54 protein-coding genes and 1 other annotated feature (2 of these 55 running past the window's edge) are annotated in these 57,671 nt (G+C 28.2%); of the genes, 49 read left to right on the plus strand and 5 right to left on the minus strand.

Going from position 1 to position 57,671, the window contains the following annotated elements; translation table 11 throughout:
• The 3 genes from ileS to KGF46_RS03345 form a co-directional block, all read left to right on the plus strand.
• A protein-coding gene (gene ileS, locus KGF46_RS03335; protein WP_227829146.1) for an isoleucine--tRNA ligase crosses the window boundary here: on the plus strand, positions 1-2,433 show its 3' portion. 675 nt of this gene lie to the left of the window's left edge; 2,433 of the gene's 3,108 nt are visible here — the last part of the coding sequence; its start codon lies off the left edge, out of view; the stop codon is at positions 2,431-2,433.
• A gap of 326 nt (positions 2,434-2,759) precedes the next feature.
• Entirely contained in the window at positions 2,760-3,632 is an 873-nt protein-coding gene (locus tag KGF46_RS03340; protein ID WP_227861040.1) for a YitT family protein, read from the plus strand.
• A 111-nt stretch (positions 3,633-3,743) separates the two neighbouring features.
• Positions 3,744-4,016, plus strand: a complete 273-nt coding sequence (locus tag KGF46_RS03345; RefSeq protein ID WP_227829144.1) for a hypothetical protein — start codon at positions 3,744-3,746, stop codon at positions 4,014-4,016.
• A 144-nt stretch (positions 4,017-4,160) separates the two neighbouring features.
• On the opposite strand, the gene KGF46_RS03350 is transcribed toward KGF46_RS03345, so the two are convergent.
• Positions 4,161-4,733 (minus strand): TetR/AcrR family transcriptional regulator, encoded by a 573-nt coding sequence (locus KGF46_RS03350; RefSeq protein ID WP_227829143.1) that lies wholly within the window; start codon positions 4,731-4,733, stop codon positions 4,161-4,163.
• Positions 4,734-4,917: 184 nt separating this feature from the next.
• Here KGF46_RS03350 and KGF46_RS03355 point away from each other — a divergent pair, with 184 nt between their 5' ends.
• Positions 4,918-5,760: a DegV family protein gene (locus KGF46_RS03355; RefSeq protein WP_227829142.1), complete on the plus strand. Its 843-nt coding sequence runs from the start codon at positions 4,918-4,920 to the stop codon at positions 5,758-5,760.
• 88 nt (positions 5,761-5,848) lie between these two features.
• Here KGF46_RS03355 and KGF46_RS03360 read toward each other — a convergent pair whose 3' ends face one another.
• Positions 5,849-6,925 (minus strand): M24 family metallopeptidase, encoded by a 1,077-nt coding sequence (locus KGF46_RS03360; RefSeq protein WP_227432453.1) that lies wholly within the window; start codon positions 6,923-6,925, stop codon positions 5,849-5,851.
• A gap of 494 nt (positions 6,926-7,419) precedes the next feature.
• Here KGF46_RS03360 and KGF46_RS03365 point away from each other — a divergent pair, with 494 nt between their 5' ends.
• The 13 genes from KGF46_RS03365 (at position 7,420) to cplR (ending at position 22,498) form a co-directional block, all read left to right on the plus strand.
• The gene (locus KGF46_RS03365) at positions 7,420-8,823 is read left to right on the plus strand and encodes an amino acid permease (protein ID WP_227828094.1); all 1,404 of its coding nucleotides are present in this window, start codon (positions 7,420-7,422) and stop codon (positions 8,821-8,823) included.
• A gap of 93 nt (positions 8,824-8,916) precedes the next feature.
• Positions 8,917-9,157: a binding site (T-box leader), on the plus strand.
• 42 nt (positions 9,158-9,199) lie between these two features.
• On the plus strand, positions 9,200-9,898 hold the full coding sequence (locus KGF46_RS03370; protein ID WP_227828095.1) for a 5'-methylthioadenosine/adenosylhomocysteine nucleosidase: 699 nt from the start codon (positions 9,200-9,202) through the stop codon (positions 9,896-9,898).
• A gap of 23 nt (positions 9,899-9,921) precedes the next feature.
• Positions 9,922-10,923, plus strand: a complete 1,002-nt coding sequence (gene trpS, locus KGF46_RS03375; protein ID WP_227856296.1) for a tryptophan--tRNA ligase — start codon at positions 9,922-9,924, stop codon at positions 10,921-10,923.
• Positions 10,924-11,452: 529 nt separating this feature from the next.
• Entirely contained in the window at positions 11,453-12,655 is a 1,203-nt protein-coding gene (locus KGF46_RS03380) for a LytS/YhcK type 5TM receptor domain-containing protein (RefSeq protein ID WP_227842069.1), read from the plus strand.
• Positions 12,656-12,659: 4 nt separating this feature from the next.
• On the plus strand, positions 12,660-13,430 hold the full coding sequence (locus KGF46_RS03385; RefSeq protein WP_227828098.1) for a LytR/AlgR family response regulator transcription factor: 771 nt from the start codon (positions 12,660-12,662) through the stop codon (positions 13,428-13,430).
• Positions 13,431-13,576: 146 nt separating this feature from the next.
• The gene (locus KGF46_RS03390; RefSeq protein ID WP_227828099.1) at positions 13,577-14,998 is read left to right on the plus strand and encodes a carbon starvation protein A; all 1,422 of its coding nucleotides are present in this window, start codon (positions 13,577-13,579) and stop codon (positions 14,996-14,998) included.
• Positions 14,999-15,182: 184 nt separating this feature from the next.
• Positions 15,183-15,665: a TraR/DksA C4-type zinc finger protein gene (locus KGF46_RS03395; protein WP_227828100.1), complete on the plus strand. Its 483-nt coding sequence runs from the start codon at positions 15,183-15,185 to the stop codon at positions 15,663-15,665.
• A gap of 50 nt (positions 15,666-15,715) precedes the next feature.
• Positions 15,716-16,495 carry a polysaccharide deacetylase family protein gene (locus KGF46_RS03400; RefSeq protein WP_227861796.1) on the plus strand — a complete coding sequence of 260 codons (780 nt, stop codon included), beginning with the start codon at positions 15,716-15,718 and terminating at the stop codon, positions 16,493-16,495.
• A 301-nt stretch (positions 16,496-16,796) separates the two neighbouring features.
• Positions 16,797-17,243, plus strand: coding sequence for a signal peptidase II (lspA, locus tag KGF46_RS03405; protein WP_227828102.1), 447 nt, complete (start codon positions 16,797-16,799; stop codon positions 17,241-17,243).
• On the plus strand, positions 17,212-18,159 hold the full coding sequence (locus tag KGF46_RS03410) for an RluA family pseudouridine synthase (RefSeq protein ID WP_227842073.1): 948 nt from the start codon (positions 17,212-17,214) through the stop codon (positions 18,157-18,159). The genes lspA and KGF46_RS03410 overlap by 32 nt, the downstream gene beginning before the upstream one ends.
• Positions 18,160-18,520: 361 nt before the next feature.
• A complete protein-coding gene (gene pyrR, locus KGF46_RS03415; protein WP_227828104.1) occupies positions 18,521-19,054 on the plus strand; it encodes a bifunctional pyr operon transcriptional regulator/uracil phosphoribosyltransferase PyrR in 534 nt (177 codons plus the stop codon).
• Between the two features lie 284 nt (positions 19,055-19,338).
• On the plus strand, positions 19,339-20,547 hold the full coding sequence (locus KGF46_RS03420) for a uracil-xanthine permease family protein (RefSeq protein ID WP_227828105.1): 1,209 nt from the start codon (positions 19,339-19,341) through the stop codon (positions 20,545-20,547).
• Between the two features lie 292 nt (positions 20,548-20,839).
• Entirely contained in the window at positions 20,840-22,498 is a 1,659-nt protein-coding gene (gene cplR / locus KGF46_RS03425) for an ABC-F type ribosomal protection protein CplR (protein WP_227861797.1), read from the plus strand.
• Between the two features lie 189 nt (positions 22,499-22,687).
• Here cplR and KGF46_RS03430 read toward each other — a convergent pair whose 3' ends face one another.
• Positions 22,688-24,463 (minus strand): NFACT RNA binding domain-containing protein, encoded by a 1,776-nt coding sequence (locus KGF46_RS03430; protein WP_227861798.1) that lies wholly within the window; start codon positions 24,461-24,463, stop codon positions 22,688-22,690.
• 310 nt (positions 24,464-24,773) lie between these two features.
• Between KGF46_RS03430 and ltaE the strand changes: the two genes are divergently transcribed.
• The 23 genes from ltaE (at position 24,774) to KGF46_RS03545 (ending at position 48,895) form a co-directional block, all read left to right on the plus strand.
• Positions 24,774-25,808, plus strand: a complete 1,035-nt coding sequence (gene ltaE, locus KGF46_RS03435) for a low-specificity L-threonine aldolase (RefSeq protein ID WP_227828108.1) — start codon at positions 24,774-24,776, stop codon at positions 25,806-25,808.
• Positions 25,809-26,096: 288 nt separating this feature from the next.
• Positions 26,097-26,927, plus strand: coding sequence for a diaminopimelate epimerase (gene dapF, locus KGF46_RS03440; RefSeq protein ID WP_227828109.1), 831 nt, complete (start codon positions 26,097-26,099; stop codon positions 26,925-26,927).
• Between the two features lie 3 nt (positions 26,928-26,930).
• Positions 26,931-27,812: a YicC/YloC family endoribonuclease gene (locus tag KGF46_RS03445; RefSeq protein WP_227828110.1), complete on the plus strand. Its 882-nt coding sequence runs from the start codon at positions 26,931-26,933 to the stop codon at positions 27,810-27,812.
• Between the two features lie 29 nt (positions 27,813-27,841).
• Positions 27,842-28,459 carry a guanylate kinase gene (gene gmk / locus KGF46_RS03450; protein WP_227828111.1) on the plus strand — a complete coding sequence of 206 codons (618 nt, stop codon included), beginning with the start codon at positions 27,842-27,844 and terminating at the stop codon, positions 28,457-28,459.
• A gap of 2 nt (positions 28,460-28,461) precedes the next feature.
• Positions 28,462-28,728 (plus strand): DNA-directed RNA polymerase subunit omega, encoded by a 267-nt coding sequence (gene rpoZ / locus KGF46_RS03455; RefSeq protein ID WP_227828112.1) that lies wholly within the window; start codon positions 28,462-28,464, stop codon positions 28,726-28,728.
• A 4-nt stretch (positions 28,729-28,732) separates the two neighbouring features.
• Positions 28,733-29,932 (plus strand): bifunctional phosphopantothenoylcysteine decarboxylase/phosphopantothenate--cysteine ligase CoaBC, encoded by a 1,200-nt coding sequence (gene coaBC / locus KGF46_RS03460; RefSeq protein ID WP_227828113.1) that lies wholly within the window; start codon positions 28,733-28,735, stop codon positions 29,930-29,932.
• A gap of 279 nt (positions 29,933-30,211) precedes the next feature.
• Positions 30,212-32,701 carry a primosomal protein N' gene (gene priA, locus KGF46_RS03465; RefSeq protein ID WP_227828114.1) on the plus strand — a complete coding sequence of 830 codons (2,490 nt, stop codon included), beginning with the start codon at positions 30,212-30,214 and terminating at the stop codon, positions 32,699-32,701.
• A gap of 17 nt (positions 32,702-32,718) precedes the next feature.
• The gene (gene def, locus KGF46_RS03470; RefSeq protein ID WP_227828115.1) at positions 32,719-33,159 is read left to right on the plus strand and encodes a peptide deformylase; all 441 of its coding nucleotides are present in this window, start codon (positions 32,719-32,721) and stop codon (positions 33,157-33,159) included.
• A 14-nt stretch (positions 33,160-33,173) separates the two neighbouring features.
• On the plus strand, positions 33,174-34,103 hold the full coding sequence (gene fmt / locus KGF46_RS03475) for a methionyl-tRNA formyltransferase (protein ID WP_227828116.1): 930 nt from the start codon (positions 33,174-33,176) through the stop codon (positions 34,101-34,103).
• A gap of 9 nt (positions 34,104-34,112) precedes the next feature.
• Positions 34,113-34,853 carry a DUF116 domain-containing protein gene (locus KGF46_RS03480; protein ID WP_227828117.1) on the plus strand — a complete coding sequence of 247 codons (741 nt, stop codon included), beginning with the start codon at positions 34,113-34,115 and terminating at the stop codon, positions 34,851-34,853.
• Positions 34,854-34,933: 80 nt separating this feature from the next.
• Positions 34,934-35,635, plus strand: coding sequence for a zinc metallopeptidase (locus KGF46_RS03485; RefSeq protein ID WP_227432477.1), 702 nt, complete (start codon positions 34,934-34,936; stop codon positions 35,633-35,635).
• Positions 35,636-35,696: 61 nt separating this feature from the next.
• Positions 35,697-37,022 carry a 16S rRNA (cytosine(967)-C(5))-methyltransferase RsmB gene (rsmB, locus tag KGF46_RS03490; protein ID WP_227828118.1) on the plus strand — a complete coding sequence of 442 codons (1,326 nt, stop codon included), beginning with the start codon at positions 35,697-35,699 and terminating at the stop codon, positions 37,020-37,022.
• Positions 37,023-37,030: 8 nt separating this feature from the next.
• A complete protein-coding gene (gene rlmN, locus KGF46_RS03495) occupies positions 37,031-38,062 on the plus strand; it encodes a 23S rRNA (adenine(2503)-C(2))-methyltransferase RlmN (protein WP_227828119.1) in 1,032 nt (343 codons plus the stop codon).
• Between the two features lie 19 nt (positions 38,063-38,081).
• Positions 38,082-38,834 (plus strand): Stp1/IreP family PP2C-type Ser/Thr phosphatase, encoded by a 753-nt coding sequence (locus tag KGF46_RS03500; protein ID WP_227432480.1) that lies wholly within the window; start codon positions 38,082-38,084, stop codon positions 38,832-38,834.
• A 16-nt stretch (positions 38,835-38,850) separates the two neighbouring features.
• Entirely contained in the window at positions 38,851-40,833 is a 1,983-nt protein-coding gene (gene pknB, locus KGF46_RS03505; protein ID WP_227828120.1) for a Stk1 family PASTA domain-containing Ser/Thr kinase, read from the plus strand.
• Between the two features lie 107 nt (positions 40,834-40,940).
• The gene (gene ymfI / locus KGF46_RS03510; RefSeq protein ID WP_227828121.1) at positions 40,941-41,684 is read left to right on the plus strand and encodes an elongation factor P 5-aminopentanone reductase; all 744 of its coding nucleotides are present in this window, start codon (positions 40,941-40,943) and stop codon (positions 41,682-41,684) included.
• Positions 41,685-41,780: 96 nt separating this feature from the next.
• Positions 41,781-42,665: a ribosome small subunit-dependent GTPase A gene (gene rsgA, locus KGF46_RS03515; protein ID WP_227828122.1), complete on the plus strand. Its 885-nt coding sequence runs from the start codon at positions 41,781-41,783 to the stop codon at positions 42,663-42,665.
• A gap of 4 nt (positions 42,666-42,669) precedes the next feature.
• Entirely contained in the window at positions 42,670-43,341 is a 672-nt protein-coding gene (gene rpe, locus KGF46_RS03520; protein ID WP_227828123.1) for a ribulose-phosphate 3-epimerase, read from the plus strand.
• Positions 43,342-43,349: 8 nt separating this feature from the next.
• Positions 43,350-43,991, plus strand: a complete 642-nt coding sequence (locus KGF46_RS03525; RefSeq protein WP_227828124.1) for a thiamine diphosphokinase — start codon at positions 43,350-43,352, stop codon at positions 43,989-43,991.
• A gap of 130 nt (positions 43,992-44,121) precedes the next feature.
• Positions 44,122-44,751 carry an HAD family hydrolase gene (locus KGF46_RS03530; RefSeq protein ID WP_227828125.1) on the plus strand — a complete coding sequence of 210 codons (630 nt, stop codon included), beginning with the start codon at positions 44,122-44,124 and terminating at the stop codon, positions 44,749-44,751.
• Between the two features lie 55 nt (positions 44,752-44,806).
• Positions 44,807-45,463 (plus strand): nitroreductase family protein, encoded by a 657-nt coding sequence (locus tag KGF46_RS03535; protein ID WP_227828126.1) that lies wholly within the window; start codon positions 44,807-44,809, stop codon positions 45,461-45,463.
• Between the two features lie 401 nt (positions 45,464-45,864).
• On the plus strand, positions 45,865-46,581 hold the full coding sequence (locus KGF46_RS03540) for a response regulator transcription factor (protein WP_227828127.1): 717 nt from the start codon (positions 45,865-45,867) through the stop codon (positions 46,579-46,581).
• On the plus strand, positions 46,553-48,895 hold the full coding sequence (locus tag KGF46_RS03545; protein ID WP_227861799.1) for a sensor histidine kinase: 2,343 nt from the start codon (positions 46,553-46,555) through the stop codon (positions 48,893-48,895). The genes KGF46_RS03540 and KGF46_RS03545 overlap by 29 nt, the downstream gene beginning before the upstream one ends.
• A gap of 102 nt (positions 48,896-48,997) precedes the next feature.
• Here the strand turns inward: KGF46_RS03545 and KGF46_RS03550 are convergent, their stop codons facing one another.
• Complete coding sequence (locus KGF46_RS03550; RefSeq protein ID WP_227861800.1) at positions 48,998-49,753, minus strand: MerR family transcriptional regulator; 756 nt, start codon at positions 49,751-49,753, stop codon at positions 48,998-49,000.
• A gap of 218 nt (positions 49,754-49,971) precedes the next feature.
• Here KGF46_RS03550 and KGF46_RS03555 point away from each other — a divergent pair, with 218 nt between their 5' ends.
• Both KGF46_RS03555 and KGF46_RS03560 read left to right on the plus strand, forming a co-directional pair.
• A complete protein-coding gene (locus KGF46_RS03555) occupies positions 49,972-50,448 on the plus strand; it encodes an Rpn family recombination-promoting nuclease/putative transposase (protein ID WP_227850118.1) in 477 nt (158 codons plus the stop codon).
• Between the two features lie 97 nt (positions 50,449-50,545).
• Positions 50,546-50,698 (plus strand): hypothetical protein, encoded by a 153-nt coding sequence (locus tag KGF46_RS03560; protein ID WP_009893656.1) that lies wholly within the window; start codon positions 50,546-50,548, stop codon positions 50,696-50,698.
• A 160-nt stretch (positions 50,699-50,858) separates the two neighbouring features.
• Here the strand turns inward: KGF46_RS03560 and rpmB are convergent, their stop codons facing one another.
• A complete protein-coding gene (rpmB, locus tag KGF46_RS03565) occupies positions 50,859-51,047 on the minus strand; it encodes a 50S ribosomal protein L28 (RefSeq protein ID WP_003416297.1) in 189 nt (62 codons plus the stop codon).
• 360 nt (positions 51,048-51,407) lie between these two features.
• Between rpmB and KGF46_RS03570 the strand changes: the two genes are divergently transcribed.
• From KGF46_RS03570 to KGF46_RS03600, 7 genes are all read left to right on the plus strand, one after another.
• The gene (locus KGF46_RS03570; RefSeq protein WP_227432491.1) at positions 51,408-51,758 is read left to right on the plus strand and encodes an Asp23/Gls24 family envelope stress response protein; all 351 of its coding nucleotides are present in this window, start codon (positions 51,408-51,410) and stop codon (positions 51,756-51,758) included.
• Between the two features lie 18 nt (positions 51,759-51,776).
• Entirely contained in the window at positions 51,777-53,420 is a 1,644-nt protein-coding gene (locus KGF46_RS03575) for a DAK2 domain-containing protein (protein WP_227828131.1), read from the plus strand.
• Positions 53,421-53,500: 80 nt separating this feature from the next.
• Positions 53,501-55,558 (plus strand): ATP-dependent DNA helicase RecG, encoded by a 2,058-nt coding sequence (gene recG, locus KGF46_RS03580; RefSeq protein WP_227828132.1) that lies wholly within the window; start codon positions 53,501-53,503, stop codon positions 55,556-55,558.
• Between the two features lie 58 nt (positions 55,559-55,616).
• A complete protein-coding gene (gene rsmD, locus KGF46_RS03585; protein WP_227828133.1) occupies positions 55,617-56,171 on the plus strand; it encodes a 16S rRNA (guanine(966)-N(2))-methyltransferase RsmD in 555 nt (184 codons plus the stop codon).
• 1 nt (position 56,172) lies between these two features.
• Positions 56,173-56,670, plus strand: coding sequence for a pantetheine-phosphate adenylyltransferase (gene coaD, locus KGF46_RS03590; protein ID WP_227432495.1), 498 nt, complete (start codon positions 56,173-56,175; stop codon positions 56,668-56,670).
• A 3-nt stretch (positions 56,671-56,673) separates the two neighbouring features.
• Positions 56,674-57,198, plus strand: a complete 525-nt coding sequence (locus KGF46_RS03595) for a hypothetical protein (RefSeq protein WP_227828134.1) — start codon at positions 56,674-56,676, stop codon at positions 57,196-57,198.
• 264 nt (positions 57,199-57,462) lie between these two features.
• Positions 57,463-57,671, plus strand: the start of a protein-coding gene (locus KGF46_RS03600) for an ABC transporter substrate-binding protein (protein ID WP_227828135.1). The gene runs 1,108 nt beyond the window's last position; 209 of the gene's 1,317 nt are visible here — the first part of the coding sequence; the start codon lies at positions 57,463-57,465; its stop codon lies off the right edge, out of view.

Genomic DNA, 57,671 nt, shown 5'->3' on the forward strand with positions numbered 1-57,671 from the left:
ACTCCATGGACTTTACCATCAAATGTTTCATTAACAGTAAATGCTGATGTTGATTACTTAAAAGTTAAAAAAGGTGATGAGGTATATTATGTATCTAAACCTTTAGCTAATAAAGTATTAGGTGAAGACTATGAAGTTTTAGAAGAAATGAAAGGTAAAGATTTAGAAGGATTAGAATATGAACAATTAATGCCTTTTGTAGAAGTTGATAAAAAAGCATTTTTCATTACAGTAGGAGATTATGTAACCACTGAAGATGGTACTGGAATAGTTCATACAGCACCAGCATTTGGTGAAGATGACTACAATACAGGTAAAAGATACGATTTACCAGTTGTACAGCCAGTAGATGAAACTGGTAAATTTACAGCTACTCCTTGGGAAGGTAGATTTGTAATGGAAGATGGGCTAGATGTTGAAATAATAAAATGGCTAGCTTCTGAAAATAAACTATATAGTAAGGAAAAAGTAGTTCATAATTATCCACATTGTTGGAGATGTCAAACTCCACTTGTGTACTATGCAAAACCAAGCTGGTATATAGAAATGACTAAGCTTAAAGATAAATTAATAGAAAATAATAATGGTGTAAAATGGTTCCCAAGCTTTGTAGGTGAAAAGAGATTTGGAAACTGGTTAGAAAATCTAAATGATTGGGCAATATCAAGAACTAGATATTGGGGAACTCCACTTCCTATATGGAGATGTGAATGTGGCCATACAGATTCAGTTGGTTCAAGAGCAGAATTAGCTGAAAAAGCTGTAGAAGATGTAAACCCAGAAACTGTAGAACTTCATAGACCATATGTAGATGATATACACTTAAAGTGTGAAAAATGTGGAAAACCAATGACAAGAGTAACAGAAGTTATAGACTGCTGGTTTGATAGTGGAGCTATGCCATTTGCACAACACCACTATCCATTTGAAAACAAAGAAAACTTTGATAAACTATTCCCAGCTGATTATATATCAGAAGGTATAGACCAAACTAGAGGTTGGTTCTACTCATTACTTGCAGTATCAACATTTGTATTAGGAAAAGCACCATATAAGAGTGTCTTAGTTCCAGACCTTGTACTTGATAAAGATGGAAAGAAAATGAGTAAATCAAGAGGAAATACAGTAAATCCTATGCAGTTGTTTGACCAATATGGAGCAGATGCACTAAGATGGTATTTACTATATGTTTCTCCACCATGGACTCCAACTAAATTTGATATGGATGGATTAAAAGAAATCCAAAGTAAATTTATAGGTACTATGAAGAATGTATATAACTTCTTTACTTTATATGCAAATACAGATGATATAAATCCAACTGAATTCTTTGTAGAATACAAAGATAGACCAGAACTTGACAGATGGATACTATCTAAATTCAATAATTTAATGAAAGATGTAGAAGAAAACTTAGAGATATTTGAATTAAATAAAACTTTAAGAATGATACAAGATTTCATAAATGATGATTTATCTAACTGGTATATAAGACGTTCAAGAAGAAGATTCTGGGCAACTGAATTAACAGAAGATAAAAAAGCTGTATACAATACAACTTATGAATTATTACATGGACTTTGCAGAGCTATAGCACCATTTGCTCCATATATGTCAGAAGAAATGTATAGAAATCTAACTGGAGAAGTATCTGTTCATTTAGCTGAATATCCTAAGTTTAATGAGAGTCTAATTGATACTAAATTAGAAGAAAAAATGGATTTAGCTAAGAATCTAGTTACTTTAGGTAGAGCTTCAAGAGAAGTTGAGAGAATAAAAGTTCGTCAACCGTTACAAAAAGTATTAGTAGATGGTAAGTTTGAAGATACAATAAGTGATGTAGTTGATTTAATAAAAGAAGAACTTAATGTTAAAGAAGTAGTATTTGCTAAAGATTTGGATGAATATATGAACTTTAGCTTAAAACCAAACTTTAAAGAAGCAGGACCAGTATTAGGTGCTAAGATGAACTTATTTGTAGGAGCATTAAATAAATTAAATGCACATGAAACTGCTAATAAACTTGAAAATGGTGAAACTTTAACAGTTGATTTAAATGGTGAAGCTTTTGAGTTTAATAAAGACTTAGTATTAATAGGTATAACTGCTAAAGAAGGATTTAATGTATCTGTTGAAAATAATCTTTTCGTTATATTAGATACTAAATTAACTGATGAGTTAATTGATGAAGGATATGCTAGAGAATTTATATCTAAAGTACAACAATTGAGAAAATCTAGCAATTTTGAAGTATTAGACAACATAGTAATAGATTACTGTGGTGATGATGAAATTGCTAAGGCTGTTGAGCATTTTAATGAATACATCAAGTCTGAGACTTTAGCTTTAGAAATAAATAGAGTGGATGATAAATCTTTAGAAGAACAAAACTTAAATGACCATATGACAGGTATAAAAGTTACAAGAAAATAAAAAATAATAAGTTGTTAATTAAGAGCCCTATAGAAATTTATTTGTAAATTTCTATAGGGCTTTTTTTAAAAAGATAGCTTATTTCTTTATTTAATTAATTGCTTTAGTAGACTAATAATTAAATGTTTTAATATTCCAAAATTTACAATAAATAAATTTATATAAATCATATAAATTATTTATAGCATATGATAAAATGTTAGTGAATAAACGTTTAAGTGAGGATGAATAATATTTTAGAGTTAACTACTTCTGGTAAATTTATTTTTGAATTTATTGTGCATTATGCAGGGTAGTTTATTTATTATGCAAAGGGGTGCGTTTTGATGTATGGTGAAAGCAAAAAACTAAGTATTGATAATAACATATTTTTGCAATATGGTCTTATTATATTGGGAATGATTTTATCAACCATAGGAATAAATTTATATCTAGCACCAGCCAAGTTGTTAAGTGGAGGAGTAGCTGGAATTTGTGTTATATTATATAAGTTATTTGGTATAAATCAGGGATTATCTAGTTTTTTGATGAACATACCGATATTTATTATAGCTAAAAAGTATTTTGATAATAAATTTTTGTTAATAAGTTTTGTCAATATGTTGCTATTTTCTGTTGCACTTGGGGTAACACAAGATATTGCTAAATATTTTCCTATAAATGATACTATGCTGCAGTGTATTTATGGTGGTGTTTTAACTGGTATAGGTATGGGGTTAACATTTAAAGCAAGAGCTACTGCTGGAGGACTTGATATAATAGCAGCTATAATGAAAAGAAAGTATGATATACCAATGAAAAATACATTTTTATTTATTAATTTTTTTGTAGTATGTGCAGGTGCATTTTTATTTGGAGCAAAATTGGTAATGTACACTCTAATTACTATGTATATAATTTCTTTTACAATGGATATAGCAAAAGATTGCTTCGATAGAAAAAAATCTATGCTCTTAATATCAAATAGATATGAAGAAATATCAAAAGTAATAATGAATAAGATGGGTAGAGGCGTAACTTTTTTAGAAGCAGAAGGAGCATATACACAGAATAAGAAAAAAATGATTTACTGTATCATATCTGCAAATGAAGTAGGTAAATTTAAGGATTTAATTTATGATATGGATAGTGAAGCTTTTATTTCTGTAAACAATGTAGAAGAAGTAAAAGGTGGAGGTTTTAAAGATAAATTTCTATAAGATATAAGTGTTAAAAAATACCATATATCTTGTTATTGTACCTAGTTAGATGTATACTGTAACTAATGGGGCACATGAAGTGCTCAATAATATACTAGGAGGTATAATAATATGTTAAGAGAAAGATTTGTAGTAAGAAATCATCATAATCCACATGCAAATGGATGCTGTGGAACTGGAGGAGAAGGATGTTGTGGAGGAGATAGCAATCAACATTCACATGAACATTCTCACAGTCATGGGCATGAACATGAGCACGTAAACGGTGTAGGGCATGACCATAATCATGATGATGGATTTTCAGGGACTCATGAGCATGGGCATGAACATACACATACACATGGGCATGAACATTTAGATGGGCATACACATCAACATAAATAGAAATATTTTAAATTAATAAAATGATTTTTATTTTGTGATTCCATGAAGGTTTAAATAAAAATTATTCATAGCAAATAAAAAAGTGAACTGTTTAAAGTAAAAAACTTTAATGGTTCACTTTTATTAATTATTAAAATATTAAGTTTAAATCCAATGATTAACTAAAAAAGAAGCAATATTTTCATAAGGTATTTTTTCTGTTTTTAACAAGCTTTGGACAACCAAACCATCAACTATAGACATAAGTAAAAAAGAAAAAGATTCAGCATCCTGTTCATTTTCATCACCACTATATTTTTCAAGGGATTCAATAATTTCAGATTTAAGGGTAGTTCGCCATTCAATATATTTTAATCTCATTCTTTCTTTCAAATCATCATTTGAAGTAATAGCCTCACAAATAAGATACATATGTACTCTACCACGACTTTCTATAGTAGATATTTTTTCTAGTATTAAGTTGACCATTTCTATTTGAGAATTTTTGGATTTGACATTTTTTACACAGTTTAATATAGCACTAGTTATAACTTCTAAATGAGTATCGGCAATGTCATATATAATATCATTTTTAGATGAGTAGTGATAATACAATGTACCCTTACTTATATTCACATCTTTTGCAATATCAGCAAGACTAGTATTTTGAACTCCATTTTTGGCTATTAAATTAGTAGCAGATAATAAAATAGCCTGTTTCATATTATTTGTTTTCATAAAACCTACCTTTCTATGTATATTTATAACAAATTAATAACATTATAAGCTTATAGAAAATTATTGTCAATAAAGCAAGAATCTATATCTATTGACTTTTTTTAATTCAAAATATAAAATAATAATTAAATCGGTCGTACGACCGACTGAATAAACAAAAACAATATATTATAGTGAGGTTAATATGGATAAAATAAAATTGATAGTAGACAGTGCATGTGACTTACCTAATCATATAATAGAGAAATACAATATTGAAGTTATTGGTTTAAATGTATCTTTTGGAGAAGAGAGCTATATATCTGGGAAGGAAATAGATAATGAAACTTTCTACAGAAAAATGGATGAAAGTAAATTATTGCCAAAAACATCATGTCCTTCGCCAGATAAGTTTTTAGAGGCATATCAATGTGAAGAGGAAAGTATATTAGTAATTAATATAAGTTCAGGATTATCTGGAACTTATAATAGTGCACTTTTGGCAAAAGATATGTTCGAAAAAGAAGGAAATAATAAAAAAATCGAAATTATAGATTCACTTAGTGGGTCAATTGGCATAGGACAATTAATATTAAAAGCGGCAATATTAATAAAAGAAGGAAAAGAACTTGAAGAAATTGTTTCAATAATAGATAGATATAAAGACAATCCACCATTTTATGGAACTCTAGAGACGCTAGAAAACGCTATCAAAGGAGGGCGAATAAATCCAATAGCAGGAAAAATTATAAATACATTAAATTTTAAGGCTATAATACAAGTTGCAGATGGGATTGTAACTCCAATAGATAAGGCAAGAGGTGAAGGGAATAGCTTGAAAAAACTGATTCAGTTAGTAGAATCAAAAATTATAGATAAAGAAGATAAGGTTTTATTTATAGGACATGCTAACTGCCCTGAAAAGGCTCAAAAAGTAAGAGAAGCTATGGAAAAGGATGTTAAATATAAAGATGTTGTAATCTGTGAAGTTGGTTCAGTAATGGGAACATATACTTCAAAAGGTGCAATTTTGATAACTGCAATATAAATAATAAATTAAAAAGTTAAAGCTGTATAAAAATGAATAAAATCATTTTTATACAGCTTATTTTGATGTTACTAAGTTAATCTTATAATTAACCAACTACACATATTTCTTTGTCATATTTGTTTAGTATTTCGCAACCATCTTCAGTAACTAGTACTAAATCTTCTATTCTAACTCCAAACTCTCCTGGTAAATATATACCTGGTTCTATAGAGAATATCATTCCTGGTTGTACAGTATCTGTATTTATAGAAGATACATCTCCCTTATCATGAACTTCAAGTCCTATAGAGTGACCTGTTCTATGAGTGAAGTATTGTCCATATCCTTTTTCAGTTATGTAATCACGAGCAGCTGCATCTATATCACAGAATCTAACTCCTGGTTTTACAATAGCTTCAGCTCTCTTATTGGCTTCAAGAACTATTTCAAATATTTCTCTACCTTTTTCAGGTATTTCTTTATAGAATACAGTTCTTGTCATATCAGCACAATAGTTATCTTTTATGCAACCTATATCTAATATTATTGCGTCACCTGGTTTTACAAGAGCATTTCCTGGTTCTCCATGTGGATTGGCTCCATTAGGACCAAATCCTATGATAGGGTCAAATGAAAATCCATCAGCACCTAAGTCTTCATATATTTTAGATAATTTACCAACAAGTTGTTTTTCTGTAAGTTCACCAGAAACAGTAGCTTTAAGTTGTTCCATACCTTTGTCATTTAATCTTGAAGCTATTCTCATTAATTCTTTTTCTTCTTCATCTTTACACATTCTTAAAGTATCTATTATATAAGATGAGTTTACAAATTTGCTTCCTCCACCTGATTCTATTAAGCTTAATAAGAATCTAGCTGGCCAGTTTTTGTCAACACCCATAGTAGCATTTTTGTCTACATGTTCAGTTACTATTTCTATTGGATTTTGAGTATCATTAAACCAAACCATTTCAACACCTAAATCTTCTGCAACTGGGAATAATTCATTTATAAATAATTTATTATTACCATTTAAATTTAGGTATAAAGCTAGTAGTCTTTCACCTGGGTGGATTAGTAATCCTGTTAAATAAAATATTGAAGTAGGATCACTTACCAACATTTGAGAAATATCATCTTTTTTCATTTGTTCAAGTACAGCATTTAATCTTTGAGTCTTCATAATAATTTCCTCCTAATCAAAATTCGATACAAATCAATTTTAGCACTATTAAACAAAAATTAGTATACTTTTCTTCTAGAAATATAAAAAATTTTTAACATATATCTTTTATATTAAATTTAATTCCTCATTTTACATTAAAAGAAAAGTAAAATCAGTTTATATTGTGAAAATTTTATAAAAATAATAACTTGAATAAGTAAAAATATATATTTGAGATAGTTATATAATTATGAAAATTAATAAAAAAATTTTTATATTAAAATAATATTGAAACAATTTTAAAAATTTAGTATCATTAAAGAGAAAGTGATGGAACTTTCAAAATTTATCACTTTTAGTAAATTTTGATTTCAAAATATCTAAATTTGAAGTATAAATATTTCTATTTAAAGTATTTTATAGGTTAAATTGAAGTATTTTATAGGCTGAATCTATTTTAAAAGTTATGAAATCAATTTTTAATTAATAAAGAGAGGGGAAATTATAATAGGATGGAAAAGAAAAAAATAGGCCTATGGAGTTTGGTATTTATGAATGTATCAGCTTTATATGGTATAAGATGGATAGCTAAGTCGACAGCGTCAAGCTTCGGTTTAGGATTAGGTGCAATACCTATGTGGTTATTATTCTCATTTATATATTTCGTACCAGGAGCTTTAATTTGTGCTGAATTAGCTTCTACATACCAAAAAGGTGATGGAGGTTTATATGATTGGGTTAAGGAAGCCTTTGGAGAAAAATATGGATTTTTAGTTTCTTGGTTAAACTGGACAGCTAAAATATTTTGGTATTCTTCATTCCTAACTTTTTTAGCAGTAAATGTTTCTTATACAATAGGAAATCCAGCACTTGCAGATAATAAGATATTTGTACTTATATTATCTTTAGTAATATTCTGGGTATTATCTATTATAGCAACTAAAGGAATAAGTTTTACAAAAATATTCACTAATACAGGTGCATTAGGTTCAACAATACCAAGTGCTATACTTATAATATTTTCATTTTTAGCAGTATTAGTATTGAAAAAACATGATATAGCTTCAACATATACAATAGCTTCAATGACTCCAAAACTTAATATGGATGCATTTGTTGCTATATCAGCTATAATGTTTGGTTTAGCAGGAGCAGAAACTGCAGCTAACTTTATAACAGAAATAGATAAGCCTGAAAAGAACTTCCCTAAAGCTATATTAATATCAGCTGGAATAGTTGCTTCATTATATGTATTAGGTTCTATTGCAATAACAATGATAATACCACCAGACCAAATTACTGCTTCTAAAGGTGTATTAGATGCACTTGCAGCTGTTTGTGAATCTTTAGGAATAGGTTCTTGGTTAGTTCAATTGATAGCTTTTGGTATAGCTTTTTCAATATTAGGAGCAATAGTTCTTTATATAGCATCACCAATAAAAATGTTATTTGGTAGTGTTAAAAAAGGAGTATTTCCAGATAGTTTGGTAGAAGTAAATAAACATAAGATACCTTCTAAAGCAGTTATACTTCAAGCAATAATAGTTACTATAATATTATTGGTGACTACATTAATGCCTTCTGTTGATGCTATATACAATGTTCTTGTAACTATGACAGCATTAACTGCATTATTCCCATATGTGTTGTTATATGCTTCTTATATTAAACTAAGAAAAGAGAGACCAGATGAAATTAGACCATATACTATGGCAAAATCAACAAGTACTTGTATAGGTTTAGCTAAAATGGTTTTAACTGTAACTGTAGTTGGTATATTGTTATCAGCAGCACCAGTTATGCCTACATTTGCTGAAAATATCATATATGAAATAGAAATGATTGGTGGAGGTCTTCTAGTTATCTTATCTGGTCTATGGTTATGGAATAGATACGAAAAGAGATCAGCTAAATAAAAATGTATTTTAAATATATATTTTGGATATTATTATATATATAGTTGACAATTTATATCATAAGGAATATTATAAAATAAAGAAATTAATAAATTAAATCCTGAGATAAGAAAGAGTAAATAAATAGACTTTTACACAGAGAATTAAGGGTGCTGAGAGCTTAATAAAAAGTGTTTATTGAATGGGTCTTTGAGGAGTAAGGTGAAATGCAGTTTAAGACTGTAGATTATCTGATATCGTGTGTGCACGTTATAGCATATATTAAGATATATATATTCAGATTTGAGTATATATAAATTTAGGTGGTACCACGGAAAATATATCCGTCCTATTGATTTAGGACGGATTTTTTAATATAGAAAATTTAGGAGGCAAAATGAACGTAATAGGAATTATAGGTGCAATGGATGAAGAAGTAAGTATATTAGTAAATTTAATGGATATTAAAGAAATTGTAAAAAAAGCTAGCTTAGAATTTCATAAAGGAACTTTAGAAGGAAAAAATGTTGTATTAGTAAAATGTGGTATAGGAAAAGTTAACTCTGCTCTTTGTGCACAAATATTAATAAGTGAATTTAAAGTTGATGCTATTGTTAATACAGGTGTTGCAGGGGCTTTAAATGAAAATCTTGATGTCAATGATATAGTAATTTCAACTGATGCGATACAATACGATATAGATACTACTGCATTTGGAGACCCTAAAGGTGTTATACCAAGAATGGAAACATCTGTATTTAAAGCAGATGAAAGACTCGTAGAAGCTGCCTATAAATCTTCTGTAGAAGAAACAAAAACTCATAAAGTATTAAAAGGAAGAGTAGTAACAGGAGATATATTTATAAACTCTAAAGAATTAAAAGAAGAATTAGTAAATGATTTTGGCGGGTATTGTGGAGAGATGGAAGGTGGAGCTATAGCTCATGTATGTTACTTAAATAATGTTCCATTTGTTATAATAAGAGCGATGTCTGATAAAGCAGATGGAAGTGCTGGTGTTGCATATGAAGTATTTGTACATGAGGCAGCCAACAATTCTAAAGATATCGTATTAAGCATGTTAAAATCAATATAAATATATAAGGAGGTACAAATCATATGAGTGAAAAAAAGGTTATATTTAGTGGTGCACAACCATCAGGTAAGATGACTCTAGGAAACTATTTAGGAGCTATAAAAAACTGGACTGAACTTCAAGAAAATTATAATTGTTATTATAGTATTGTTGATTTACATGCAATAACAGTACCTCAAGACCCTAAAGTTTTGAGAGCCAATACTATAGAATTACTTGCTCAATATCTAGCTTGTGGATTAGACCCAGAGAAAAATACTATATTTATACAATCACATGTTAAAGAACATGTTGAACTTATGTGGATATTAAATACAATGACTTATATGGGTGAATTAAGTAGAATGACTCAATTTAAAGATAAATCACAAAAGAGTGAAGCAAATCTAAATGCAGGATTATTTACGTATCCAGTTCTTATGGCTGCTGATATACTATTATATCAAGCTGATTTGGTTCCAGTTGGAGATGACCAAAAACAGCATTTAGAATTATCTCGTGATTTAGCAAATAGATTTAACAATAGATTTTCACCTACATTTGTAGTTCCAGAAGGATACTATCCAAAAGGTGGAGCAAGAGTAATGAGTTTACAAGAACCAACTAAGAAAATGAGTAAATCTGATTCAAATGACAATGCATTTATATTATTGGCAGATGATTCAGATACTATAAAGAGAAAGATTAAGAGAAGTGTTACTGATTCTTTAGGTGTTGTAAAGTACACTGACGAACAACCTGGTATTAAAAACTTACTTGATATATATTCTAATTTAAGCAAAAAGAGTGTAGAAGAAATTGCAAATATGTATGAAGGTAAAGGTTATGGAGTATTTAAAGAAGATGTAGCTGAAGTAGTATCAGAAGCTTTAAGACCGATAAGAGAAAAATACGTTGACCTTCTTAATAATAAAGATTATTTAGAAAAAATATATACTATGGGAGCTGAAAAGGCTGAAAAACAAGCTAGAAAAACTCTTAGAAAAGTTTATAAAAAAGTTGGATTTATAGAGAGAAGATATTAATTATATTATATATCTTCTTTAATAAACAAATTTTAAAGTTATTAAAAAAGTATATTATAGGAAATAGAGAGGATATTATTAAGATAATATCCTCTTTAGTTTTGTAATAAAAAAAGATGAGCTTTTGCTCATCTCAAAGGGGTTAGATTATTCTTACTTTGGGGAAAGTAGAATAAAGGTAAAAGTTAACTGACGTTAACTTTGTTCTTTTTTGCATATCACTACTGAGCATAAAAAAATCAGAAAACCAGAGCCTTCTGAACTAACCTTGAACATACATCCATTATACTTTATACTCAATATGTAATTTATGAATTAATTTTAACTCTTATAAAGAAAATTGTCAATAATATATCAAAAAAACGTTTTAAAAAATTTATATATATAATTAAATGAGTTTGATTTTATGTTTAACTGATATGATACAATAATTAAGGCAATTATTTTTTATGTATTTAATAAACCATAAAAATAATACCAATAACATATGTAAAAATTATTTTTAACAGGGAAAATAAGAGGGAAAAACATGAAAACATCAATTTTAATAGCATTAATAGAAAAAACAAGTCTTATTGTAGTATTATTTCTTCTAATAACAAAGCTAAAAACATTTAAACAAATATTTCAAAAAGAAGAATATAGCTTGAATGATTTGATTTGTATATCTTTAGTTTTTACTTTTCTAGCTATATTTGGTACTTACAATGGTATAAATTATATGGGGTCAATAGTAAATACTCGAATAATATCTATAGTATCAGGTGGTGTTTTATTTGGACCAATTGTAGGTATTACAGCAGGGTTGCTGTCAGGTATACATAGGTATTTTATGGATATTGGAGGTATAACATCCATGCCCTGCCTTTTATCAAGCATACTAGCAGGTGTGTTATCAGGGTTTTTATATAAAAAGATACCAAAAAAGCATAGAGTGATATATGGAATACTAGTAGGTATGATTTCTGAAAGTTTTACTATATTACTTATATATTTAATATCACAGCCTCATTCTCTGGCAATTAAAATAATTAATGTGATATATTTACCTTTAATTGTCGGACAAATTGGTATAGGGTTTGTTATATCTATAGTTGAGGGAATTGAAAAAGATAAAAAGGATATAGAAGCAAGAAATAAAGCAGAAATAAAAGCACTTCAAAGGCAAATTAATCCACATTTTTTATTTAATTCTTTAAATACGATAGCATCCTTTATAAGATTTAATCCAGATAAAGCTAGAGAACTCATAATAAATTTATCAACTTATTTGAGATACAATCTTGAATATAGTGATAACTTGATAGACATAAATAAAGAGATTGAGCAAGTTAAATCTTTTGTAGAAATAGAAAAGGCTAGATTTGGAGACTTATTGACTATAATTTATGATATAGATGATGTAAATATAAAAATTCCAAGCTTAATTATACAGCCAATAGTAGAGAATGCAATAATACATGGGATTTTGGAAAGTGGAAGAGCTGGTGTAGTAAAAATATCTATAAAAAAGTTACAACATTCATTAGAAAATACTGTGAGAATATCGATTGAGGATGATGGTATAGGTATAAGTGAAGAAGTTATAAATAATGTATATCAAGATAATATGCCAGAAAATAAGATTGGCCTTTATAATGTTCATTTAAGACTTAAGCTAATGTATGGAAGTGGTCTTAATATGAGAAGAACTGATAAAGGAACTTTAATTATGTTTTATGTAAAGGAGTAGGAAGATGAAAGCGATAATAGTTGAGGATGAGTTTCCAGCAAGAAAGGAATTAAGATATTTTATTGAAAATAAAAGCAAGATTGAGGTAGTAAGTGAATTTACTAATGGTATAGAGGTACTAGATTTTATTCAAGAAAATAAAATAGATGTAATTTTTTTGGACATAAATATACCTCATCTTGATGGAATGTTACTTGCAAAAACATTAAATCAATTTAAAGCAAGACCCAAAATAGTTTTTATAACGGCATATGAAAATTATGCAGTAGATGCTTTTTCATTAGGTGTATTTGACTATGTACTTAAGCCTTATTCTGAGGATAGAATTACATCAATGTTGGATAAGTTAGAGAAAAGTGAAACAAATAGTAGTGAAATATCTAGTGATAATAATTATGTATCTAGTGATAAAAAAGGTACAATAAATCAAAATATAGAGGAAATAACACATAAAATTAGCCTTTGGAAAGGTGATAAATTGGTTGTAATAGATATTGATGATATATACTACTGTGAGGCTAATGAAAGACAGACATTTATATATACTGAAAAGGAAACTTTTATACTGAAAGAGGGCATATCAGAAGTAGAAAATATAATAAATGATAAAACTTTTTTTAGAACACATAGGTCTTACATAGTAAATTTAACTAAAGTAAAAGAAATTATCCCATGGTTTAATAATACATACATATTGAAGTTAAAAGATAGCAATTATGAAGTAACTGTAAGTAGAAGTAAAATAAAAGAATTCAGGCTATTAATGCATATATAAAGTCATTTCATGTACTTAAATATGCACTTAATGTGATTAACATTTATATTAGTACAAAAAAGTATTACTATTTGAACTGGAAATAGTTTTCTTAAACTTATAAAAATTTATAAAGCAATTATATAAAAAACTAAGGGGATGAATTTATGGTAAGTTTTTTAGGTTCAATAGTGGTACTTATAGTAGGTTATTTTATTTATGGTACATTTGTAGAAAAGGTTTTTGGAATTAATGATAAAAATCAAACTCCAGCTATAGCTTGTAGAGATGGTGTAGATTATGTTCCAATGAAATGGAAAAGAATTTTCTTAATTCAATTCTTAAATATCGCAGGTTTAGGTCCTATATTTGGTGCTATACAAGGTGCATTATTTGGGCCATCAGCATTTTTATGGATAGTATTTGGGACAATTTTTGCAGGTGGTGTACATGACTTTGCTTCTGGATATTTATCAATGAAGAATAAAGGTACATCTGCGTCAGAATTAGTAGGTCTTTACTTAGGTAATAGTGCAAAAATAGCAATGAGAATATTTAGTGTTATTCTTTTGGTATTGGTTGGAGTTGTTTTTGTAACAGGTCCAGCAGGATTACTAAAAACATTAACAGGAGTAAATACACAAATATGGGTTGGAGTAATAATTCTTTATTATATAATGGCTACTGTTTTACCAATAGATAAGTTAATTGGAAAAATATATCCTTTATTTGGAGCTGCTTTATTAATTATGGCAGTAGGTGTAGCAGGAGGATTAATAATAAAGGGTTATAACATACCAAATATAAATTTACAAAATATGAATCCAAATGGAACACCTCTATTCCCATATTTATTTATAACAATAGCATGTGGGGCAATATCAGGTTTTCATGCAACACAATCACCACTTATGGCAAGATGTGTTGAAAGAGAGAGTGAAGCAAGACCAGTATTTTATGGTTCAATGGTTGCAGAAGGAATAATAGCTTTAGTTTGGGCAGCAGCAGCTATGTCATATTTCCATGGTATACCTCAACTTAATGTAATATTTAATGATGGTGGAGCAGCTACTGTTGTAAATACAGTGTCTGTTGGATTAATGGGACCTATTGGAGGAGCTTTGGCTATACTTGGTGTTGTAGCATGTCCTATAACTTCAGGTGATACAGCATTTAGGAGTGCCAGATTAACAATAGCTGATGCAATGAACTACAATCAAGATGCAGTTAAAAATAGATTTTTAATAGCTTTACCATTGTTTGCAGTAGGTGTTGCTCTTACGTTTATAGATTTTAATATAATCTGGAGATACTTCTCTTGGGCAAATCAAACACTTGCTATGATAATGTTGTGGACTGGTTCTGCATATTTGGTTAAAGCAAATAAAAATCACTACATAACTACATTGCCAGCACTTTTTATGACTGTAGTGACATTTAGTTATATAATGCAAGCAAAAGAAGGTTTTAGACTACCAGTAAATATATCTAATGGAATAGGTATTGCTGTTGCAATAATTCTTGGTATTTTATTCTTTAAAAAAGCTAAAGATATAAAAGAACAAAATACTCATAAATTAGCAAGTTAATACAATCATTACAAAAAATAAAAAATATAAAATTTAAATTATGTTTTAAAAATTTGTAGGTGAATTTAAAATTTGCCTACAAATTTTTTTTGAAAAAATCAAATCTTACTTTTTATTGTATTTTTAATTTAGTTTTCCACATACTATTTTTACAATATAAATATTAAAATTAGAGGTGTTGAAAATGGATACTAACAAATACAAAGATAAATTATTGAAAGAAAGAGAAAATTTGACTAATTTAGTGGGAGATATGAAAGACAATACTTTATTTGGAGATACAACTAAACATACCAGTGAAAAGTATTCATCAGGAGAGTTATCTAGTTATGATAATCATATAGGAGATATGGGAACAGATTTATATATGCAAAATATGCAAAATAGTTTAATAAATCATGAAGAAGGCAGATTATATCAAATAGATTTGGCATTATCTAAAATAGAAAATGGAACATACGGACTTTGTGATTTATGTCATAATCAAATAGATTTAGAAAGATTGGATATACTACCTGATACAAATTTATGTAATGAGTGTGCAAAAAAAGAAGAGGATTTATTAGGAGATGCAAGTGAAAATCCTGATGTGGAGGATTCTAATTTTTATTCAACAGACTTAACAAATTTAACTGATTTAAACAAAAATGGAACATTAAGAGATTAAAAAATTGACATCATATATTGTTAGAATGAATTAAGAAAAGAGGTAATGACATGAAAAAAGCAATGTGGGGTATATGTATATTCGTATTATCAATAGTAGGTGTATATACATATAATCAAAATACACATAATCAAAATATCTCAAAAGAAGCCTATAGTTTAAATGACAATATAAAGGACGATTATGAAGATGTAATAATCAAGAAAGGAAATGATGACGAAAAAATTCTAGCATTGACTTTTGATGATGGACCAGATGAGGACTTTACACCACAAGTACTTGATATATTAAAGAAAAATGATGTAAAGGCAACTTTTTTTGTAGTTGGAGAAAAAGTTGAATATAACAAAGAATTGCTAAAAAGACAGTATGAAGAAGGTCATGAGATAGGAAATCATACATTTACACATATAAATGTTGAAAAAAATAGCTATAATAAAGTAGAAAAAGAAATAACAGATACACAAAATGCTGTAAAGAGTGTAATTGGAGTAGAGCCAAAAATATTTAGACCTCCATATAGAGCCATGAGCAAAAGTGTTTGTGATATTATAGTTTCTAAACGTATGAATATAATTCTTTGGTCAAACTTAGACCCTAGAGACTGGTCAAATCCTGGTGTTGATAGTATTATTAATACTATTCTTACAAAAGTACAAAACGGAAATATAATACTTTTACATGATTACAATAATAAGAGAAATAATAAATCTCAGACTATACAGGCTTTGGAAGTAGTAATTCCCAAGTTAAAAGAAAAAGGGTATAAATTTGTAACAGTATCTGAACTTATACAACATTTAGATAAAAATGAACAAGTGCAAAAATAAAGGATATTTGTTTAAAGATTAATGATGCTTGTAAATTTAAAATACAAGCATCATTAATCTTTAAGCTATAAAATACACAAAAGTATTGAATAATAGAGTACTTTTAAATCTTTTATATATAATAATACAATTTTAAATGTGTAACGGTTTATAATACAGAAAGGTTAATATTATTTTTGATTAGTTTCACTAAAAAATTCAATTTTAACAGAGTTGCTCTTTATAGTATTTTTTTTGTATAATGGTAATAGTGAATTTAAATCAAAATTGATTTTTAAATAATTTATAGGGGGAAAAATCATTGTTATATGTGTTAATAATAATTCTGCTTATAGGATTAGACCAATTGTCTAAACTATGGGTGTTAAACAATTTGGTTAATGTATCTACAATACCAATAATAAAGAATGTATTTCATCTAACTTACGTTGAAAATAGAGGTGCAGCATTTGGACTATTACAAAATAATCAATGGATATTTATAATAGTTGCATTACTTGCAACAGTGTTTGGGTTATACTATCTCAATACAAGAAAAGTACATACATCTGGGAAGTTGGGAATCATATTAATAATATCTGGTGCATTAGGAAATCTAATTGATAGAGTTAGATTAGGGTTTGTAGTAGATTATTTTGACTTTAGGATTATATGGGAGTATGTATTTAATGTAGCAGATGTATTTGTAGTTGTAGGAACTGTATTTTTATGTATATATGTTTTATTTTTTGAAAGTAAAAGTAGGTGATTTGATGGAGAATGTAAGAGAGTTTTTAGTGCTTGAAGAGGAAGAAGAGGTTAGACTTGATGTTTATCTAGCAGAACAATTAGGAGATATGTCAAGAAGCTACATACAAAAAATTATAAAAGATGGTAAAGTAAAAGTTAATAATAAAGTAGAAAAAGCAAAATATTTAGTTAAAGAAGAAGATAAGATTATTATAGAAATACCAGAACCTAAAGTTTTAGAGGTTGTAGCTCAAGATATACCAATAAATATTGTATATGAAGATGATGATATTTTAATAATTAATAAATCTCAGGATATGGTTGTTCACCCTGCTCCTGGAAATTATGAAAATACATTGGTAAATGGAATTTTGTATCATTGTAAAGATAAGTTATCATCAATAAATGGTGTTATTAGACCTGGCATAGTTCATAGAATAGACAAAGATACTTCTGGTCTTCTTATGGTAGCTAAAAATAATTATGCACATAATTTTTTAGCAGAACAATTAAAAGAGCATTCTATAACTAGGGAGTATGAATTTATATGTTATGGTGTAGTTAAAGAAGATAAAATAACTGTAGACAAACCTATAGGAAGAAATCCTAAGGATAGATTAAAAATGGCTGTAGTAAAAGATGGAAGAAATGCAGTAACTCATTTTGAAGTGGTAGATAGGTTTGATAAATTTACTCATATGAGAGCTAGACTTGAAACTGGTAGAACTCATCAAATAAGAGTGCATGCTTTATCTATAAATCATCCACTTTTAGGTGATAGTGTATATGGACCTAAAGAAAATAAGTTTAAACTAAAGGGACAAACTTTACATGCTAAGAAATTGGGATTTATACATCCTACCACTAAGGAATATATTGAATTTGATTCAGAATTACCAGAATACTTTAAGGAAGTTCTTAGAAAAATTAAATAAAAATTTATATGATATTATAAATCATCTAATTAGATTTATACAAGTCATAAAATTAGTGAAGTTTAGCTAAAATATTTTATATTAAAGTATTTTGATTAAAAAAGCTTGAAAAATTTGAAATATAAATATATAATTTGAGTTAATGGAGTATAAAAATTATCTTTAAACGATACAGAGATATCGTAAGACAATTGCTGAATTAGACTATATATTTTTTATATAAAAGCTTCTTGTCTTGTGATGAGAAGTTTTTTGTTGTTTAAATTGAAAATTTTAATAAAGTGGTGTTGTAAAAATTTAAGAGAGAGGAGTAGATTTGTCAAAATAAAAGAGAGTATATTTTTTTGACAATAGTTATGATATGGTAGAAAAAGCTCAATTAATGGATGAAAAGGCTATAGCAAGAGCAATTACTAGGATAAGTCATGAGATAATTGAAAGAAATAAAGGTGTAGAAAACCTAGTATTAGTTGGAATAAAGACTAGAGGTGTACCAATTGCAAATAGAATCTCTAAAAGAATAGAACAAATAGAAGGAACAAAAGTAGACACTGGAGATATTGATATAACACTTTATAGAGATGACTTAGAAAAAGTTAATGTTGAACCAGTAGTCAAGGGAACATATCTAGACTTTAATGTAGATGATAAAACAGTAGTTTTAGTTGATGATGTGTTATATACAGGAAGAACTGTAAGAGCAGCACTTGACGCTATTATTGATATAGGAAGACCTAAATCAATACAATTAGCAGTATTAGTGGACAGAGGACATAGAGAGTTGCCTATAAGAGCAGATTATGTAGGAAAAAATGTCCCTACTTCAAGACATGAAATTATATCTGTTAGTTTATTAGAAATTGATGGAGAAGATTCAGTTACAATCAAAGAATAGTGATTTTTTAATATTATATAAAAGCTCAGCATTGTATAGTCATGGAGGAGGATAAAGCTTACATATATTGCACAAAATAAATAATACAAGTTTATTAATGTGTAGATTAATGTAGTTTCTATTCTCCTTTATTTGGGCTTTCAATGTCGTAAAATGTAAAAAAATGATGATTTGCATAATAAGTATATAGAGATTAAAAAATAGAATCTAGGGAATTATAATTAATTAAAATATATTAATTGAACAAAGGATTTATTCATATATAATAATTTTTGGAGGTTTTTATGAAAAAAACGATAATGTCTTTACAACATTTATTGGCCATGTTTGGAGCGACAGTATTAGTTCCCATTTTAACAGGCTTTAACCCATCAGTTGCAATTTTTTGCGCTGGTGTTGGTACATTGATATTTCATTTTTGCACAGAAGGAAAAGTACCTGCATTTTTAGGTTCAAGTTTTGCTTTTATCCCTGTTATACTAGCAGCTAAAGAAGCTTATGGAGGAGATTTAGCATATGCTCAGGGTGGTATAATAGTAGCAGGATTAATTTATATTATAATGTCAATTATAGTGAAAGTAGTTGGGGTGGATAAAATTAAGTTATATTTTCCAGCACAAGTTACAGGAGCTATGATAGCAGTTATAGGTTTAAACTTATTGCCAACAGCTTTTAATATGGCTTCAGCTAATTTTATAATAGCATTCATGACCTTAGCAATAGCAATTTTGACTAATAAGTTTGGTAGAGGATTTATAAAACAATTAGGTATATTAATAGCCGTTTTTTCTGGATATATAATATGTTTGGTACTGGGATTAGTAGATATAACTACAATTACAGAAGCAAGTTTACTTGCGATACCTAACTTTACAATTCCTAAGTTTAGTTTAGGTGCAATTGTGATTATATCTCCAGTTGTTTTAGCTGTATTTATGGAGCATATAGGAGATATGACTACTAACGGTGCCGTTGTAGGAAAAAACTTTATAGAGAATCCAGGATTAAACAGAACGTTACTTGGTGATGGATTTGCAACTATAGTAGCAGGTTGCTTAGGTGGACCAGCTAACACAACTTATGGAGAAAATACAGCAGTACTTGCGATAACTAAAAACTATGACCCTTCAATACTTAGACGTACAGCAGTATTTGCTATATTGCTTGCATGTGTAGGGAAGTTTGGAGGATTTCTTCAAAGTATACCAGGTTCAGTTATGGGTGGAATAAGTATAATGTTATTTTCAATGATAACTTATGTTGGATTAAAAACTATAAGAGATAGTTCTTGTGTAGAAAGTAAAGTAAATATATTGATAATAGCAGTTATATTATTGATAGGTCTTGGAACAACCTACTTATCTAATAAAGGGATTTCTATAGGAATTCCTATAACAAGTACTGTAAAGATAACTGGTCTTAGTTTGGCTGCAATTGTCGGTATTGTACTAAATAGAATATTGAATAATCAAGATTTTAAAGTTGAAAAATAATAATTAATTAAGTATATATTATTTTAAATAATCAATTTTATATAGACATTAGTAACTAATGTTGATATAATGATTAAAAATAAATAAAAGAAAGGGTAAGGTAACTGGGAAGATGAGAATATAATCTATTTTTTATAATTTAAAGTATTGTAAATTTTGAAAAGCCTATATTGGTGGCTTTATTTATGATGCTTAAATTAAGGAGAGTAGATTATAGTCTATACGTTTAGTTATTGTGCCTATTTATGTAAATCTCTCCTTATATTTAAGTATACCAGGGAGGGATTTTTTTATGATGTTAGTAAAAGTAGAAAATTTAAAAAAATATTATGCTGATAAATTAATTTTGGATATAGATAAACTTGAAATATTAGAGAATGAGAGAATAGGTTTAGTTGGTTCAAATGGTCAAGGAAAAACAACTTTATTAAGAGCAATATTAGGTGAAATAGAAATTGATAATGGTTGTGTTTATCTTACAGATAGCTATTCATATATAAGTCAGAGTGAAAATAATATTGAAAAATGTAATGATAGTAAAGAAAAGAGTCTATTAAATGCACCAGATAAATTTGAAGATTATTTATCTGGAGGAGAAAAAGTTAAGCTAAAGATAGCAGATGCACTGAATAATAAGAAAAATATAATAATAGCAGATGAACCCACTTCAAATTTAGATAAAAAGAGTATAGATATTTTGGAAAATATGTTTAAAAGACATAAAGGAGCATTATTATTAATATCTCATGACAGACGTTTTTTAGATGAATTATGTACAACTATATTGGAGCTGGAAAGTGGCAAATTAAAAGCTTATAAAGGTAATTACACTGATTATTTAGAACAAAAGGATGAAGAGATAAAAAGAGCTGACTTTGAATATCATGAATATATAAATGAGAAAAAAAGATTGGAGAAGGCTCTTTTAGGTAAAAAATCTTTAAGTGATGGTATAAGGAAGACTCCAAAACGAATGGGGAATTCAGAAGCTAGATTGCATAAAATGGGTGGTCAAAAAAATAAGAAAAAAGTAGACTCAAGTGTAAAAGCATTAGAAGGTAGAATTGAAAAATTGGAAGTGAAAGATAAACCTAAGGTCTCTGCAGATATGAATATTAAAATACAGGATGGTATGGAAATAATCAGCAAAAACTTAGTGGAATTAAAGGATTTAACTTTAAAGGTAGGAAATAAGCTTTTATTGGATAATATTTCTTTCAAGGTAAAAAGAGGGAAGAAAATAGCTTTATTAGGTGATAATGGATGTGGAAAAAGTACTCTGATAAGAGAAATACTTAGTAATAAAAACGATTGTATAAAGATAAATAACAAGGCAAAGATAGGTTATTTTGACCAAAACCAAGATTCATTAGATAAGGAAAAGAGTATTTTGTACAATATCAAATCAAATAGTTCATTTGATGAGTCTTTTATAAGAATAAACTTAAGTTTATTTGGATTTAAAGGTGATACTGTTTATAAAAAAGTTAAGGTTCTTAGTGGAGGAGAAACGGTAAAGATAGCTCTATGTAAAATAATACTAGAAGATAATAATTTTTTAGTTCTTGATGAGCCAACTAATTACTTGGATATAAAATCTATGGAAGCATTGGAAAAAGCATTGATAAATACTGATAAAACTGTGCTTATAGTGTCTCATGATAGAGTATTTATATCTCATATTTGTGACTATTTTTTAGAAATAAAAGATAGGCATATAAAGGAGTTTGATTGTAATTATAATGATTATATCATTAGTAGAAATAAAAAAACTCCTAGTAGAGAAAGTAAAGTTAAACAAGAAAAACTTTTAGTATTAGAAAACAGACTTACAAACATTATATCTATGCTGTCAATAGAAAAAGATAACTTAAAAAAAGAGTGTTATGAATTAGAATATAATGAGTTATTAAAACAAATTAGAAGTATAAAAAATAGTTCTCAAAATTAAACTAATTGTTGGATTTTTATAAAAACAGAAATTAATTGATTTAAATATATACATTAGTTATTAAAGAGCTAAAAATAAATAAAATTAAAAGTGGCATTCTTATATAATAAGAATGCCACTACTTTTAGTTAATATGATAAATATATTATTATTTATCAGTCAGTAATTTTTATATTTATGAGATATACTTTATTCAGATTTAATCTTAAGTTTAGCTACCATTTCTTCTTCAGGAGTAACATAAATAGTACTATTAGTTTCATAGATAACCATACCAGGTTTAGAGCCACTAGGTTTTTTTACATTTTTTTTCTTTGTATAATCTATAGGTACTTGAGAAGAAAGCTTTGACTTGCTAAAAAATGCAGCTAACATAGCTCCCTCAAATATAGTGTTATCAGGGACTTCTTTACCAGCAGATTTTATTATTACATGAGAACCTGGAATATTTTTTGTATGCATCCATAAATCATCATTATCAGCAAGTCTTAGTGTAAGATAATCATTTTGTTTGTTGTTTTTTCCAACTAAGATTTTAAATCCATCAGAAGAAATAAATTCATGAGGATTTGTAGAAGGCATAGTGTCTTTTTTACTACTTTTCTTTTGTGCTTTGATATATCCAACTTTACCAAGTTCTTCTTTTATATCTTGTAATTCAGCCAAATTTTCACAGTTTTCAATACTCAAAATTATGTTTTCTAAGTAATCTATTTCTTCTTTGTTCAATGAAATTTGGTGAGATATTTCAACTTTGGCATGTTTCATTTTAGTATACTTTTTAAAATATTTTTGAGCATTTTCAGATGGAGTTAAGTTTTTATTTAATTCTATTGTTACATTTTTACACTCTTCATCATAGAAATTGGCAACCTCAATATTTTCCATCCCTTTCTCTACCATATATATATAAGACGTAATTAGTTCACCCTTTACTTTATAAATAGCTGCATTTTCAGACTCTAACAATTCTTCTTCTTGCTTTCTAAGTTTGTTATAAAGTCTATCCAATTTAACAGATATGCTTTTCTTTAAGTCAGATGAACGTTGATTGATTCTATCTTTAATATCTTTATTTCTGTAGAAATCTTCTAGTATAGTAGACATACTTTCCTTATTGATATATGATAAATCATTAAACAATGTAAGATTGACACAACTGAAATCAACCACTTTATCTAATTTTTTATCTATAACAATACAAGGTGAAAATTTATTAGAGTTTATATCATTAAATAAACTACAAAATTCCCTGTATAAAGAATCAAACTGCTGACTAGATATATCTTTGATAATATCGTTTTGATTTACATCTGCCCTATAACAAATTTCTTTGGCGATAGTAGGGCTTATACCTAAAAATTTAGAATATATGGACTTAAAAATAGGGCCGTCAAATTCATTTAGATTGCCAATAAATGAATCTTTAGATATATTATCAAGAGGGTTAAGTTTATCCTGCTTTGGTGGCAATGAGTAACTATGACCAGGTAAAACCTGACGAACTCTACTTATACTAAAAGGCACTCTTTTTATAGAATCTATAATTTTATCATCTTCATTATGAGTTACTATTATATTACTATGTCTTCCCATAATTTCAATTATAATATTTTTGATTGTCTTTTCTTTTAATTCATCTAAAGACTCAACACTGATTTTTATTATTCTTTCAAAACCAATTTGAGAAATTTCTATAATATTTCCACCTTGTATATATTTTCTAAGCAACATACAAAACATAGGAGCCTTTAGGGGATTTTCTTTTTTATAATTGCTTGTTAAATAAACCCTAGGATTTGAAGCACTTGCACTTAAAACCAATCTAAAATTTTCTTTGTTGTTTCTTATATTAAAAATTACCTCATCATCTTCAGGTTGATGAATCTTATCTATTTTTCCACCTGTAAGTTTTGATGATAATTCATCTACTATTGAATGTATAACTAATCCATCTAATGCCATATATAGCACCCCTTTCTTTGACCAAAATAAGTCAGTAAATTAATTATACACATAATATATGCTCTATGACTAGGGGGAATTTAAACAACATGGATTAATGTATAAATTTTATAATTATTTATACTTACAGGATATACTCACAATAGAATCAGCATTATATTTTCAAATTAATAATTTAAATTTGCTTAAATATAAAACAAATGTAGTATAATTAGTGTGTAAAGAATAACTTATAAGAGTATATAAACTTTACAAAACTAAATAAATATTAAAGCTGTATAATATATAAATATGAAAGAAGGTTGAAAAAATGAAATTTATTGATTTAAGAAGTGATACTGTTACTATGCCTACTGATGAAATGAGAGAAGCCATGGCAAAGGCTCCTGTTGGAGATTCAATCTTTAGAGATGACCCTACTGTAAATAAACTTGAAGAATTAGCAGCAGCTAAAGTTGGAAAAGAAGATGCTATTTTCCTTCCAAGTGGAACTTTTGGAAATCAGTTAGCTTTGTTTACTCACTGCCTAAGAGGTCAAGAAATCATTATTGGTAAAGGATATCATATTGTGACTCATGAAGTTGGAGCACCTGCTGTAATAGCTGGAGTTCAACTTAGAACTATAGATGAAGATGAAAGTGGAGCTCTTAATCCTGAGCTTGTTGAGAAGGCAATTAGGAGAGATGATATACATGAACCACAAACAGGTCTTATATGTGTAGAAAATGCATACTCAGGTGGAACTGTTGTAAGTCTTGACAATTTAAAAGAAATTAAAAAAATAGCTGAAAAACACAATTTACCAGTGCATTTAGATGGAGCGAGATTATTTAATGCAGCATTAACTTTAGGTGTAGAAGCTAAAGAAATTGCACAATGTTGTGACAGTGTTATGTTCTGTGTATCAAAAGGTTTAGCTGCACCAATGGGTTCTATTCTTGCTGGAAGTAAAGAATTTATAGCAAAAGCTAGAAGAAAGCAAAAAGTTATGGGTGGGGGAATGAGACAAGTTGGTATAGTTGCAGCAGCTGGTATAATTGCTATTGAAAAAATGACACTGAGATTAAATGAAGACCATGATAATGCAAAATATTTAGCTTGTGAGTTGGATAAAATTGAAGGCATTGAAGTAAATAACACTAATCCAGACCTGAGTATGGTATTCTTTAAAATGAGTGAAGATGTAATAAAAGAAGATGTTTTAATAAAAGAGTTTTTTGAAAGAAATATAAAAATCAATAAAATGGAAAATGGGGAGTATAGATTTGTAACTCATGTAGATATTACTAGAGAAGATTTAGATTATGTTTTAAAAACACTTAAAGAATTAATAGGTGTATGCTAATTAGGTATGTTCAAAAAAACTAAATAGCATATGTTAAATATTTTATTTTAAAAATTCATATACAGTTTAAATAAACTATACATAAAATTCATATAGAAATATTATTATATAAACATAGAAAGAACTAGCTTAAAAACATAATATAATTACCCTAATTGTAATGGCAACTCTCCCTCACATCCTCAAATTATAGTTGTCATTACAAAACTTTTCCCATAAATTATAAGTTTATGGGAATTTTTTTATGTTATAATAGTTTAAGTGTTAATTTACAAAGGAGCGATACTTATGAAATTTTGGAAACTACATGGAATAGGCAATGATTTTATTGCAATAGATGGAAGATTTGACCAAATAGATTCATCAAATTATACTGTTTTAGCAAAAAAAGTATGCCATAGAAGATTTTCTGTAGGAGCGGATGGGTTACTAGTTGTGAAAAATTCAGAAATTGCAGATGTAGAAATGGTGTATTATAATTCTGATGGTTCAAGAGCAGCTATGTGTGGAAATGGACTTAGATGTTTTTGTAAGTTTGTTTATGATAATGGCATAGTTAAAAAAGAAAACTTTACAGTAGATACACTAGATGGTATAAAAAATATAAAAATAAACACTATAAATGGAGAAATAAATACTATAAAAGTTAATATGGGAAAAGGAAGTTTTTTAGCTAAAGATGTTCCTGTGTTAACTGATAAAGAACATTTTGTACAAGAAAATATAAAAGTTTTAGATAAAGAGTTTAAGATTACATCTATGTTGATGGGGGTTCCTCACACTGTGGTTATAGTGGATGAATTAAATGTAGATGAAGTTTGTAAATATGGAAAAGAGATTGAAAATAATAAAATATTTCCTAAAAAAACGAATGTAAATTTTGTAAAAGTAGAAGATAAGTATAATATACATGTCTATACTTGGGAAAGAGGTTGTGGATATACTTTAGGATGTGGAACAGGTATGACTGCATCAGCAATAGTATGTAATCTACTTAATATGGTAGAAAATAGTGTAAATGTGACTTCTCAAGGAGGAACAGTACGTATAGATATAGGAGATTTTTCTTATATGACAGGTCCAGCAGTAAAAATATGTGAAGGTGTTTTGGAGGTTTAGGTAATGGCTATAAGTATGACTGGTTTTGGAAGAGGAGAATACAAAGACGACAACTATTATTTTTTAGTAGAATGTAAAACAATAAATCATAAATATTCAGATATAAATATACGTCTTCCAAGAAAAATTTCATTTTTAGAGGATAAAGTTAGAAATTTAGTAAAAAACTATGTAAAAAGAGGAAGAGTTGATTTATACATAAAATTTGACTTACTAGGCAAAGAAGATGTAAACTTAAATTTCGATGAAGGATTAGCATCTCAATATATAGATATATTAAAAGAAATAAAAAACAAATTTGATATTATAGATGATATTAGTGTTATGAATGTTGCAAGATTTCCTGATATTATAAAAATAGAAGAAAAAGATGAAGATGAAGATTTATTATGGTCGATGTTGAATCAAGCTGTAGAAGATGCAATGATAAAACTAAGAGAAATGAGAAGTGAAGAAGGTAAAAAACTAGCTGAAGATATTACAATGAGATGTGACTTATTAAAAAATCATATAGAAGAAATTGAAAAACATTCAAATAGTGTTGTAGAAGACTATAGAGAAAAACTAAATTCAAGAATAAGTGAAATGCTAGAAGACCCAAGTATAATAGATGAAAATAGGTTAGCACAAGAAGTTGCAATATATGCAGATAAAAGTAGTATAACAGAAGAGATAGTTAGATTTAAAAGTCATATTGGTCAGCTTAAAAAAACTATATTTAAAGACGATTCTATAGGTAGAAAAATTGATTTCTTAATACAAGAGATGAACAGAGAAACTAATACAATAGGTTCAAAATCATCTGATATAAATATAACTAATTTAGTAGTAGAAGTGAAAAGTGAGTTAGAAAAAATAAGAGAACAAATACAAAATATAGAGTAAGAATACAATATTAGAAGGGGAATATTTAAATGTTTACAAAAAAAGGATTATTGCTAGTTGTATCAGGTCCATCAGGTGCAGGAAAAGGTACTATTTGCAAAGAACTACTTAGAGAGAATGATACAATAAAACTTTCTGTATCAGCTACTACAAGAAAACCAAGAGCAGGAGAAGTTGATGGAGTAAATTATTTCTTCATAAGTAAAGAAAAGTTTGAAGATATGATAGGAAAAGGTGAGTTTTTGGAGTATGCTCAAATTTATGATAATTTTTATGGAACTCCAAAAGCAGCAATAATGGAATGTTTAGAAAAAGGACAGGATGTGCTACTAGAAATTGAAATGCAAGGAGCAAAACAAATAAAAGAGGTTTGTCCAGAAGGCGTATTTATATTTGTCCTACCTCCATCACTTAAAGAATTAAAAAATAGGATTGTTGGAAGAGGTACAGAGACAGAAGAAGAAATAGAAAAGAGATTTAGTTGTGCATATGAAGAAATAAAAATGATTAAGGATTATGATTATTTTATATTTAATGAAGATGTAAAAATATCTGCTAAAGAAATAGAAGGTATAATATCATCTGAAAAGAATAAAGTTAGCAGATATAAAAATATTATAATAGAGAAATTCAAGGAGGAATTATAATTATGTTAAAACCATCTATCAATGAGGTACTAGAAAAAATAGACAACAGATATTATTTAGTAGGGACTGTTTCAAAGAGAGCAAGAAAATTAATTGATGGAGAAGAGCCATATGTTCCAAACAAAGATAAAGAAAAGCCTGTATGTGTAGCTACTAAAGAAGTTGCAAGTGGAAAGATAACATATAGATTATTAACAGAAGAAGAAATAGAGATAGAAGAAGCTAGACACTACGCTGAGCAACACCAACAAATTTCAGAAGAGGAGTAAGGTAATGCTAAAAAATAAGACTGTTGTAATTGGCATAAGCGGCGGAATAGCTGCATACAAGGCTTGTGATGTTGTAAGTAAATTAAAAAAGTTAAATGCAAATATCCATGTTATAATGACAAAATCAGCAACAGAATTTGTTAGACCACTTACACTTCAATCACTAAGTCAAAATTATGTAGTAGAGGATATGTTTGAAGAACCAAAATCTTGGGAAGTTGAACATATATCATTAGCGAAAAAAGCAGATTTGTTTTTAATAGTACCAGCAAGTGCAAATTTTATAGGAAAAATTGCAAATGGTATAGCTGATGATATGCTAACAACTACTGTTATGGCAACAAAAGCACAAGTTTTAATAGCACCAGCTATGAATACTAATATGTATGAAAATACAATTGTCCAAAAAAATATAAAAACTTTAGAGGAATTTGGATATAAATTTATAGAACCAGAAAGTGGAAGACTTGCATGTGGAGATATTGGAGCAGGAAAACTAGCTAAATCAGATGTAATAGTAGAGGCAGTTTTAGCTAATCTTACGAAAGAGCAAGATTTAAAAGGTCAAAGTATAATAGTTACAGCTGGACCAACTGTAGAAAGTATAGACCCAGTAAGGTATTTAACTAATAGGTCTTCTGGTAAAATGGGATATTCTATAGCTAAAGAGGCTATATCTAGAGGTGCTGATGTAACATTAATATCAGGTCCTACAAATCTCTCTATTCCACAAAACCTTAAAAAATTTGTACAAATAGAATCAGCACAAGATTTGTATGAGGCAGTAGTATCAAATTTAAACGAAAATAAAATAGTAATTCAAAGTGCAGCAGTTGCAGATTATAAGCCAAAAACTTATTCTGACAAAAAGATTAAAAAGAATAATGATGATTTATCAATAGAATTAAGTAGGAATTATGACATTGCTTATGAAATAGGAAAAATAAAGGAAGATAGGATATTAGTTGGATTTGCTGCTGAAACTAACGACCTAATAGAACATGCCAAAGGAAAAATTGAAAAGAAAAATTTAGATTTTATTGTGGCAAATGATTTAACTAAAGAGGGAGCTGGTTTTAGAACTGATACTAATATTGTAAAAATAATAGATACAGAAGGAAATATTACTGAGTACCCTAAAATGAAAAAGGAAGAAGTAGCTAATGTTATCTTAAATAAGATTAAAGTGTTACTTGAGAAATAAGAACTTTTTTAAATATGATATTTGTGTATTTTATCACAGCTAAAGTGGCTGAAAGCTACAATTTACTTTTAGCGAGTAAAAACTCGCAAATGTCAGTTAAATTGTGGTTTTCAGCATTTATTTTGCCATAAAGTATAAAATATGATTAATAGTTAATTATTAAGATATATCTAATATTAGTAATAACTTGAAACTTTTTAGGTATGCTGAGATTTTTTGATATATTATAAAATGTGTTAAAATATGAGCAGTAGATTAATTTTAAGTAGGGGTTTTACAATGAAAAAATATGCAAAGGTAATAGTTAGAAGTAATACTATATACACAGACAATTTATTTACATATCAAATTCCTGTATTTTTAGAGGAAGTTATAAGTGTTGGGCATAGAATATTAGTGCCATTTGGAAGAGGTAATAAACCAACAGAAGCCTTTGTATTTCAACTTACAGATAATTTAGATGAAAAAATAAAGACTAAAGAAATCATAGATATATTAGATGAAAATCCAATATTTAGAGAAGAAGATTTAGAGTTGGTTTACTGGATGAAAAATAGATATTTGTGTACTTATATAGAGTGTATAAATTTGATATATCCAAAAGGATATAAACTAAATAATTACAAAGTAGTTTTACTAGGTGAAAAGCTAAATGGATTAAGTGAGATTGAATTAGATGAAAAGATATCGAAGCTGAGTGATAAAAATAAAGAGATAGTAGAAAAAGTAGTTGAGAGTAAAGGAAAAATTAAGGTTGATAAGTTAAAATATATACCGAATCTAAATAATTCTCTATATACAATGAATAAAAATGGAATTATAAAATTATGCTGGGAATACAAAAATCATAAAAATGAGAAGAAAGTATGCTATGTATCTTTGAGTTTAGAAAATGATAAAATTGATGATTATATAGAACAAAATAAAATAAGCATAGGAAGCAAGCAAAAAGAGATATTAAATTTTCTTAAAAACAATGAAAATGTAGAGATAAATGATTTATTGGATTTATTAAATGCTTCAAAGCAGAGTATAAATTCTTTAAGTAAGAAAGAGTTAGTAACTTTAGAATTTAAAGATTATTATAGAGAGCCAAAAAGTATTTACAAATCTATATCAAAAAGTATAAAATTAAACAATGAGCAACAACAAGCGGTTGATGAGATAAATTCAAGTATGTTTATAGATGATAAAAAGCCATATTTAATTCATGGTATAACTGGAAGTGGAAAGACTGAAGTTTATATGGAAATAATAGAATTTGCATTAAGCCAAGGTTTAGATAGTATATTTTTGGTTCCTGAGATAGCATTAACTCCCCAAACTATAGATAGATTAAAGAGTAGGTTTGGGGATTTAGTTGGAGTGTTTCACAGTAAACTATCTGAAGGAGAAAAACACGATGTTTATAAAGCTGTTAAAGCTGGAAAGATAAGAGTTTTAATTGGTGCTAGGTCAGCACTATTTGCTCCTTTTAATTCTTTAGGATTGATAATAATTGATGAATTTCATGAGTCATCATATAAGTCTGAAAAAAATCCTAAGTTTAACGCTATAGAAGTAGCTAGATTTATGGCATTAAAAAATAATCTAACTCTTATTTTAGGTTCAGCAACACCTTCAATTGAAGAGTATTATAGAGCAAAAACTGGTGAATATAAACTTATAAATATAAAAAATAGAGCAAACAATAAACCACTTCCAAATATTGAAGTTGTAGACATGAAAGATGAATTAGATAGAGGTAATAGAAGTATATTTAGCTTAAAACTTCAAAGAGAAATAAGTTGGGCGATTGAAGAAAATAGTCAGGTAATACTATTTTTAAATAGAAGAGGTTATGCAAATTTTGTATCATGTAGAAAGTGTGGTTATGTGTTTCAATGTGAAAATTGCGATATATCTTTGACATATCATAAAAAAAGTAATATTGGAAGATGCCATTATTGTGGATATGAAAGAGAAATTCCAAAAGAATGTCCAGAATGTGGAAGTCATTATGTCAAGCCATTTGGAGTAGGAACTCAAAAAATCGAGGAAGAGTTAAAATGTATTTTTCCAAATATAAAAACTTTGCGAATGGATAAAGATACAACCTCAAAAAAGGGTTCATTAGAGGAAATACTAAATAAGTTCAAAGATAAAGAAGCAGATGTATTGATAGGAACGCAGATGTTAAGTAAAGGATTGGATTTTGACAATGTAACTTTGGTAGGCATTTTATCAGCAGACATGATACTAAATTTTCCTGATTTTAAAAGTTTTGAAACAACCTTTCAGTTGATAACTCAAGTTTCTGGAAGGGCAGGAAGAGCAGATAAAGAAGGTAAAGTAGTACTTCAAACATATGATACTGAGCATTATGCTATTAAACATGCCATAGAGTACAATTATGAAGGTTTTTATGAAGATGAGATAAAGATAAGAAGGGCATTTGGATATTCTCCTTTTAATAACATGTTAAGTGTAGTTGTTAGTGGCGAAGATGAAAGATTAGTTATAAAAAATATAAAAAATATGCATGCATCTTTGATTTATTTATTAGAAAAAAGGAGTATAAATGACTTAGAGTTTATATTAGGACCCAATCCATGCTCAATATCAAAAATAAATCAAAATTATAGATGGCAGATACTCTTTAAAGATGAAAATATTGAAATTAATCTCTTAAAGGGTATAATAAAATATATATGTATAACAAAACGAGATTTGATATTTGATAAGAATATTAATGTATCTATAGATATTAATCCAAATAGTGTATTATAAATTTAGGAGGAAGTGTAATGGCTTTAAGACAAATAGTTCAAATAGGAGAACCAGTACTAAGAAAGAAATCAAAAAAAGTTGAAAAAATTGATGCAAAAATAATACAATTGTTAGACGATATGGCAGAAACTATGTACGATGCAGATGGTGTTGGACTGGCTGCACCTCAAGTTGGAATTTTAAAAAGAGTGGTAGTAATTGATATTGGAGAAGAACTTATAGAACTTATAAATCCAGAAATAATAGAAACATCTGGAGAACAAATAGATGATGAAGGTTGTTTAAGTGTTGTTGGAGAATCTGGAGAGGTTAGAAGACCAAACTATGTAAAAGTTAGAGCTTTAAATAGAAATGGAGAAACAATAGAGTTAGAAGGGGAAGAACTTTTAGCTAGAGCATTTTGTCATGAAATAGACCATCTAGATGGAATACTATTTGTTGATAAAATAGAAAAATAGTAGGGGTTGATTTGATGAATATAGTATTTATGGGAACTCCTGATATAGCAGTTCCTTGTTTACAAAAAATAATAGATGAAAAGTATGAAATACTAGGAGTTGTAACTCAGCCAGATAAACCAAAAGGAAGAGGTAAAAAACTTGGCATGAGTCCAGTAAAAGAGCTTGCAATTGAAAATAATATACCTGTATATCAACCAATTAAAGCTAGAGACAAAGATTTTATAGACACAATGAAATCTTTAAATCCAGATGTAATGGTAGTAGTGGCTTTTGGGCAGATACTTCCAAAAGAAATATTAGAAATTCCTAAGTTTGGATGTATAAATGTACATGTTTCTTTACTTCCAAAATATAGAGGTGCGGCACCTATAAATTGGGTAATAATCAATGGCGAAGAAAAAACTGGTGTTACAACTATGTATATGGATGAAGGCTTAGACACTGGAGATATGATATTAAAGACAGAAGTAAATCTTGATGAAAATATAACAGCAGGAGAACTTCATGATAAAATGATGAATATAGGAGCAGAAACTTTAAAAGAAACATTAAAGTTGATAGAAGAAGGTACTGCCCCAAGAGAAGTACAAAATCATGAGGAATTTTCTTATGCACCAATAATGAATAAATCACTAGGTAATATAGACTTTTCAAAAAATGCTAAGGAAATACACAATCTAGTTAGAGGTGTAAATCCATGGCCAAGTGCTTATACTACTTATAATGGTGTAACAATGAAAATTTGGAAAACTAAAGTATTAGAGGAAGAAAGTACCAAAGATGCAGGTACAATAATTGAGGTAAATAAAGATGGCATAAAAGTAAGTACTAAAGATAAGGTACTTTTAATTGAAGAAATTCAGATGCCAAATAAGAAGAGAATGCTGGTTGGAGAATATATAAAAGGAAATACTATAGAAATTGGTGTAGTATTGAGTTAGGTGAAAAGTATGACAGATATAAAAAAGTATTTAACAAGTGTTGGTATTTTAGTCTTAATATTAGGGATTTTAATGGGAGTTACAAACTTTTTTATAATTAGTTTGACTCAAATATTTTCCTTAGGAATAAATACTGTAGTAATATCACTAATACTTATAATACTATGCTCAACAATAGTTACGTATAGAGTAATTAAAGGAAAAAATGTTAACTCAAATATAATGAAAATAAATTTTAAAATTGTTAGTGTATTATTTCCCATTATATCTTTTATTGCATCATCATTTGGTATGTCAAAAAGTGAAATTAGAAGGATATATATAAAGTTAAATAATGAATATATATACAGTAATAAATATAATTTTAATCCAGAGGATATAATAATTTTAATACCTCATTGTATTCAAGAGAATAGTTGCAAACTAAAAGTTACTAATGATATAGATAATTGTAAGAAATGTGGAAAATGCAATATAGGAGAATTAGCTGAGCTAAATAAAAGTGTTAAAGTAAAAGTATTTGTAGCTACAGGAGGGACTCTAGCTAGAAAAATTATAATTGACAATAAACCTAAAGCTGTTATAGCTGTTGCATGTGAGAGAGATTTAACATCTGGAATACAAGACATTAAAAAAATTCCTGTTTTAGGGGTATTTAACAAAAGACCTAATGGACCTTGTATAAATACTAATGTAGATATAGTGGATATTAAAAAAGCTATAAGTTTTTTAACAGGAAAAGTATATTAGCTTGTAATTAAACTGTTTTTAAGTTATGTGAATATTAAAGAGGATGTATAATAAAAATATATTTTAGGAGAGTGTTATTTATGTACCCTGTATATGGCGGTTTTTGGGGATTTGACCCAACGATGATTATATTAATTCCAGCTATATTATTCACTGCATATGCTCAATTTAAAGTGAGCTCAACAACAAATAAGTATTTAAGAGTAAATACACGTAGAGGATATACTGGAGAACAGACAGCAAGAAGAGTACTTGATTCAAATGGTTTGTATGATGTAAGGATAGAAATGGTTAGAGGGCATTTAAGTGACCACTATGACCCAAGAAGAAAAACTGTAAGATTATCAGAGGATGTATATTATGGAACATCAATAACTTCTGTTGCAGTAGCTGCACATGAATGTGGTCATGCAATGCAACATGCTAAAGGTTATGCACCTCTTCAAATAAGAAGTAGTTTGGTGCCAGTAGTAAACTTTGCTTCAAGCATTTCTTGGTTTTTAATATTTCTAGGATTTATTATGGCTGGACCATTTCTAAAAATTGGGATATTATTGTTTTCAGCTTCAGTATTATTCCAAATAATAACATTGCCTGTAGAATTTAATGCTTCTAGTAGAGCAATTGTTCAACTTGGAAATCTAGGTATTATAGATGAGGGTGAGGTAAGACAAAGTAGAAAAGTGCTTTCAGCAGCAGCCTTAACATATGTTGCAGCAGCACTAGTTTCAATACTTCAATTACTTAGATTGTTACTAATAGCTCAAAGAAGAGATGACTAAAAATAAAGTGGGTTGTTTAGAAACAACCCTTTTTTATGTTTAATAAAAGGGAGAAATTTATATGGATGCAAGAGAAATTGGATTTAAAGTATTATGCGATATAGAGAAAAATAATAACTATTCAAATATTGCAATAAATAAGCATTTTAAAAACTTAGAAATAAGCGACATGGATAGAGGACTTGCAACAGAGTTAATCTATGGAGTAGTAGAAAATAAATATTACTTAGATTATATAATTAATAAACTTTCAAAAATAAAAGTAAAAAAAATGTCAACTTATGTTAAAATCTTTTTAAGAATGGGAACATATCAAATTTTATTTTTAAATAGTATATCAGATTATGCAGCAGTTAATGAAACTGTAAAATTATCTAAAAAATATGATAAAAAATCTTCTGGTTTTATAAATGCTATTCTTAGAAATGAAATAAGAAATAAAGATACTATAATGGACATAACTGAGGAAGATAGTGTAAAATACTTATCTATAAAGTATTCTTACAACTCTTGGATTATAAAAAATTGGATAGATAATTTTGGACAAGAATTTACTGAAGATTTATTAGAAGCAAACAATGAAAAGCCTAGTATTTATATAAGAACAAATACACTTAAAATCAGCAGAGAAGAGCTTATTGAAAAATTAAATCAAGAGGGTATTATGTGTTTGAAAGTCCCTATGGTGGAAGAAGCTATAAAAGTCGAAAAATTAAAAAATATAGAAAATAATGAGTTATTTAAGGCTGGTTTATTTACAATTCAAGATATAAGTTCTATGATAGTAGGGAAAGTAATTAATCCAAAGGAAGATTCATTGATTTTGGATGTATGTAGTGCTCCTGGTGGAAAATCTACTCACTTAGCCACTTTAATGAATAATACAGGTCAAGTAATAGCTAGAGATATTTTTGAGCATAAACTAAAGCTTATAAAAGTTACTGTAAATAGACTTGGTCTTAAAAATGTATGTGTAGAAGGATTTGATGCTTCTGAAATTGATGAAAATAGCATAAATAAATTTGATTATGTTTTAGCAGATGTTCCTTGTTCTGGCCTTGGTATAATAAGACGTAAACCAGAAATTAAATACAAGAAAGAAGAAGAGTTAGAAGATATTACTTCTATACAAAAGAAAATATTAGAAAATGCATCAAAGTATGTTAAAATTGGAGGAACTTTAGTATATAGTACATGTACAGTTCAAGATATGGAAAACATAAATATAATTAATTCTTTTATTGAAGAAAACAATAATTTTGAATTGACTCCAATTGATACAATAAATGTAGATTTAGACAAGCAAGATAAAGGATATTTAAAAATATATCCCAATATTCATGGTATAGATGGTTTTTTTATAGCAAAATTAAAGAGAATAAGGTAGTGAATAGAATGGAAGAGAAAAAAATAGTATTAAAAAACTTGACTGAAGATGAACTCAAGGAATTTATGAAAACTATAGATGAAAAACCTTTTAGAGGGAGCCAAATATTTTCTTGGATATATAAAGGTGCAAAAACTTTCGATGACATGAATAATATACCAAAAAGTTTGAGAAATAAATTAGAAGAAGTTTCATGTATAGGTCATATAGATATAGAATTAAAGTTAGAATCTAAGGTAGATGGGACAAAAAAATATTTGTTTTTATTAGATGATGGAAATATAATAGAAACTGTGATGATGGATTATGACAGTAGGGTTACTGTTTGTGTTTCTAATCAAGTAGGATGTAGAATGGGATGTAACTTCTGTGCATCTACAATGGATGGACTGATTAGAAATTTAGAACCATGGGAGATTTTAGACCAAGTTATTAAGATTCAAGAAGATACTGGCAAAAGAGTATCAAATCTTGTCTTAATGGGAAGTGGTGAACCACTTGACAATTTTGAAAATACAAAACAATTTTTAAAAATAATTAATGAAAAAAATGGTCTTAATATAGGGTATAGACATATAACTCTTTCAACTTGTGGGATAGTGCCAAAAATGTACGAGTTGGCTGATTTGAAAATAGCTATAAATTTGGCTTTATCACTTCATTCACCATATGATGAAGAAAGAAGAAAGATTATGCCTGTAGCAAATGCCTATTCTATTAAAGAAATACTAGATGCATGTAGATATTATATAAAAAAGACAAATAGAAGGGTTACATTTGAATACTCTCTTATAAAAGGTGTAAATGACTCAGAAAATGAGGCAAAGGCACTAGCAAAGCTTTTAAAAGGTATGCTATGCCATGTAAATTTAATACCAATAAATAAGGTTGAAGAAAGAGAATATGAAAAGCCAGACAAGGCATTTATTTATAAGTTTAGAGATAGTTTAGAGAAAAACAATATACCTGCTACAGTTAGAATGTCTATGGGTTCTGATATTAGTGGAGCTTGTGGCCAATTGAGAAGAAAATACAAGTAATATGTAAGGAGGAAGTCGTATGGTTTATAGTTGTGCCTCCCATATAGGAAAAGTAAGAAAAAACAATGAAGACTATTGTGAGGGAGAAGTTATAGATACAGAACATGGTCCAATAGGAATATTTGCCATAGCTGATGGAATGGGTGGACATAAAAAAGGGGAAGTCGCCAGTAAGTTAGCAGTAGAAAATATAATTGATTTTCTAAAAGAAAACTTATTACAGCATGATAATGTAAAAATAGACTATATAGATGATATACTAAAACAGGCTTATAATAATGTAAACTCAATTGTGCACAAGAAATCTATGGAAGATATAGCATTTGAAGGAATGGGAACTACATTAGTTACAGCGATAGTGTATAATAATGTCTTGTATGTGGCAAATGTTGGAGATAGCAGATGTTATTTGTTAACAGATGAAAAATTTGATAAAATAACTATAGACCATTCTGTGGTTGAAGAACTTATGATGGCTCATGTTATTACAGAAGAAGAAGCGAGAAGACATCCACAGAGAAATAGAATAACTAGAGCAATTGGAACAGATGATATGGTTGTTGTAGATATTTTTAAGAAGGAAATCAAAAAAAGTGATATAATACTTCTTGCAACAGATGGATTAACCGGGTTTATTTATGACGAAGATATAAGAAGTTTAATATTAGATTATGAATATGAGAGAATTAGTGATATAAGTGATGAATTGATAAGCATGGCCAATGATGTTTCTGGTAAAGATAATGTTTCGGTGATAGTAATAAAAGTATAATTAGGACGGTGATATTGTGGGAGATACAATTTTAGGAAATAGATATGAAATCATCAGGAAGATTGGTGATGGAGGAATGGCCTTTGTATATGAGGCTAAAGACAGATTATTAAACAGGACTGTTGCACTTAAAGTACTCAGACCTGAATTTGTAGATGATGATGAATTTTTAACAAAATTTAAAAGAGAAGCAGAAGCAGTAGCAAGCCTTTCACATCCAAATATAGTAAATGTATATGATGTTGGGGAAGATGGAAAAGTTCACTACATTGTAATGGAATTTGTAGATGGAAAAAATTTAAAGGAAATTATACAGGATGAAGGGATATTAGACGAATATACTGCACTAGATATAACAAAACAAATAGCTATGGCACTTAGTGCTGCACATAAAAAGGGGATTATACATAGAGATATAAAACCTCATAATATTCTCATATCCAATGAAGGAAGAGTAGTAAAAGTAGCTGATTTTGGTATAGCCAAAGCTGTCTCAAATTCAACAATGACTAATATTGGTAGTATAATAGGTTCAGTACACTATTTTTCACCAGAGCAAGCTAAAGGAAAGTTTGTAACTAATAATGCAGACTTGTATTCTTTAGGTATAGTTTTATATGAAATGCTGATAGGAAAAGTACCATTTAGAGGAGATAGTCCAATTTCTATCGCACTTCAACATATTAATGATGATATAGATTTTACATCAGAAGAAAAAGTTAGGATTCCTCAAAGTGTAAGAACTACAATAAAAAAGCTTACAGAAAAATCTAGTGCAGATAGATACCAAACTGCTGAAGAGTTAATAGAAGATATAGATTATATAGAAAAAAATATTGACTTAGATTTTATAAAGGAATATGATGATTTTGCAACGAAGAAAATTGATGAAAAAGAAATTAGTAAAGCTGTAAATCCAGTACTTGCAAAGCCAGTTCCAGAAAAAGTAGTTAAACCTATAGAAGTTGCTGATTTAGATGAAGATGATGATTTTTATGAAGAAGATGAAGATGAGGAAGAGATAATGAGAGCTAAAAAGAATCAAAAACCTAAGAATACTCAAAGTAAGAGGGCTAAGAAAAAGAAGAAAAAACAAGAAAGTCCTAAAGCTAGAAAAAGACTAAAGGTAGTCGCAGCAGTTTTGATAGTAATCTTATGTGCACAAGTATTCTTAGCATATAAATTTTTATTTGCTGGAGGATTTGGTAGTAAAGATTTAACTGTTCCTAATCTTGTGAATATGACATTAGAGGAAGCACAAAGTGAAGTTGAAAAAGAAGGATTGTCCTTAAGTGTAAAAAGTGAAGAGTATAGCAGTGAGGTTGACAAAAATTGTATAATATCGCAAACACCTGAAGGTGGAAGTACAAATATTAAAAAAGGTGACACTATAAATGTCGTTGTAAGTAAAGGTGCAAATGAAGCTTCAGTTCCCAATGTAGTAGGTATTACTTTAACTAATGCAAAAAAAGTTATAGAGGAAAATAAATTGAAAGTTGGTACTGTCAAGTACGAATATAGTTCAGTATATAAAGAAGGTACAGTTTTAAGTCAGAGCCCTAGTTCTGGTTCATCAAGTGTTCAAGAAGGTGATGAAATAGACCTATATGTTAGCAAAGGCCCAGAAAAATCAAATACGCCAACGCCAACAACACCAAATAAGACTCCAACAACACCAAACGAGGATGATACAACAACACCTGGTTCAAACTCAGGAAATAGTGGAGGAAATTCAGGAGGTTCAAACTCAGGAAATAGTGGAGGAAGCTCAGGAGGTTCAAACTCAGGAAATAACGGAGGTAATTCAGGAAATAATGGAGATAATTCAGGAAATAGTGGAGATAACTCAGGAAATAGTGGAGGAAACTCAGGAAATAATGGAGATAATTCAGGAGGCTCAAACTCAGGAAATAGTGGAGATAACTCAGGAGGTTCAAACTCAGGAAATACTGGAGAAACTCCATCAGGAACTGGTGGAAATATTGGCAAATCAGAATAAATATTAGCTAAAAATAAAAAGCTGTCCTTTTATAGAAATTATTTTCTTTAAAGGGGCAGTTTGTTTTGTATAAAATATTAGATTAATTATAAGGGAGATAAATATTTATGAATAAAAATAATAAAACAGTTTTGGTCACAGGAGGCTCTAGAGGAATTGGAAGAGCAATATCTAAAACATTTGCAAAAGATGGGTATAATGTATTGATAAACTTTAATAAATCAGAAAATGAGGCTAAAGAACTATACACTGTATTAAATGAAAAAGGTTTTTCTGTAAAATTATTTAAAGCTAATATTTCAAATAGAGAAGAAGTTGAAAATATGATAGATTATTGCATAAAGGAGTTTGGAGGATTGGATGTACTTATAAATAATGCTGGTATAAGTCAAGATAAGTTATTTACAGATATAACTGATGAAGATTGGGATAATATGATGAATATTAACTTAAAAGGAAGTTTTTATTGTTCACAAATTGCTTTAAAATACATGATATCAGAAAAAAAAGGAAACATAATTAATATATCTTCAATTTGGGGTATATCAGGTGCTTCTTGTGAGGTACATTATTCTGTATCAAAAGCAGGTATAATAGGAATGACAAAGGCATTAGCTAAAGAAGTTGCTCCATCAAATATTAGAGTAAATAGCATAGCACCAGGAGTTATTAATACAGATATGTTATCTGAATATAATGAAGATGAGATAGATGCTCTTGTAGAGGAAACTCCTTTAATGAGATTAGGAACACCAGAAGATATAGCAAATTGTGCTATTTTTTTAGCATCTGATAAATCAAGTTTTATTACTGGTCAGGTAATTAGTCCAAACGGAGGATTTGTTATTTAAAAAAAATGTGGTATTATATAAAAATAGGAAAGAATAACACTATATACTACTCATAAACAGCATATGTTTATATAATTTTATAAAGGGAGGTATTTGATGCTAGAAGGAAAAATTATAAAAGGGATTAGTGGATTTTATTATGTAGATACAGAGAAAGGTCTTTATGAATGTAAGGCTAGAGGTATATTTAGAAAGCAAAAAGTAACACCTTTAGTTGGTGACAGAGTTAAAATAAGTGTTGTTGATGAAGATGAAAAAAAGGGAATTGTGGAAGAAATAGATAGTAGAGATACAGAACTTATAAGACCACCTATAGCAAATGTAGATAAGGCACTAATAGTATTTGCAATAAAAAATCCTAAACCAAACTTATCTCTTTTAGATAGATTTATAGTTTTGGCAGAAAAAGAAAATTTAGAAACTGTAATAATCCTTACAAAAGCAGATTTAGATGATGATAACATATTAGAGCATGTTAAAAATATATACGAGCTTAGTGGATATAAGGTTATTCCTGTAAGCAATGTCACTAAGTTAAATATAGATAAAGTAAAAGATGAATTAAAAGAAAATGTAGTAGTATTTGCAGGACCATCTGGAGTTGGAAAATCAAGCTTATTAAATGAAATAGATGAAAATTTTAAACTGCAAACAGGTGTAGTAAGTGATAAAATAAAAAGAGGAAAACATACCACTCGTCATGCTGAACTTTTAAAGTTAGAGTTTGGTGGAATGGTTGCAGATACACCAGGTTTTAGTTCACTTGCACTTGAAGACATAGAAGAAGTTGAACTTAAAGATTATTTTATAGAATTTGATAAATTTAATGATTGTAAGTTTGGTTCAAAATGTATTCATGAAAATGAACCTAATTGTGCTATAAAAGAAGCTGTTGCAAATGGAGAAATATCTAAAGAAAGATATGATAGTTATATACAGCTACTAAATGAAATAAGACAAAATAACAGTAGGAGGTATTAGAAACATGATTAAATTAGCACCATCAATATTATCAGCAGATTTTGCAAAATTATTAGAGGATGTAAGAAAAGTGGAAAGTGCAGGATGTGAATATCTTCATATCGATGTAATGGATGGACATTTTGTACCAAATATTACACTAGGACCACTTGTAGTTAAAAGTTTAAAAAAAGAGAATATAAATATGGTATTTGATGCTCATCTTATGATAGAAAATCCAGACCAATATATTGAAGATTTCGTAAAAGCAGGATGTGATATAATAACTGTTCATCAGGAAGCTTGTACACATCTACATAGAACTATACAAAATATAAAATCACATGGAATAAAGGCAGGTGTAGTACTTAATCCAGCAACACCAATAGATACTATTAAACATGTACTATCTGATTTAGATATGGTGCTTTTAATGTCTGTTAATCCTGGATTTGGAGGACAATCATTCATACCTTGTGTGCTAGATAAAATTAAAGAGTTAAAAACACTTATAGATAGTAAAGGATTAAATATTGATATAGAAGTTGATGGTGGTATAAGTCCTAAAAATGTAGCTGAAGTTGTACAAGCAGGAGCTAACGTAATAGTAGCAGGCTCTGCAATATTTGGAAGTGATGACATTCAAGAAACAGTTAATTTATTTAGAAAGAATGCTTCTCTTGAAGAATTAGTTTAGACTTAGGTATGAAAATCTGTATTGTTTTAAATGGTGAAATTGAAGACTATAAAATTACAAGAGATATTATACTTAAAGAATGTTATGACTGCATAATATGTGCAGATGGAGGCGCAAATCACACCTATAAAATGGATATAATACCAGATTATATCTTAGGAGATTTAGATTCAGTAGAAGAAGAGAAGATAAATTTCTATATAAATCAAGGTGTTAAATTTGAAAAATTTCCATCTAAAAAGGATGAAACTGATACAGAGCTATGTCTCTTTTTAGCTAAAACTATTAAAGCTAACCATATTGATTTTTTTGGTGCCTTAGGTGGAAGAATTGACCATACCCTTGCAAATATAAAGCTATTATATTATTTAAAAGAAGATGGAATATATTCTAGGATACTCTCAGATAAAGAAGAGATGTATATAGTTGAAAATGAAGAATTTACCTTGTTTGGAAACAAAGGAGATACTATTTCTGTAATAGCTGTAAAAGGAGATGCTAAAGGAGTAACACTTACTGGTTTAGAATATCCTTTGGATGATTATTATATGAAGTATTCAGTACCTATTGGAATATCCAATGTTATGTTAGGGAATTCTTGTAAAATTAAAGTAGAGCAAGGATGTGTACTTGTAGTTAGAAATTTATAAAAATGGACTTTAATAATTGATTTTATATTACAGAGCAGATACAATCAAGTAAAATATATTTATAATTGTATCTGCTTTTTAGTATATAATTATAAATATATAATAACTTTTGACGCAAGGGGGATTTTTTGTGATAGACAGTATTATTTTCGATTTAGATGGAACTCTATGGGATTCAACTGAAGGAGTATGTAAGGTATGGCAAGAGGTCTTAGATAAACGTGAGGATATAGGTTTAAATGTTACAGTAGAATTATTTAGAAGTGTTATGGGTCTTTCATTTGATGAAATAGCAAAGCGTTTATTTCCAGATTTAGATGAAGAACAAAGAATGAATCTATTAGATGAATGTTCTGCAGGAGAATGTGATTACTTATCTGAACATGGAGGTAAATTATTTGAAGATATAGAAAATACTCTTGAGAAATTATCTGAAAAATATAAATTATTTATAGTAAGTAATTGTCAAAAAGGATATATAGAATCTTTTTTAAAAGCACACAAGCTAGAAAAGTACTTTATAGATTTTGAGTGTCCTGGCAATACTGGATTGCATAAAGGTGAAAATAATAAACTCATAATTGATAGAAATAAACTAACTAACCCAATCTATATTGGAGACACTCAAGGGGATGCAAATAGTGCTAAATTTGCTGGGATTCCTTTTGTATATGCAAAATATGGTTTTGGAAATGTGGATGAATATGATTATTCTATAGAGTCATTTAAAGATTTGTTAGAACATGATATATTAAAATAAGAGAAGTATAAAGTTTGTTTTTAAATAACAAAAATAATCTACAGGGGGACTTAAAATGGAATTACAAGATACTATTTACAAAAGACAAAGTGTAAGAAAATTTAAAGAACAAGATGTTTTAGATGAAGATATTTTGAAAATGGTAAAAGCTGCAGGGGCAGCTCCATCAGGTAAAAACATTCAAAACTGGCATTTTGTAGTTATAAAGCGTCGTGATTTAATGGAAAAGATAGCAGATGTGATAACTAAAAAACAGCAAGAAATACTTGTAGAGATGGATAAAATATCAGTAGAAAAAGCTAATAGATTTAGAAAATTTGTGCCAAACTTTACTTTATTTTATTTAAAAGCTCCAGTTTTGGTATTAGTTTTTACAAAGGTATACAATCCATCTGGCTATTATGAGTTAGAACTTATAAATGCACCTAAAGAGACTATAGATAAGTTGTTTGTAAGAAATCCAGGCATGCAAAGTTTAGGAGCAGCAATTGAAAACTTTACATTATCAGCAATTGAACTTGGGTATGGTTCTTGTTGGTTGACAAGCCAGAACTATGCAGCAGATGAGATAGAAGCTGTTTTAGAGAAAGAAACAGGATTTGAAAAAGGCGAATATTTCTTGGGAGCAATGTTGGCACTTGGAGTACCAGAAGATAACTTAAGAAGTCCATCTAAAAAACCAGTAGAAGACATATGTACATTTATAAAATAAAAACAAAAATTTTTATAAAAAATAAATAAATTAAAAATAAATATGCAAAAATTAAAAAGTAGATTTTATTGATATTAAATTTATATTTCAGGTTGTTGATTTAATTAATACAATAAGGCCTACTTTTTTTGTGTATATTAAAACAAGTAAATTTAAATCTTTAGAAAATCTTTAGAAAAGTATCTATAATATCTTAAGTTTTTAGCTTTAATATTAGATATATAAATAAGGTAAAACAGTATTGAAGTTAAATTAAAGGGAGGGTTCTGAAATGGACATTAAAGATAAATAATTAGAATAGACCACTATAAATTTATAAAAAAATGGAAAAACTTCTATCATATTGTATAATCATATATGTAAAGGTAGTTTATAAATTAATTGATATAAAGGAGATTAAAATGAATTCATATAATATTTTGGTGGTAGAAGATGAAAAGGAAATAGCAGATGCTATAGAAATATACCTTTTAAATCAAGGGTATAATGTTTTTAAAGGTTACAATGGATTGGAAGGTCTTAAAATTATAGAAAGCCAAGAAATACACTTAGCTATAGTTGATATAATGATGCCTCAAATGGATGGAATAACGCTTACAATGAAGCTTAGAGAAAATCATAATTTTCCAGTGATAATGCTATCTGCAAAATCAGAAGAAGTTGATAAAATAATGGGGCTTAACATAGGCGCGGATGATTATGTAACAAAACCCTTTAAGCCATTAGAGTTATTGGCTAGAGTTAATTCTCAACTTAGAAGATATACTAAGTATCTAAATATGATAAAAAATAAAGAAGAAAGTTCAGAAAGTAATGAAGGTGTATTTGTAATAGGTGGATTAGAATTAAATGAAAATACAAAAGAAGTTAGTATTGATGGAAATTATATAAAAACAACTCCTATAGAATTTAAGATATTAAGTTTACTTATGAGAAATGCAGGAAGGGTCTTTTCTGCAGACGAAATATATGAAAGAGTTTGGAATGAAAATGCTGTAAATACAGATACAGTCATGGTGCATGTTAGAAATATAAGGGAGAAGATAGAAATCGACCCAAAAAATCCAAAATATTTAAAGGTGGTGTGGGGTGTTGGATACAAAATTGAAAAAATTTAAGGAAAAATATATAATTAGTGTGATAGTTTTTATACTTATGTTATCAGCATCATTAGGTATGATTAGTCAATATCCAACTATACAGGCAGCTGCTAAAGGTGGAGCTAAAAATCCATTTGAGCAAGAAGGATTTGTAGATGACATATATAAAGGAAGTTATGTTTTATATCACAATATGAAAGAAGAACAAGAAGGTAAGATGATACAACCTTCGAAGCTTTTTTTAAGTGAAGAAACTATAAATTATATAAAAAATGCTAGTAAAGAAAAAAGCACATATGAAGGTTCAGAGAACTATTATTCTGATGATAGTATTAATGCAGATTTTAATGAAAACTTTGATGAGTGGGAATCTTTTATTAATAATTCAAGTAAAAATTTAAAATATTATTTAGTTGATAAAGAAAATAACTTTGAGCTTTTTAATGAAAATAAAGAATTAAAAGCACTTGATACAACAAAAAATGATGTATCAAAAGAAGAGTCTGATAAAAATCAGCCTCAAGATACAACTATGAATGATGAAGAAAGACAAGAAAAGATTAAAAATATAAAAGTAAATTATAGATTTTATCTTGTAATGAATTTTGATAAAGATGGAAAAGTAAATATTGTAGACTCTTATGGAGTAAATCAAAACATTATCAGCCAAATGTTATTATCTAAATCTAGAGAAGATTTGATGGATACAGATTTAGGTGGGAATTCAATCTCATATAAATTATCTCCAATAAAAAATAAAACATTAGTATATGCTGTACCTAAAGTAATAAGCCAAGACAGTTCATATAGCTCATATAATGATTATGGAATGATTTATAGTAGTGATGATATAAGTGGATATATAAATAATGTAGAGAATAATTCGTATTATAAGATTTCTGCAATGATTATAAAAATCATAGTATCTATAGTTGTAATTGTAGCTGTAGTATTTCCATATAAAAAATTTAAAGAGTTATTAGGGTTTGAGATAATCACAAGAATACCATTAGAGATACTTTTTATTGCTATTGCTATTATACAGGGTATTGTAGATTTATATCCTACTGGTATAATAAGTAACACATTGAATGGAAATTATGTAAAGTATCTAATAAATAATGATATAAGTAGTAAAATGGCAAATATATTAGTAAGCTCAATGAATTTAATTTATTGGTTTGTAGTCTTCTCAATAATATTTGTATTTATAGCACTTTTAAAACATATTTTAAACTTTGGAATAAAAGAATACTTTGTAAAAAATACTTTGACAGGAATGTTTTTAAAATGGTTTAAAAAATCAAGTAAGGTAGTTATTAATCAAGTTAGAATGACAAATTTAAAAGAAAAGCCAAATAAAACTATAGCTATAATTCTATCAGTAAACTTATTAATTATAGTTATAATGTGTAGTATGTGGTTCTTTGGAATAATACTTGCATTAATTTACTCAGTAGTTTTATTTAAGTTATTGTCAGACTACTCTAAGAAAACAATATGTGAATACAATCAACTTTTAGATGTTACAAAGAAAATTTCAGATGGAAATTTAGAAGTAAATATGGAAGATGATTTAGGGTTCTTTAATCCTATCAAAGATGAGCTTGGAAATATTCAATCTGGATTTAAAAAAGCTGTCGATGAAGAAGTTAAAAGTCAAAAGATGAAAACAGAGCTTATATCAAATGTATCACATGACTTAAAAACACCTTTGACATCTATAATCACTTATATAGATTTACTAAAGGATGAAAATATAACAGATGAAAATCGTAAAATATATATTGATACATTGGATAGAAAGTCACAAAGACTACAACACTTAATAGAAGATTTATTTGAAGTGAGCAAGGTAAATAGTGGAGATGTGCATTTAAATATAGTAAATGTAGATATTATATCTCTAATGAAACAGACATTACTGGAATTAGATGATAAAATAGCAGAGTCATCACTGAAGGTAAGAAATAATTTTTCAAGTGAAAAAATAATATTACCATTAGATAGTCAACGCACATTTAGAGTATTTGAGAATCTTATAATAAATATAAGTAAATACGCAATGCCAAATTCAAGAGTATATGTTGATATTTTAGAAACAGATAGACAAGTAAATATCATGCTTAAAAATATGTCAGCAACTGAAATTGATTTTAGTGTAGATGATATAATGGAGAGATTTGTAAGAGGAGATAAATCACGTAATACAGAAGGTTCTGGACTTGGTCTAGCAATAGCAAAAAGTTTTGTAGAGCTACAAGGTGGTAAAATGAAGATAGATATAGATGGAGATTTATTTAAAGTTACAATTACTTTTAATAAAAACTAAGTTAGATTTTTATCACAGATTATAACTATAGAATTTGCAAAATAAAATTTTTTAAGAGTGCTATTTTAAAGTAGCACTCTTTTTATTGCTTTACATTGAGTATTATCTTGTATAGAATACTATGGAATCTCTCAGAAACTTTGCCAGCCCAGGTTGTTCTTTATCATAATATGATGTAAAACGTTCATCATCTACATACATCTGCGCTAAAGTAGCATGAGCCTCCTTAGAGTACGTATTCCAAGTGTAACTCAACCATTTTTGATGTAATATTGCAACTTCTTGAGAAAGTTCATTAGATGCATCACCAGTTTCAAAAGCTTGTTTGAGTTTACTAATTATCTCAGCACTTAAATCTTGCCAATCCTCATAATCTTTTTTAGACATATTTTTAAATTTTTTATTTGATTGATTGATTACATCTTCACCATATTTTTCTCTAATTTCAGTTCCATAATTTTTTTCATTTTCATCAATCATCTTTTCTTTAAAACCTTCAAATTTTTCTAAATCTGTCATAATATATTTTCCTTCCTTTAATGCTATAGTTTTAGTTACATTTTCTATCAGTAAGTCAATTTGTTTTTTTTTAGCTAGTAATTTGCTATGATGTTGTTTTAATGCACTTAGACTGTCAAAAGTTGGTGAATTTATAATTCTTTTTATATCTTCTAAGCTGATGCCTAATTCTCTATAAAAAAGTATTTGTTGTAGCTTATTAACTTCATTTTGACCATATATACGATAACCTGAGGAATTTATTTTAAGTGGCTTAAGAAGCTCGATTTCATCATAGTATCTAAGGGTTCTAGTACTTATACCAGCTATTTTACTTAATTTCTGAACTGTATATTCCATAAGTAATACCTCCTATAAATTAAATATACACTTTTACGTAACGTCAATGTCAATACATTAAAATATAAAAATTTATATCTTTTAATAAAAATATAAAAAAATATCTTTATTGGATATTTTAATCATAAGTGTCAATAATCACTAGTGAAAATTAAAAAATAAAATTTATAGATTATTTTTATCAAAAGATAGAGAATCTATAACCTGGGAGGAATTGTATGAATTTAAAAAGAAGCAAAGAAAAACGTGAAGAATATAGAAGGCTGTATTCAGATAAAGAAAGTTTTTTAAGTTTGATTCAAAATTTTACAAGCGTCTCAATAGCAAAGGAATTAACTCTTAAAAATATAGAGTTAGAAACATCTTTCATATGTGAATATAAAGGAAAGGAGGTAGATATAATTTATAAAGTTTTTTCTGAAAATCGTAAAATTTCACACTATATAGTGTTGGAGTTTCAAACAGAAATGGATACAGAGATTGTACCAAGGTTAAAATCATACAGAGAGCAAATTTGGAAAAGCTTTATAATGAAAAAGAGTCTTGAAGAAATAGAGCGCAAAGATTTTAAACTCCCAAAAGTTATACCAGTAGTTTTATATAGTGGACCTGAAAGGTTAAGTAAAAAAAGAGGTATTTTAGATATTATAGAATCTGCATCAGAAGATAGTAATAATTCCAGTATAAAAAATTAAAATTACATAATGTGTTTATCGGTCTAAAATGGGAACTTATCGCATAAACTTAAATATGAAAATATTTGTAGATACAAGTTCTATGTGGAGGTGTTCCATGAGAAATAACAAGTCTAAGGTATTGCTAGGAATACTGTGTCTAGCAACAGGAATGGCAGTAATTTTATCTATGTTGCTTCCTGGCTGGATTTGGTCAGCACTTACCGCATTAATACTTATTGGATGTGGAGCATTATTATTTTTTTGTTAAAATAATTTTAACTATAAAGTGTGGGGTGAGTATTGATGAAAGTAGTAACAATAAAGTTACCAAAATGGATTTCAAACATAGTTTTAAAATTTATGAGAAAGAGTAAAAATGATTAAATTTAAAAAGCCTACTTTCGGAAGTAGGCTTTTAAACGTGGCTATTAAGCTCTTTCAATTTTACCAGAACGTAAACATCTAGTACAAACTTTTACTCTCTTAGGAGCTCCATCTATAATCGCTCTTACGCTTCTTAAATTAGCTGACCATGTTCTTTTATTATGTTTATTTGAGTGTGATACTTGGTTTCCAGAAACCTTACCTTTACCACATACGCTACATACTTTTGCCATCTACGCACACCTCCTTAAAATGATAACTATTTAAAGACTAAAAACATATTTATATTATCATAAATAACAAAAATTTGCAATAGAAATATATATTTGCCTTACATATATTGAAGAATTTCTTATTATCATATAAAATTATATATATAATTTTATATAAAGTAAATATATTTGAAAAATAATTATTATTTTTCTTTAAATATATAGACAATACAAGAAATTTTATCCAAAAACTTTTCTAGGTTTAAATTATACCATATTTATAGTATGATATGATTATAATTTTATATAATAAATAAGTAAAAATAGTAAAAAATAAATTAAGAAACATTTTTAATAAAAATAAACTTAAGGGGGTCAACCATGAGTGCAAAGGTAATGAATCAATATGGAAGTATAGAAATAGATAATCAAGTAATAGCTCAAGTCACATATAGAGCTGCAATGGAAAGTTATGGTCTAGTAGGTTTAGCATCTAAATCTAAAGGAATAGTAGAATTATTAAAAGGTGAAAATGCTACTAAAGGTGTTAGAGTAGAAGAAGTAGAAGAAGATGCCATAGCAATAGAACTTTATGTTATAATACAATATGGTACAAATATATCTACAGTTGCAAATAACATAATAGATAGAGTTAAATATGTAGTTGAAAAGATGACTGGCGTAAGAGTCACTAAAATTGATATTAATGTACAAGGAATAAGAGTTAAGTAATTTTATAGGAGGAAAGAAATGATTCAGTATATAGATGGTAAAAGGTTAAGAGAGATGTTCATTTCAGGTGCAAACAATCTCCAAAACAATAAAGATTTAGTTGACAAATTAAATGTATTCCCTGTACCAGATGGAGATACAGGGACCAATATGTCCTTAACTATATCTTATGCCTTAAAAGAGTTAGCGAAAGTAGACAATGATAATATATCAGACATCGGAAAAGCATTATCTAAAGGCTCTTTAATGGGTGCGAGAGGAAACTCAGGAGTTATACTTTCACAAATAATTAGAGGTATAGCTAAGTCTATAGAGGGAAAAAGTAAATTATCGACAGATGATTTAGCAAAAGCTTTTAAAAATGGTGCTGATACAGCTTATAAAGCTGTAATAAAACCAATTGAAGGAACTATACTTACTGTAGTTAGAGAGAGCGGAGAGTTTGCAGTAAAAGCTGCTAAAAAAGAAAAAGATGTAGTAAAGTTTTTAAGTATGCTTGTAAAGGAGTCAAATGCTTCACTAGAAAGAACTCCAGACCTCCTAAAAAATCTAAAGGATGCTGGTGTAGTTGATTCTGGAGGAAAAGGGCTTGTACTTATATATGAAGGTATGTTAGCTTCTATAAAGGGTAACAATATAGAAATAAAAAGTGTTAGCCTAGACACTAATGTTGCAACAAATATAGACTTCCCAAAGAATAGCACTAGCACAGATGATATAAAATACTGTTATTGTACAGAATTTATACTAGAAAGTTCTAAAGTAGAAGATACGAAAATACGAGATATAATGATGGCTTATGGTGATAGTCTAGCAGTAGTTGGAGATGATGGAGTCATAAAGGTACATGTACACACTAATGACCCAGGAGACGTGCTTCAAGAAGCTCTAAAGTATGGTCAATTATTAACTATAAAAATAGAAAATATGAAGTTACAACATGAAAATACAATATTGGAAGTAGAAGAAAAAAAAGAAAATGATAGTGAGCCTTTAGAAGAAGAAAGAGAATTTGGATTCATAGCGACTTCTATGGGTGAAGGATTAGCAAATATATTTAAAGATTTTGGTGTTGACCATATAATAGAAGGTGGTCAAACTATGAATCCAAGTACTGAAGACTTTATGAATGCCATAAGGGATATAAATGCTAAAAATATATTTATTTTCCCAAATAACAGCAATATAATAATGGCTGCTAACCAAGCTAAAGAATTGAGTGATAAAAATATAATAGTTATACCTACAAAAAACACACCTCAAGGATTTGCTGCATTAGTAACATTTAATGGAGAATTAAGTGAAGATGAAAATGAAGAAGCTATGATGAATGCTTTAAATTCAGTTAAATCAGGTCAGGTAACTTTTGCTGTTAGGGATACAGTAATGAATGAAATTGATGTTAAAGAAGGTAATATAATTGGAATTGCAGAAGGTAAATTATTATCAGCAGGGGATTATGTAGATGAAGTAACATCAAATCTTATTGAAAAATTGGTTGATGAGGATACTGCTATAATAACTTTATTCTTTGGTGAAGATGTTACAGAATCTCAGGCAAATGAACTTCGTACTTCTTTAGAAGAAAAATTTGAAGATGTAGATGTGGAATTATATTATGGAGGACAACCTCTTTATTATTACTTAATTTCAGTTGAATAATGATTATAAGAACCTGTATGACCATGTAGCTTTTATAAAGTTGGTTGTACAGGATTTTTGTGTAGTAGGTGATATATTTGTTGGATTTATATAAAGATGTTCAATATGTTAAAGGAATAGGCCCTAAAAAAGCATGTAAGCTAAATAAGTTGGGTATATTCACATTAAAGGACCTATTGTATTATTTTCCAAGGCAATTTGAAGATAGAAACAATCTTAAGAAAATAGCACAATTGGAGAATGATGAAAAAGCTACAATAAAAGCAGTAATATCAAGTATAAATACATTTAGTCCAAAAGAAGGAATGACTTTAACAAAGATTGATGTAAAAGATGAAACTGGTTCGGCTAAGTTAGTATTTTTTAATAAAACTTATATAAAAAATACATTTAGACCTGGAGATTCAATATTAGTTTTTGGAAAAGTTAAGAAAAGATTTAATAACTTAGAACTTACATCATGTGAATTAGAATATCTTACTAATTCACCTAAAAATACATGTAGATTTATGCCTGTGTATCAACTTACATATGGTGTTACAAATAAAGAGATTATGAGTATAATTAAGACTGTACTTGAAGATAAGGAATTAATTATACAAGAATACATGCCACAAAGAATTATAGAAAAATATAGATTATGTAACATAGATTTTGCAGTTAGAAACATTCATTCACCAAGCAATAAGGAATCGTTAAAAATAGCTTTATATAGAATTGTATTTGAAGAATTACTTATATTACAGTTGGGACTGTTTGTATTTAAAAGTGGAAGAAATAAAGAAAATGGAATAAAATTTACAATAAGTGAAAGTTTAAAAAATATAATAAGTTCTTTACCATTTAAATTAACTAAAGCTCAGAATAGAGCATTAGATGAAATTATAAATGATATGAATTCCGATAAAATAATGAATAGATTGGTTCAAGGTGATGTAGGTAGTGGTAAAACAGTAGTTGCTCTCTTAGCACTTGCAAATTGTGTCTTAAATGGTTATCAAGGCGCTTTGATGGCACCTACAGAGATATTAGCAGGACAGCATTATATTTCACTTACTGAAACCTTAAAAGATTTTGGCATAAATGTAGGCTTATTAATAGGTAGCCTTACAAAAAAACAAAAAGATACGGTATTAGAACAAATTAAAAATAATGAAATTGATATATTGATAGGAACACATGCGTTAATTGAAGATAAAGTTGAATTTAATAATATTGGTCTAGTTATAACAGATGAGCAGCATAGATTTGGAGTTATGCAAAGAAGTAGACTTTCATTAAAAGGAATAAATCCAGATATACTAGTAATGACAGCAACACCAATACCAAGAACATTAGCACTTATACTTTATGGAGATTTAGATATTTCTATTATAGATGAACTCCCACCAGGGAGACAGCCAATAGAAACACTTGCTATTGAAAAGAGCAAGAGAGATAGAGCTTATAATAACCTAGTAAGAAGAGAAGTTGAATCGGGAAGGCAAGTATATATTGTATGTCCATTAGTGGAAGAAAGTGAAGCAATAGAAGCTAAGTCAGCTGTTGAATTAGTAGAGGAATTAAGAGCTGAATACTTCTCAGATTTAAGACTTGGACTTCTTCATGGGAAAATGAAATCAAGTGAAAAAGATGAAGTAATGAGTAACTTTAAGAATAAAGAAATAGATATTCTGGTTTCAACAACAGTTATAGAAGTTGGTGTCAATGTGCCAAATGCAACTCTAATGATAATAGAGAATTCTGAAAGGTTTGGCCTTGCACAATTACATCAGCTTCGAGGTAGAGTTGGGAGAGGAAGCCATAAGTCATATTGTGTACTAATTTATGACTCTAAAACAGATGTATGCAGGCAGAGAATGTCTATAATGGAAGAAACAAATGATGGATTTAGAATTTCAGAAAAGGATTTAGAAATAAGAGGCCCTGGAGAGTTTTTTGGGACTAGACAACATGGACTTCCAGAATTAAAAGTAGCAAATTTGTTTAAGCATATAAAAATATTAAAGTTAGCACAGCAGGAAGCACGATATATATTAGGTGAAGATAATAATCTACAATTGAAAGAGAATATTCCACTTAAAAATGAAATTATAGATAAATTTAAAGATACATTGGAAGAAATTTCATTAAATTAATTTTAATTTATGTTAAAATATTATTGATGTAAGAATGTGCTGAAGGGAGATTGTCATATTGAGAGTAATTTCAGGAAAAGCAAGAGGATTAAAATTAAATACTCCAAAAAATGAAGATGTAAGGCCAACAACAGACAGAGTAAAAGAATCTTTATTTAATATAATAAATTCATATATAATGGAAAGTGAAGTTCTAGATTTGTTTGCTGGAACTGGTTCTTTAGGGATAGAGTGTTTGTCCAGAGGTGCAAAAGCATGTACTTTTGTAGATATTAGTAAAGAAAGCATAGAAATTGTTAAATCTAATATAAAAAAAGCAAGGGTTGAAAATGAGAGTTTTATTTTAAACCTTGATTTTAAAACTGCTATAGATAAGCTTAAGTTACAAAATAGTAAATTTGACATAATTTTTATGGACCCTCCATATTATAAAAATATGTTTATAGAAGCTATTGAAAAAATTGATAATTCCAATTTATTGAATGAAGATGGAATAATAGTTGTAGAGCATGATACTAATGATTTATTTCCAGATAAAATATGTAAGTTACAAAAAACTAAAGATAAAAAATATGGAAATACTACATTAACTTTTTATAAGGTGGAGGCATAAAATGGAAAATAAACCTAGAAAAGCTATATTTGCAGGAAGCTTTGACCCAATTACTAATGGACATTTAGATATTATTTGCAGGGCTTCGAAGTTATTTGACGAATTACAAATAGGAGTCCTAAATAATCCTAATAAAAAAGGTCTATTTAGCTTTGATGAAAGAGTAGAACTTATAAAAAAAAGTACAAGCCATCTAGAGAATATAAAAGTTGTAACTTTTGATGGGCTATTAATAAGTTACTGTCAAGAAAATGGAATTGGAGCATTAGTTAGAGGTGTAAGAAGTGGTGCTGATGTTGATTATGAGCTTCAAATGGCTCATATGAATAGAGAGCTTAATCCAGATATAGAGACTATAATTTTACCAAGTTGTACAAAATATTCATTTATAAGTTCATCTTTAATAAAAGAGGTTTTGCTCTTTGATGCTGATATAAAAAATTTGGTTCCAAAAATTGTTTTGGAAGAATTAAAGAAAAAAACTACTGGGGGTAATTGATATATGAAGATAGATTTAGAAATGATTGAACTATTTGATCAATTAGAGGAGATAATTAGAAGTGCTTCTACAATTCCTTTTTCACATAAATGTACTGTAGATAAGGATGAAGTTCTAGCAATAGTTAATGATATAAGAACTTTAATACCAGAAGAAGTAACACAGGCAGTTTGGATAAATAAAGAAAGAAATAAAATAATAAGCCAAGCTAAACAAGATGCTACAAACATAGTTGAACAAGCACAAAAAGAAGCTGAAAGAATACAACAAGAATATCAGGAAAATATAGAAGAATTAAAGAAAAATTCTGAAGATGTAGTAAAAGCATATGTAGAGTCAAGCGAACCTGTTGTTCAAGCAGACCAAAGAGCTAAGGATATAGTTGACAGAGCTGAAAGAATAGCCAATGAGATAAGAATTGGTTCAATTGAATATGCAGAAGATGTACTTTCTAGTGTTGAGTATAATTTAAAAGAAATATTAGAAGAAATAAAAAGAGATAAAGCTGAACTTAGACCTAAAAAATAAATTTTTTTAAGTAGATAAAAACAGACCATATAATTATATGGTCTGTTTTTTATGGAGCAATTTAATAAAAGAGATTTTAAAATCAAAAATTTCACTAAAAAATTCTAGTTTATCTTAACTATATTGATTACTATAAAAAATAAAAATAGCAACGTTGCTATAGAAAAAAACTATAATAGAAAAATATATATAGAAAAAACTGATTAGACAAGAAATACATGCTTTGATAATATTTTAAATGGAGTAAAATTATGTAGAATTACAATGAAAAAAGAAAAACCAAACAAGATGGAGGGAATTAAAGTGAGTATGTTGAAAAAATTGTGTTCACTAGCTATGGTGGTAATTATGACTACAACACTTATAACAGGGTGTTCAAGTGGTAGTGGAAAAGATGCAAAAAAGGATGGAGAAAAAGAAAAGCTAGTTCTTTGGATGCCACCAGTAGAAGATAATATGAAGGAAGTTTGGGA

The organism is Clostridioides sp. ZZV14-6153 (assembly GCF_020657855.1).
In the GTDB taxonomy this organism is placed as follows: domain Bacteria; phylum Bacillota; class Clostridia; order Peptostreptococcales; family Peptostreptococcaceae; genus Clostridioides.

Bases quoted from the DNA above. Each gene is read 5' to 3' on its own strand.
- KGF46_RS03340 (WP_227861040.1), top strand. From the start codon at position 2,760: ATGTATGGTGAAAGCAAAAAACTAAGTATTGATAATAACATATTTTTG.
- KGF46_RS03345 (WP_227829144.1), top strand. From the start codon at position 3,744: ATGTTAAGAGAAAGATTTGTAGTAAGAAATCATCATAATCCACATGCA.
- KGF46_RS03350 (WP_227829143.1), bottom strand. From the start codon at position 4,733: ATGAAAACAAATAATATGAAACAGGCTATTTTATTATCTGCTACTAAT.
- KGF46_RS03355 (WP_227829142.1), top strand. From the start codon at position 4,918: ATGGATAAAATAAAATTGATAGTAGACAGTGCATGTGACTTACCTAAT.
- KGF46_RS03360 (WP_227432453.1), bottom strand. From the start codon at position 6,925: ATGAAGACTCAAAGATTAAATGCTGTACTTGAACAAATGAAAAAAGAT.
- KGF46_RS03365 (WP_227828094.1), top strand. From the start codon at position 7,420: ATGGAAAAGAAAAAAATAGGCCTATGGAGTTTGGTATTTATGAATGTA.
- KGF46_RS03370 (WP_227828095.1), top strand. From the start codon at position 9,200: ATGAACGTAATAGGAATTATAGGTGCAATGGATGAAGAAGTAAGTATA.
- trpS (WP_227856296.1), top strand. From the start codon at position 9,922: ATGAGTGAAAAAAAGGTTATATTTAGTGGTGCACAACCATCAGGTAAG.
- KGF46_RS03380 (WP_227842069.1), top strand. From the start codon at position 11,453: ATGAAAACATCAATTTTAATAGCATTAATAGAAAAAACAAGTCTTATT.
- KGF46_RS03385 (WP_227828098.1), top strand. From the start codon at position 12,660: ATGAAAGCGATAATAGTTGAGGATGAGTTTCCAGCAAGAAAGGAATTA.
- KGF46_RS03390 (WP_227828099.1), top strand. From the start codon at position 13,577: ATGGTAAGTTTTTTAGGTTCAATAGTGGTACTTATAGTAGGTTATTTT.
- KGF46_RS03395 (WP_227828100.1), top strand. From the start codon at position 15,183: ATGGATACTAACAAATACAAAGATAAATTATTGAAAGAAAGAGAAAAT.
- KGF46_RS03400 (WP_227861796.1), top strand. From the start codon at position 15,716: ATGAAAAAAGCAATGTGGGGTATATGTATATTCGTATTATCAATAGTA.
- KGF46_RS03410 (WP_227842073.1), top strand. From the start codon at position 17,212: ATGTTTTATTTTTTGAAAGTAAAAGTAGGTGATTTGATGGAGAATGTA.
- pyrR (WP_227828104.1), top strand. From the start codon at position 18,521: ATGGTAGAAAAAGCTCAATTAATGGATGAAAAGGCTATAGCAAGAGCA.
- KGF46_RS03420 (WP_227828105.1), top strand. From the start codon at position 19,339: ATGAAAAAAACGATAATGTCTTTACAACATTTATTGGCCATGTTTGGA.
- cplR (WP_227861797.1), top strand. From the start codon at position 20,840: ATGATGTTAGTAAAAGTAGAAAATTTAAAAAAATATTATGCTGATAAA.
- KGF46_RS03430 (WP_227861798.1), bottom strand. From the start codon at position 24,463: ATGGCATTAGATGGATTAGTTATACATTCAATAGTAGATGAATTATCA.
- ltaE (WP_227828108.1), top strand. From the start codon at position 24,774: ATGAAATTTATTGATTTAAGAAGTGATACTGTTACTATGCCTACTGAT.
- dapF (WP_227828109.1), top strand. From the start codon at position 26,097: ATGAAATTTTGGAAACTACATGGAATAGGCAATGATTTTATTGCAATA.
- KGF46_RS03445 (WP_227828110.1), top strand. From the start codon at position 26,931: ATGGCTATAAGTATGACTGGTTTTGGAAGAGGAGAATACAAAGACGAC.
- gmk (WP_227828111.1), top strand. From the start codon at position 27,842: ATGTTTACAAAAAAAGGATTATTGCTAGTTGTATCAGGTCCATCAGGT.
- rpoZ (WP_227828112.1), top strand. From the start codon at position 28,462: ATGTTAAAACCATCTATCAATGAGGTACTAGAAAAAATAGACAACAGA.
- coaBC (WP_227828113.1), top strand. From the start codon at position 28,733: ATGCTAAAAAATAAGACTGTTGTAATTGGCATAAGCGGCGGAATAGCT.
- priA (WP_227828114.1), top strand. From the start codon at position 30,212: ATGAAAAAATATGCAAAGGTAATAGTTAGAAGTAATACTATATACACA.
- def (WP_227828115.1), top strand. From the start codon at position 32,719: ATGGCTTTAAGACAAATAGTTCAAATAGGAGAACCAGTACTAAGAAAG.
- fmt (WP_227828116.1), top strand. From the start codon at position 33,174: ATGAATATAGTATTTATGGGAACTCCTGATATAGCAGTTCCTTGTTTA.
- KGF46_RS03480 (WP_227828117.1), top strand. From the start codon at position 34,113: ATGACAGATATAAAAAAGTATTTAACAAGTGTTGGTATTTTAGTCTTA.
- KGF46_RS03485 (WP_227432477.1), top strand. From the start codon at position 34,934: ATGTACCCTGTATATGGCGGTTTTTGGGGATTTGACCCAACGATGATT.
- rsmB (WP_227828118.1), top strand. From the start codon at position 35,697: ATGGATGCAAGAGAAATTGGATTTAAAGTATTATGCGATATAGAGAAA.
- rlmN (WP_227828119.1), top strand. From the start codon at position 37,031: ATGGAAGAGAAAAAAATAGTATTAAAAAACTTGACTGAAGATGAACTC.
- KGF46_RS03500 (WP_227432480.1), top strand. From the start codon at position 38,082: ATGGTTTATAGTTGTGCCTCCCATATAGGAAAAGTAAGAAAAAACAAT.
- ymfI (WP_227828121.1), top strand. From the start codon at position 40,941: ATGAATAAAAATAATAAAACAGTTTTGGTCACAGGAGGCTCTAGAGGA.
- rsgA (WP_227828122.1), top strand. From the start codon at position 41,781: ATGCTAGAAGGAAAAATTATAAAAGGGATTAGTGGATTTTATTATGTA.
- rpe (WP_227828123.1), top strand. From the start codon at position 42,670: ATGATTAAATTAGCACCATCAATATTATCAGCAGATTTTGCAAAATTA.
- KGF46_RS03525 (WP_227828124.1), top strand. From the start codon at position 43,350: ATGAAAATCTGTATTGTTTTAAATGGTGAAATTGAAGACTATAAAATT.
- KGF46_RS03535 (WP_227828126.1), top strand. From the start codon at position 44,807: ATGGAATTACAAGATACTATTTACAAAAGACAAAGTGTAAGAAAATTT.
- KGF46_RS03540 (WP_227828127.1), top strand. From the start codon at position 45,865: ATGAATTCATATAATATTTTGGTGGTAGAAGATGAAAAGGAAATAGCA.
- KGF46_RS03550 (WP_227861800.1), bottom strand. From the start codon at position 49,753: ATGGAATATACAGTTCAGAAATTAAGTAAAATAGCTGGTATAAGTACT.
- KGF46_RS03555 (WP_227850118.1), top strand. From the start codon at position 49,972: ATGAATTTAAAAAGAAGCAAAGAAAAACGTGAAGAATATAGAAGGCTG.
- KGF46_RS03560 (WP_009893656.1), top strand. From the start codon at position 50,546: ATGAGAAATAACAAGTCTAAGGTATTGCTAGGAATACTGTGTCTAGCA.
- rpmB (WP_003416297.1), bottom strand. From the start codon at position 51,047: ATGGCAAAAGTATGTAGCGTATGTGGTAAAGGTAAGGTTTCTGGAAAC.
- KGF46_RS03570 (WP_227432491.1), top strand. From the start codon at position 51,408: ATGAGTGCAAAGGTAATGAATCAATATGGAAGTATAGAAATAGATAAT.
- KGF46_RS03575 (WP_227828131.1), top strand. From the start codon at position 51,777: ATGATTCAGTATATAGATGGTAAAAGGTTAAGAGAGATGTTCATTTCA.
- coaD (WP_227432495.1), top strand. From the start codon at position 56,173: ATGGAAAATAAACCTAGAAAAGCTATATTTGCAGGAAGCTTTGACCCA.
- KGF46_RS03595 (WP_227828134.1), top strand. From the start codon at position 56,674: ATGAAGATAGATTTAGAAATGATTGAACTATTTGATCAATTAGAGGAG.